The 46,637-nt window shown below is 71.3% G+C and carries 41 protein-coding genes; 23 read left to right on the top strand and 18 right to left on the bottom strand.

Annotated features, from left to right (window positions below; all coding sequences use genetic code 11):
* Positions 1-99: 99 nt before the first annotated feature.
* Positions 100-726, bottom strand: a complete 627-nt coding sequence (locus AAC134_RS16400; protein WP_339950196.1) for an exopolysaccharide biosynthesis protein — start codon at positions 724-726, stop codon at positions 100-102.
* Positions 727-1,183: 457 nt separating this feature from the next.
* Between AAC134_RS16400 and AAC134_RS16405 the strand changes: the two genes are divergently transcribed.
* Entirely contained in the window at positions 1,184-2,395 is a 1,212-nt protein-coding gene (locus tag AAC134_RS16405; RefSeq protein WP_339950197.1) for an aminotransferase class I/II-fold pyridoxal phosphate-dependent enzyme, read from the top strand.
* Positions 2,396-2,476: 81 nt separating this feature from the next.
* The gene (locus tag AAC134_RS16410; protein WP_339950198.1) at positions 2,477-5,182 is read left to right on the top strand and encodes a DNA translocase FtsK; all 2,706 of its coding nucleotides are present in this window, start codon (positions 2,477-2,479) and stop codon (positions 5,180-5,182) included.
* A gap of 159 nt (positions 5,183-5,341) precedes the next feature.
* On the opposite strand, the gene AAC134_RS16415 is transcribed toward AAC134_RS16410, so the two are convergent.
* The 6 genes from AAC134_RS16415 to AAC134_RS16440 form a co-directional block, all read right to left on the bottom strand.
* Positions 5,342-5,932, bottom strand: coding sequence for a hypothetical protein (locus AAC134_RS16415; RefSeq protein WP_339950199.1), 591 nt, complete (start codon positions 5,930-5,932; stop codon positions 5,342-5,344).
* A gap of 19 nt (positions 5,933-5,951) precedes the next feature.
* Entirely contained in the window at positions 5,952-6,260 is a 309-nt protein-coding gene (locus AAC134_RS16420) for a hypothetical protein (protein WP_339950200.1), read from the bottom strand.
* 124 nt (positions 6,261-6,384) lie between these two features.
* Positions 6,385-7,764, bottom strand: coding sequence for a TRAP transporter large permease (locus tag AAC134_RS16425; protein ID WP_339950202.1), 1,380 nt, complete (start codon positions 7,762-7,764; stop codon positions 6,385-6,387).
* A gap of 4 nt (positions 7,765-7,768) precedes the next feature.
* Positions 7,769-8,494, bottom strand: a complete 726-nt coding sequence (locus AAC134_RS16430) for a TRAP transporter small permease (RefSeq protein ID WP_339950203.1) — start codon at positions 8,492-8,494, stop codon at positions 7,769-7,771.
* Positions 8,495-8,700: 206 nt separating this feature from the next.
* Complete coding sequence (locus AAC134_RS16435; protein ID WP_339950204.1) at positions 8,701-9,702, bottom strand: DctP family TRAP transporter solute-binding subunit; 1,002 nt, start codon at positions 9,700-9,702, stop codon at positions 8,701-8,703.
* A 252-nt stretch (positions 9,703-9,954) separates the two neighbouring features.
* Positions 9,955-10,734, bottom strand: a complete 780-nt coding sequence (locus AAC134_RS16440) for an HAD-IA family hydrolase (protein WP_339950205.1) — start codon at positions 10,732-10,734, stop codon at positions 9,955-9,957.
* Between the two features lie 515 nt (positions 10,735-11,249).
* Between AAC134_RS16440 and AAC134_RS16445 the strand changes: the two genes are divergently transcribed.
* On the top strand, positions 11,250-12,821 hold the full coding sequence (locus AAC134_RS16445) for a Re/Si-specific NAD(P)(+) transhydrogenase subunit alpha (protein WP_339950206.1): 1,572 nt from the start codon (positions 11,250-11,252) through the stop codon (positions 12,819-12,821).
* Positions 12,822-12,834: 13 nt separating this feature from the next.
* Positions 12,835-14,268 carry an NAD(P)(+) transhydrogenase (Re/Si-specific) subunit beta gene (locus AAC134_RS16450; RefSeq protein ID WP_339950207.1) on the top strand — a complete coding sequence of 478 codons (1,434 nt, stop codon included), beginning with the start codon at positions 12,835-12,837 and terminating at the stop codon, positions 14,266-14,268.
* 220 nt (positions 14,269-14,488) lie between these two features.
* Here AAC134_RS16450 and AAC134_RS16455 read toward each other — a convergent pair whose 3' ends face one another.
* Positions 14,489-14,743 (bottom strand): DUF3253 domain-containing protein, encoded by a 255-nt coding sequence (locus AAC134_RS16455; protein WP_339950208.1) that lies wholly within the window; start codon positions 14,741-14,743, stop codon positions 14,489-14,491.
* A 332-nt stretch (positions 14,744-15,075) separates the two neighbouring features.
* Here AAC134_RS16455 and AAC134_RS16460 point away from each other — a divergent pair, with 332 nt between their 5' ends.
* The 4 genes from AAC134_RS16460 to AAC134_RS16475 all read left to right on the top strand — a co-directional run bounded on the left by AAC134_RS16460 (position 15,076) and on the right by AAC134_RS16475 (position 20,749).
* Positions 15,076-17,388 carry a xanthine dehydrogenase family protein molybdopterin-binding subunit gene (locus AAC134_RS16460; protein ID WP_339950209.1) on the top strand — a complete coding sequence of 771 codons (2,313 nt, stop codon included), beginning with the start codon at positions 15,076-15,078 and terminating at the stop codon, positions 17,386-17,388.
* A 52-nt stretch (positions 17,389-17,440) separates the two neighbouring features.
* Complete coding sequence (locus AAC134_RS16465) at positions 17,441-18,271, top strand: metallophosphoesterase (protein WP_339950210.1); 831 nt, start codon at positions 17,441-17,443, stop codon at positions 18,269-18,271.
* Between the two features lie 80 nt (positions 18,272-18,351).
* Positions 18,352-19,359 carry a lipoyl synthase gene (gene lipA, locus AAC134_RS16470; protein WP_339950211.1) on the top strand — a complete coding sequence of 336 codons (1,008 nt, stop codon included), beginning with the start codon at positions 18,352-18,354 and terminating at the stop codon, positions 19,357-19,359.
* Positions 19,360-19,540: 181 nt separating this feature from the next.
* A complete protein-coding gene (locus tag AAC134_RS16475) occupies positions 19,541-20,749 on the top strand; it encodes a leishmanolysin-related zinc metalloendopeptidase (RefSeq protein ID WP_339950212.1) in 1,209 nt (402 codons plus the stop codon).
* Between the two features lie 162 nt (positions 20,750-20,911).
* Here the strand turns inward: AAC134_RS16475 and AAC134_RS16480 are convergent, their stop codons facing one another.
* Together AAC134_RS16480 and ubiA are read right to left on the bottom strand one after the other, a co-directional pair.
* Positions 20,912-22,198: a CAP domain-containing protein gene (locus AAC134_RS16480; RefSeq protein WP_339950213.1), complete on the bottom strand. Its 1,287-nt coding sequence runs from the start codon at positions 22,196-22,198 to the stop codon at positions 20,912-20,914.
* A 98-nt stretch (positions 22,199-22,296) separates the two neighbouring features.
* On the bottom strand, positions 22,297-23,286 hold the full coding sequence (gene ubiA / locus AAC134_RS16485) for a 4-hydroxybenzoate octaprenyltransferase (RefSeq protein ID WP_339950214.1): 990 nt from the start codon (positions 23,284-23,286) through the stop codon (positions 22,297-22,299).
* Positions 23,287-23,296: 10 nt separating this feature from the next.
* Here ubiA and AAC134_RS16490 point away from each other — a divergent pair, with 10 nt between their 5' ends.
* The 3 genes from AAC134_RS16490 to AAC134_RS16500 all read left to right on the top strand — a co-directional run bounded on the left by AAC134_RS16490 (position 23,297) and on the right by AAC134_RS16500 (position 26,129).
* On the top strand, positions 23,297-24,073 hold the full coding sequence (locus tag AAC134_RS16490; protein WP_339950215.1) for a 16S rRNA (uracil(1498)-N(3))-methyltransferase: 777 nt from the start codon (positions 23,297-23,299) through the stop codon (positions 24,071-24,073).
* The gene (locus AAC134_RS16495) at positions 24,070-24,651 is read left to right on the top strand and encodes a hypothetical protein (protein ID WP_339950216.1); all 582 of its coding nucleotides are present in this window, start codon (positions 24,070-24,072) and stop codon (positions 24,649-24,651) included. The genes AAC134_RS16490 and AAC134_RS16495 overlap by 4 nt, the downstream gene beginning before the upstream one ends.
* A gap of 92 nt (positions 24,652-24,743) precedes the next feature.
* Positions 24,744-26,129 carry a glutamate--cysteine ligase gene (locus AAC134_RS16500; RefSeq protein WP_339950217.1) on the top strand — a complete coding sequence of 462 codons (1,386 nt, stop codon included), beginning with the start codon at positions 24,744-24,746 and terminating at the stop codon, positions 26,127-26,129.
* A 49-nt stretch (positions 26,130-26,178) separates the two neighbouring features.
* On the opposite strand, the gene AAC134_RS16505 is transcribed toward AAC134_RS16500, so the two are convergent.
* From AAC134_RS16505 to tldD, 4 genes are all read right to left on the bottom strand, one after another.
* A complete protein-coding gene (locus AAC134_RS16505; RefSeq protein WP_339950218.1) occupies positions 26,179-26,631 on the bottom strand; it encodes a hypothetical protein in 453 nt (150 codons plus the stop codon).
* Between the two features lie 42 nt (positions 26,632-26,673).
* Positions 26,674-27,150, bottom strand: coding sequence for a hypothetical protein (locus AAC134_RS16510; protein WP_339950219.1), 477 nt, complete (start codon positions 27,148-27,150; stop codon positions 26,674-26,676).
* Between the two features lie 213 nt (positions 27,151-27,363).
* Entirely contained in the window at positions 27,364-28,236 is an 873-nt protein-coding gene (locus tag AAC134_RS16515) for a calcium-binding protein (protein WP_339950220.1), read from the bottom strand.
* A gap of 312 nt (positions 28,237-28,548) precedes the next feature.
* Positions 28,549-29,982, bottom strand: coding sequence for a metalloprotease TldD (tldD, locus tag AAC134_RS16520; RefSeq protein WP_339950221.1), 1,434 nt, complete (start codon positions 29,980-29,982; stop codon positions 28,549-28,551).
* A 246-nt stretch (positions 29,983-30,228) separates the two neighbouring features.
* Here tldD and coxB point away from each other — a divergent pair, with 246 nt between their 5' ends.
* The 9 genes from coxB to AAC134_RS16565 all read left to right on the top strand — a co-directional run bounded on the left by coxB (position 30,229) and on the right by AAC134_RS16565 (position 38,140).
* On the top strand, positions 30,229-31,137 hold the full coding sequence (gene coxB, locus AAC134_RS16525; protein WP_339950222.1) for a cytochrome c oxidase subunit II: 909 nt from the start codon (positions 30,229-30,231) through the stop codon (positions 31,135-31,137).
* 228 nt (positions 31,138-31,365) lie between these two features.
* Positions 31,366-32,340 (top strand): heme o synthase, encoded by a 975-nt coding sequence (locus AAC134_RS16530; RefSeq protein WP_339950223.1) that lies wholly within the window; start codon positions 31,366-31,368, stop codon positions 32,338-32,340.
* Positions 32,341-32,358: 18 nt separating this feature from the next.
* Complete coding sequence (locus AAC134_RS16535) at positions 32,359-32,511, top strand: hypothetical protein (protein WP_339950224.1); 153 nt, start codon at positions 32,359-32,361, stop codon at positions 32,509-32,511.
* Position 32,512: 1 nt separating this feature from the next.
* Entirely contained in the window at positions 32,513-33,127 is a 615-nt protein-coding gene (locus AAC134_RS16540) for a cytochrome c oxidase assembly protein (protein WP_339950225.1), read from the top strand.
* A 51-nt stretch (positions 33,128-33,178) separates the two neighbouring features.
* Entirely contained in the window at positions 33,179-33,979 is an 801-nt protein-coding gene (locus AAC134_RS16545) for a cytochrome c oxidase subunit 3 (protein ID WP_339950226.1), read from the top strand.
* Positions 33,980-34,105: 126 nt separating this feature from the next.
* Positions 34,106-34,792, top strand: a complete 687-nt coding sequence (locus AAC134_RS16550) for an SURF1 family protein (protein WP_339950227.1) — start codon at positions 34,106-34,108, stop codon at positions 34,790-34,792.
* A gap of 210 nt (positions 34,793-35,002) precedes the next feature.
* Complete coding sequence (locus AAC134_RS16555; protein WP_339950228.1) at positions 35,003-36,049, top strand: MBL fold metallo-hydrolase; 1,047 nt, start codon at positions 35,003-35,005, stop codon at positions 36,047-36,049.
* An 85-nt stretch (positions 36,050-36,134) separates the two neighbouring features.
* Entirely contained in the window at positions 36,135-36,794 is a 660-nt protein-coding gene (locus AAC134_RS16560) for a TrkA family potassium uptake protein (RefSeq protein WP_339950229.1), read from the top strand.
* 8 nt (positions 36,795-36,802) lie between these two features.
* Positions 36,803-38,140: a TrkH family potassium uptake protein gene (locus tag AAC134_RS16565; RefSeq protein ID WP_339950230.1), complete on the top strand. Its 1,338-nt coding sequence runs from the start codon at positions 36,803-36,805 to the stop codon at positions 38,138-38,140.
* Positions 38,141-38,170: 30 nt separating this feature from the next.
* Here AAC134_RS16565 and AAC134_RS16570 read toward each other — a convergent pair whose 3' ends face one another.
* Positions 38,171-39,721: an acetolactate synthase large subunit gene (locus tag AAC134_RS16570; protein WP_339950231.1), complete on the bottom strand. Its 1,551-nt coding sequence runs from the start codon at positions 39,719-39,721 to the stop codon at positions 38,171-38,173.
* Positions 39,722-39,974: 253 nt separating this feature from the next.
* On the opposite strand from AAC134_RS16570, the gene AAC134_RS16575 reads away from it, so the two are divergent.
* Both AAC134_RS16575 and AAC134_RS16580 read left to right on the top strand, forming a co-directional pair.
* Positions 39,975-40,523: a thiamine pyrophosphate-binding protein gene (locus AAC134_RS16575; protein ID WP_339950232.1), complete on the top strand. Its 549-nt coding sequence runs from the start codon at positions 39,975-39,977 to the stop codon at positions 40,521-40,523.
* Positions 40,517-41,116, top strand: a complete 600-nt coding sequence (locus AAC134_RS16580) for a thiamine pyrophosphate-dependent enzyme (RefSeq protein WP_339950233.1) — start codon at positions 40,517-40,519, stop codon at positions 41,114-41,116. Before AAC134_RS16575 ends, AAC134_RS16580 begins: the two co-directional genes overlap by 7 nt.
* A gap of 15 nt (positions 41,117-41,131) precedes the next feature.
* On the opposite strand, the gene AAC134_RS16585 is transcribed toward AAC134_RS16580, so the two are convergent.
* From AAC134_RS16585 to AAC134_RS16595, 3 genes are read right to left on the bottom strand one after another with little or no spacing between them, the layout of a single operon-like run.
* The gene (locus AAC134_RS16585; RefSeq protein ID WP_339950234.1) at positions 41,132-43,171 is read right to left on the bottom strand and encodes an NADH:flavin oxidoreductase; all 2,040 of its coding nucleotides are present in this window, start codon (positions 43,169-43,171) and stop codon (positions 41,132-41,134) included.
* A gap of 26 nt (positions 43,172-43,197) precedes the next feature.
* Positions 43,198-44,265, bottom strand: a complete 1,068-nt coding sequence (locus AAC134_RS16590; RefSeq protein ID WP_339950237.1) for a hybrid-cluster NAD(P)-dependent oxidoreductase — start codon at positions 44,263-44,265, stop codon at positions 43,198-43,200.
* Positions 44,266-44,270: 5 nt separating this feature from the next.
* The gene (locus AAC134_RS16595) at positions 44,271-45,500 is read right to left on the bottom strand and encodes an aromatic ring-hydroxylating dioxygenase subunit alpha (protein WP_339950235.1); all 1,230 of its coding nucleotides are present in this window, start codon (positions 45,498-45,500) and stop codon (positions 44,271-44,273) included.
* Between the two features lie 169 nt (positions 45,501-45,669).
* Between AAC134_RS16595 and AAC134_RS16600 the strand changes: the two genes are divergently transcribed.
* Positions 45,670-46,521 (top strand): LysR substrate-binding domain-containing protein, encoded by an 852-nt coding sequence (locus AAC134_RS16600; protein WP_339950236.1) that lies wholly within the window; start codon positions 45,670-45,672, stop codon positions 46,519-46,521.
* Positions 46,522-46,637: the final 116 nt, after the last annotated feature.

Consider the following 46,637-nt stretch of genomic DNA (forward strand, 5'->3'; position numbering starts at 1 on the left):
CGAGTCGCTCTGATCGGCATCAGCGACGGACGGCTCCGGAGAACAGGCGCTCGCGATGAGGGCCGGCGTCCCGCCCCGGGGCGCCTGGGGGCGGGCGGGTCAGGCGCCGCCTGTGGTCAGCAGGACCACGGGGGTGGCGATCACCAGGGCGATCACGGCGAAGGCGAGGCTGGCGAACAACCCGTCGCGCACGATGATCGAGATCGCCAGCAGCGCCACCGCGGCGCCGAGGAAGGAGGAGGTGAAGGGCACCAGCTCGAGCACCGGCATCGCCAGGCCGCAGAGCAGGCACAGGCCCAGCAGCAGGCGATCGAAGGGCGGGTTCACCAGCCGCGGCAGTCGGCGGCGGGTGCGCCGCTCGATCCAGGCGACGGGGCCGCGCAGCCAGTCGACCGCCTCGGACAGGCGGCGTCCCTCGATCCGCTGGCGGGTCAGGAAGCCGGGAAGCCAGACATGTCTGCGCCCCAGGAGCCCCGCCAGGCTGATCAGCGCGATGCTCAGGCCGCAGAGCGAGGACAGCAGCGGCACGCCCGAAAGCGGGGTGACCACCACCAGCGCAGGGACCAGCAGCAGGGTGACGTGCGACCGGCGGCCCACCGCCTCGACGATCTCGCCGGCGGAGGGGCGCTCCTGGCGCGCGATCTCCTCGATGCGGTCGAGGACGGTGGTGATCGGACCGGAGGTCCCGCTGGGGGGGGCCGAGCCGGCGTCGGCGGCGTGGGTCATCGAGGTCTCCGATTGCGGCGGGGGCGCTCGGGGTTCGATGTCGGCCGCATGGGGCGGGTTTCAAGGGGGGCGCGTGGGGCGAGCGTGGCGAAGGCGCGCGCCTTGCGGGGGGATCGGGCGGGCGGTCAAGCGCCCCGCCGGCCCCCGGACGCCGACGCCTGCGGGTCGGGGACGACGCTCGCGGCGGGCGGCGGCGGGGCCCTCGAGCGGGCCGCAATGCGCCGCGGGCGGGACCGTCGCGCCGGCGAGGCGCCTGACGCGGCGCCTCCTGCGCCGGCTCCGGGGGGCGCCGCCCGGGACTGGCGGGCCGCCCTGGCCGAGCGGCGCCGGGGCCACGCCCGGCGCCTTCGCTTCAGGGCGAGCATCCAAAACTGGACGCATCCCCCTGCCCAAGGTATCTTTTCATCGAACGAGGGCCGCGCCAAATGACGGCCCCGTCGGAATGAGGCCAGGCAAGATGCAGCAGCCCGAGCGATTCTCGGACCTGCCGGAGTACGCGTTTCCGCGTCTCCGGGCCCTGTTGGAGGGGACCCCCGCCGGCGGTCCCCTGCTGCCCATGTCGCTGGGCGAGCCGCGGCACCCGCTGCCTCCGTTCCTGGGCGAAGAGCTGGCGCGCCATCACGATCTCTTTGGCCGCTACCCCGCCAACGAAGGCTATCGCGAACTGCGCGAGGCGATCGCCGGCTGGCTGCGCACGCGCTTCGGTCTCGCCGAGGACCGCAGCGACCCCGAACGGCATGTCTTTCCGCTGAACGGGACGCGCGAGGGGCTGTTCGCCGCCTGCCTGGCGCTGGTTCCCGAGCGCAAGAACGGCCAGCGGCCGGCGGTGCTGATCCCCAATCCGTTCTACCAGTGCTACGCCGTCGCCGCGCTGGCGGCGGGGGCCGAGCCGATCTATGTGCCCGCCACGCCCGAAAGCGGCTTCCTGCCCGACTTCGAAAACCTGCCCGAGGAGCTGCTGGCCCGCACCGCGGCGGTCTACCTGTGCTCGCCCGCCAACCCGCAGGGGGTGGTGGCGGACATGGCGCGCTGGAAGGGGCTGATCGGGCTGGCGGAACGCCACGACTTCTTCGTCTTCGCCGACGAGTGCTATTCCGAGATCTGGCGCGAGGCGCCGCCGCCCTCGGCCCTGCAGGCCAGCCAGGAGATGGGCGCCGACCCCGAGCGGGTGCTGGCGTTCCATTCGCTGTCCAAGCGCTCGAACCTGCCGGGGCTGCGCTCGGGCTTCTGCGCGGGCGGGACCCGGACGATCGCGGCGATGCGCAAACTGCGCGCCTATGCCGGCGCGCCGCTGCCGGGGCCGATCCAGATGGCCTCGGCCGCGGTGTGGCGGGACGAGGCGCATGTGGACGCCTCGCGCGCGCTCTATCACGAGAAATTCGCCCTGGCGGACAGGATCCTGGGCAACATGGAGGGCTACCGGCCGCCCGAGGCCGGGTTCTTCCTGTGGATCGACGTCTCGGCGAAATGGGGGACTGGCGAGACCGCCGCCCTGCGCCTTTGGGAACAGACCGGGGTGCGGGTGCTGCCGGGCGCCTACCTCTCGCGTCCCTCGCCGGAGTGGCTGGGGGGCGGGGATCCGGGCGAGGCCTATATCCGGGCCGCGCTGGTGGAATCCGTGGACGACGTCGAGCGGGGTCTGACCCTGATCCGCGAGGCGCTCGGCTGAGACCGGCCGGCGCGCCGCCCGCCCCCGCGCTGAGGGGCGGGCCGGACGCGCGGCCGCAATGACAGGAAGACAGGCAGACAGATGGCGTTCTTCTCCCGCTCCGACCTCGACGACGACTTCGGCGGCCGCGACGCCTTCCTGCCGGAAAGCTGGTCCGAGGCCATCGGCCGCCGCTTCACCGAGGGCGCGGGCCTCGCGCTGTGCATCCTGGCGGTGATCGCGGCGGGCATGCTGGCCAGCTACGACCCCAACGATCCCAGCTTCTTCAACGCCTCCGAGGGGGCGCCGGCGAACTGGCTGGGGCTGCCGGGGGCGTATCTGGCCGATCCGCTGATGCGCACGCTGGGGCTGGCGGCCTGGTCGCTGGTGCTGCTGCCCGGCGTCTGGGGCTGGCGGCTGGTCACCCATGAGGGCGAGTGGCGGGCCTGGTCGCGGCTGCTGGTGGCGCCGGTGGCGATCCTGGTCGCGGCGGCCTGCCTGTCGGCGCATGTGCCGCCCGAGGCCTGGCCGCATCCCTACGGACTGGGCGGGCTGATCGGCGACGGCGCCGACCGCACGCTGGTCGCCTACATGCCCTGGGGGCTGGAGCTGTCGCTGCCGATCCTCTCGGTGGGCCTGATGCTCGCGACCCTGGCGCTGGGCGGGCTGGCGCTGGGCATGGACATGGCCGAGGCGGCCGAGCTGGCTCGCTGGCTGATCTCGGGCCTGGGCTGGGCGCTGCGCACCTCGCTGGGGCTGCTGGGCCTCGCGATGGGGGGCGCGGCGCGGCGGGTGGCCGGTCCGCGCTCGGCCCGCGTGGCGCCGCCGGAGCCCTACGGCGCCGCGCGGCGCGAGCCTGCGGGCGCCTTCGACGAGGAGGAGGAGGACGACGAGGACGAGCCGCCCCTGACCGCGCGCCCGCGCGGCCCGCGGCTGGGTTCGGCGCTCGACGACGCGCCTGCGGAGCGTCCCGCCCGCGCCGATCGCGAGCCGACCGTGCTGGACCGCATCCGGTCCGCCGCCAAGCGCATCGAGCCGGCGGCGATGTCCCGCCCGGCGCCGGAGCCGGTGGGGGACGAGGTCCTCTATGACGACGGCGACTACGAGGATGGCGACTACGACGGCGGTGACTACGACGCCGGGGACTACGACGCCCCCGCGCCCCGCGCCGCGGCGCCCGCGCCGGTCCCGCAGCCCCGCGCGGAAGTGGCCGTGCCGGCCCGCAAGGTCCCGGTCAGCCGCCGGGCCGAGGCCGAGGCGCAGCCGAAGTTCGAGTTCGACGACCTCTCGGAGGACGACGCCTGGTCCTGCCCGCCGTTGTCGCTGCTGCAGAGCCCGCGCGAGATCGCCCGGCCCCAGCACTCGACCGACGCGCTCGAGGAGAACGCCCGGATGCTCGAGGCGGTGCTGGACGACTACGGCATCCGCGGGGAGATCGTGAAGGTCTCGCCCGGGCCCGTGGTGACCATGTACGAGCTGGAGCCGGCGCCGGGCCTGAAAGCCTCGCGCGTGATCGGGCTTGCCGACGACATCGCGCGCTCGATGTCGGCGCTGGCCGCGCGCGTCTCGACCGTGCCGGGCCGCTCGATCATCGGCATCGAGCTGCCCAACGAGGTGCGCGAGAAGGTGCTGCTGCGCGAGCTGTTCGCCGCCCGCTCCTTCGGCGACGCCAAGGAAAAGCTGCTGATCGCGCTGGGCAAGGACATCGCCGGCGCCCCGATGGTGGCGAACCTGGCGCGGATGCCTCACCTGCTGATCGCGGGCACCACCGGCTCGGGCAAGTCGGTGGCGATCAACGTGATGATCCTGTCGCTTCTGTATCGGCTGTCGCCGAAGGAGTGCCGGATGATCATGATCGACCCCAAGATGCTGGAGCTGTCGGTCTACGACGGCATTCCGCACCTGCTGAGCCCGGTGGTGACGGACCCCAAGAAGGCGGTGGTCGCGCTGAAGTGGACGGTCGCCGAGATGGAGGACCGTTACCGCAAGATGTCGCGCATGGGCGTGCGCAACATCGAGGGCTACAACCAGCGGGTCCGCGACGCCCAGTCCCGCGGCGAGGCCTTCACCCGCTCGGTCCAGACCGGCTTTGACCCCGACACCGGCGAGCCGATCATCGAGACCCAGGAGTTCGAGCCCGAGGAGCTGCCCTTCATCGTCGTCGTGGTCGACGAGATGGCCGACCTGATGATGGTCGCGGGCAAGGAGATCGAGGCCTGCATCCAGCGCCTGGCGCAGATGGCGCGCGCGAGCGGCATCCACCTGATCATGGCGACCCAGCGGCCCTCGGTCGACGTCATCACCGGCACCATCAAGGCGAACTTCCCCACCCGGATCTCGTTCCAGGTGACGTCGAAGATCGACAGCCGGACGATTCTCGGGGAGCAGGGCGCCGAGCAGCTGCTGGGCATGGGCGACATGCTCTACATGGCCGGCGGCGGTCGGGTGACGCGCGTGCACGGGCCCTTCGTCTCGGACGAGGAGGTCGAGGAGGTGGTGATGCACCTCAAGGCCCAGGGCGAGCCCGCCTATCTGAGCGGGGTCACCGACGGACCGGACGAGGAGCAGGCCTCCGACATCGACGCGGTGCTGGGGCTGGGCTCTGGCGACGACACCGAGGCGGATCTCTACGACCGTGCGGTGGCGATCGTGGCGCGGGACCGCAAGTGCTCGACCTCCTACATCCAGCGCAAGCTCGCCATCGGCTACCAGCGCGCCGCGAGGCTGGTGGAGCAGATGGAGGAGCAGGGCGTGGTGACGCCCGCCAACAAGGTCGGCAAGCGCGAGATCCTGGTCGGCGAGGTCTGAGGAAGCGCCGCGTCGGGCGGCGCGCCCCTTGCGGGCGTCCGGCCCGCGGCGCACGGCGGGCGGAGGCGCCTGGGAGGGGCCTCGCGAGGCGGGGCTCGCTTGGCCGGCGCGCTGCGCGCGGGCGGCTGCGCCGCCGGGCCCGGGGGGGAGCGGCGGGCCTCAGAGGGTGAGGTGGCGCCAGGCGATCCAGCCGGCCTCGCCGAGCACCGCGAGCGCGGCGAAGACGGCGTGGAAGCGGGGGGAGCGGCTGCGGATGGCGATGGCGGCCAGCACGATCAGCCCGCCCTGCTTGACCAGGTAGACCGCGCCCAGCTGCCGCATGTGCGCCGGGCCCTTGAGCCAGCTGTCGGACAGGTCGACGCAGGCCAGCGCGATCAGGAACCCGAAGACCAGCCCGCGGCGGGCGATCAGGTAGGCGCGGTGGGAGCCGTAGTCGCGCAGGTCGTCAGGGAACAGCAGCGCAGCCATGAAGAAGTGCAGCGCCCCGTAGGCGACCAGGAACACGTAGCGCTCGAACGACCAGACGGTCGCCGAGGCCCAGGCCAGCTCGAACCACCAGAAATGCAGCAGGGCCAGCACCAGCCAGGTGGCCCAGGCCAGATGCTCGAAGCTGGCGCGCTCCCGGTCGGGGTGCTGCACGAAGCGGGCGAATCCGGCGAGGATGCGCGCCAGGCCGAGGCTGGTGACCATGCCCACCACCACGCGCACGTGGTTGAACAGCTGCTCGGGCGCGGGGAGCGGGTCGGTCATAGGGACAGGGCTTCGCGGCTCAGCCGCCCTTGTAGCCGTGCATCCGCATGCAGGTGTCGATCAGGTCGGCCTGCTCCATGCCCCGGGCCACGCCCGAGGACACCGCGTCCGAGATCATGTCCGAGTTCTTCTGGTGGCGCGGCGGCAGCGTCGCGCCGGCGTTGGCGGTGGCGAGCTCGGCCTGGTACTGGCAGCCGGCGTAATCCAGCTTCATCTCGTCATGGGCGACGTTGGGCTTCTTGTAGCTCGGCTCGGGCAGGGCGCAGGCGGAGACGGCGAGCGCCCCGAGGAGGACTGCGGACAGGGTGGCGCGTCGGTGGAAGGTCATGGCGGCGGCTCGCTCCGTCAGTTGATCTCGCACGCAGGCTAGCATGCGGAGGCGGAGCGGACGAGCGACGTTTCCCCCTGCCTCGGAGCCGCGGCCCGGCGCGAGGGGCGCCGGGCCGGCAGGGTCAGCGGGTGATCAGCTCCGGGCCCATGAAGTAGGTGGGCAGGAAGGTGCTGAGGCCGGGGATGTAGGTGACCATGATCAGGAAGATGAAGAGGATGCCCAGCCACGGCAGGGCCGCCTTCACCACGTCCCACATCGGCATGCCCGCGACGCCAGAGGTCACGAACAGGTTCAGGCCGACGGGGGGCGTGATCATGCCGATCTCCATGTTCACCACCATGATGATGCCGAGGTGGATCGGGTCGATCCCGAGGCTGATGGCGATGGGGAAGACCAGCGGGGCGACGATGATGATCAGGCCCGAGGGCTCCATGAACTGACCGCCGATCAGCAGGATCAGGTTCACGATCACCAGGAACATGATCGGCCCGAAGCCCGCGTCCAGCATCGAGTTGGCGATCGACTGGGGGATCTGCTCGTCGGTCAGGACGTGCTTGAGGATCAGCGCGTTGGCGATGATGAACAGCAGGGTCACCGTCAGCTTGCCGCCCTCGAACAGCGCGTCGCGGGTGTCGGGGTGGACCCAGGCCGTCACCAGCGTCCAGGGCTTGCGCAGGAACGAGATCGGCGAGGCCCCCTCGCCCACCCCCTTCAGCGGGCCCATGTCGCGGTAGATGAAGTTGGCGATCAGGAAGGCGTAGATCGCGGCGACGGCCGCGGCCTCGGTCGGGGTGAAGATGCCGCCGTAGATGCCGCCCAGGATGATCACGATCAGGAACAGGCCCCAGCCGGCGTCGCGGGCCGAGGCGAAGACCTCGCCCCAGCCCAGCCACTCGCCCTTGGGCAGGTTCTGCACGCGGGCCGCGACGTAGATGCCGACCATCAGCATCAGGCCCGCCACCAGACCCGGGATCACGCCCGCGAGGAACATGCGCCCGACCGAGACGTCGGTGGCGGCCGCGTAGACCACCATGACGATCGAGGGGGGGATCAGGATCCCCAGCGTGCCGGCGTTGCAGATCACGCCGGCCGCGAAGCTTTTCGTGTAGCCGACCTGCTGCATGCCGGCGATGACGATGCCGCCGATGGCGACCACCGTGGCGGGCGAGGAGCCCGAGAGCGCGGCGAACAGCATGCAGGCGAAGACGCCGGCGATGGCCAGCCCCCCGCGGAACTGGCCCACGCAGGCGATCGAGAAGCGGATGATCCGGGACGCCACCCCGCCCGTCGACATGAAGGTCGAGGCGAGCACGAAGAACGGGATCGCCAGCAGCGTGTAGTGGCCGGCCATGCCGTTGTAGAGGGTCTGGGCGATCGAGGCGAGCGAGCTGTCCGACAGCGTCAGCAGGAACAGCGTCGAGGAGATGCCCAGCGCCACCGCGATCGGCACGCCGATCAGCAGGAGGCCGATGACGACCGCGAAGAGGATCGCGACTTCCATGCTCTCAGCGCTCCTTCGGGTCGGGGTGGCGGGGGGCGACGGGGTCCCCCGGCTCGGGGATGGCGTGGTGGGCGCGGGCGTCCTCGACCGCCTCCTCGACCTCGTGGGAGGCGATCAGGCTGGCGCGGTCGCCCACGATCAGCTCCCAGCCGGCCTGGGCGAAGCGCAGCACCAGCAGCAGCATCGAGACCGGCAGGATCACGTAGGGGACCAGGCGGGGCAGCTTCTCGTAGGCCTCGCCCTCGTTGAACCACTGCGCGAACAGCGGGTTGAGGAAGGCGGGCATGGGCACGTCGTTGAGCTCGTACCAGCCCTGCCCGCGGGAGTCGGCGAAGCCGGTGGGGAACCAGCGCCCGGTGGTGGCGTTCATCTCGCCGTAGGGGGCCCAGAAGTCCCAGGCGCCCTTCAGCAGCAGCAGCGCGAAGACCAGGCAGATGGCGGCGGCGATCAGCGACATCGCCCGGCGCACGGGGGGCGAGACGATGTTGATCACCGCGTCGACCCCGAGATGGGCGGTGACCTTCACGCAGTAGCTGGCCCCCAGCAGGACCAGCCAGGCGAACAGGAACGAGGTCGTCTCGAGCGCCCACAGAATGTTGGAATTGAACACGTATCGCGCGACGACATTGGCGAAGGTGATCAGCGTCATGGCGCCCAGGATCGCGGCGATCAGCGTCTCTTCGACAGCATTGATCGCGCGGCCGGCAGGCGTGCGGGCCTTGTGTTGCATGGGGCCTCCCCCCCTTGGTCGCGGCGGCGCGCGGCGCCGGCAGGGCGCGCGTCCGGCCGCGGGAACCGGTGCGCGCCGGGGCCTCCTCCTCCCAGGGGGCCGCGGCGCCGGTCGGCGCCGTCCCGGCCGGGCGGACCGGTCGGGGCGGGCTTGCGATGCGGGCGGTTCGCCCCCGGCCCGGCGAGCGGGCGGGGGCGTCCGGCCTCTTACATGCTGGCGTTGATCTTCTGAGCGGCCTCGATGTTCTCGGCCCCCACGTCGGCCTCGAACTCGGCCCAGACGGGCTTCATCGCGTCGACCCAGGCCTGGCGCTGCTCTTCGGACAGCTGGCGAACCTCGCCGCCGGCGTCGACGATCGACTGCTTGGCTTCCTCGTTGACCTGGAAGCTGTCGCCGTTCCGCTCGGCCGTCACCTCGTCGAGGATGGTCAGGAACTGGTCGCGCACGTCGGCGTCGAGCCCCTCGAGCCAGTCGACCGAGGTCACCACCAGATAGTCGATGACGCCGTGGTTGGTCTCGGTGGTGCCGTCCTGCACCTCGAAGAACTTCTGGCCGTAGACGTTGGACCAGGTGTTCTCCTGCCCGTCGACGACGCCGGTCTGCAGGGCGCCGTAGACCTCGGAGAAGGCCATCGCCTGCGGGTTGGCGTCGAGCGCTGCGAACTGCGCCTTGAGCACCTCGGAGGGCTGCACGCGGAACTTCAGGCCCTTGGCGTCCGAGGGCAGCAGCAGCGGCTTGTTGGCCGAGATCTGCTTCATGCCGTTGTGCCAGTAGGACAGGCCCTGCAGGCCGCGGCGCTGCATGGAATCCAGCAGGCCCTGGCCGGTCTCAGAGGCCTGGAAGGCGTCGACCGCGTCGATGTTCTTGAACATGAACGGCAGATCGAAGATCCGGAACTTCTTGGTGAAGGTCTCGAACTTCGACAGCGACGGCGCGGCGAGCTGGACGTCGCCGTTCAGCATCGCCTCGAGCACCTGGTCGTCGTTGTAGAGCGACGAGTTGCCGTAGACCTCCATGCAGGCCTTGCCGTCCATCTCCGCGTTCACCCGCTCCTGCAGGAGCGAGGCGGCGATGCCTTTGGGGTGCTTGTCGGTGTTGGTGACGTGGCTGAACTTGATGACCATCTCGCCCGCGTCGCAAGCGGCGTGAGCGGCGGTCGTCATCATCAGCGCCGCCGCGGCGGTGGCGGCGATCTTGAGAAAGCGCATGTCTGTTCCTCCCTGTGGTGCCCGAATGCGCAAGGGACCGGACCGCAGCCTAGGCGGCGGTTGGTGCGGCGTAAATGACGTTTCCGAGACGAAATCAACCGCCATGTCGCCGGGCGCGCAATAATCGGGGTCCCGTTCCGCAGGGTGACGCGGCAGGTTCGCAGGCAGAGTGCGGAAGGGGTCGATCCGGCAAGGGTCGCCCCGCCCCGACGCAACAAGATTGCCAGGGCGGCGCGGGGAGCGGGCTGGGCCTCAGGCCACCGCGCCCTCGCCGTTGCACTGGCAGGCGTGCCAGACCTGCAGGGCGTCGGCGGTGACGTGGAAGAAGGGGCCGGCCTCGCCCGAGAGGACCTCGAAGGGGGTGTGCGGCTCGCCGAGATCGCTCAGCACCAGCAGGGCGCCCGAGAAATCCTCGCTCCGGGTGTAGAGGCCGGGCGCCGCCAGCACCTCGAGCCCGGCGCCGCGGGCCGAGGCGACGCCGCGGGCGCTGTCCTCGATGGCCACCGCGGCCTCGGGCGGGACGCCCAGGCGCTGCAGGGTCAGGCGGTAGGGAGCGGGATCGGGCTTCGAGGTCTCGACGTCCTCGCGGGTGACCACGGCGGCGAACCAGTCCAGCGCCTCGAAGCCGAAGGCGTTGAGAATCAGCGCCTCGAACGTCTCGCGCGAGGCGGTGGTGCAGGCCGCGAGCTTGATGCCCGAGGAGCGCAGATCCTCCAGCAGGCGGGCGACGCCGGGGCGCAGGGCGGCCCCCTCCTCCATCATCGAGAGGAACAGGGCGGACTTGCGGTCATGGATCCGCTCGAAGTCTCCGGCATGCTCCATCGTCACGAGGTCGCGGGGGCGCTGGGTCTCGGCGTAATGGCGCATGCGCGCGAGTCCGCCCTCGACCGCCAGCAGGTCGAAGTAGCGCTCGCGGTCCCAGGACCAGTCGAGCCCGGCCTCGGCGAAGGCGGCGTTGAAGGCGGCGCGGTGCAGTTCCTCGGTCTCGGCGAGGGTTCCGTCGACGTCGAAGATCACGGCCTTGAGGGTCATGGCGGGGAAGTCCTTCGGCTGGGCGGACGCCGCAGGGGCTGGCGCCGGTCGCGTCCTGCGTGGGGAACAGGACGGACGATGCTGGCGGCCGCTCGATGTGCGGGTCCGGTCGGATCGGTGCGCGGGCGTGAACACGATGCCCGCGGTTCGCGACAGGTCGATGACGGGGCGGGCGTTCGGTAAGGAATGCGAACTTAGCGCCCAATTCTCGCCATGATACAGTCTGCACGGCGCCGCGTCGACTCCTTCGCATTCGCGAGGCGGCGTGGAATGCGGCGAATCCGATGCGTTCGGGTGCGTTCGGGCGGGCGCCCGGGCGCCGCGCGGGGCCGAAGCCGCCGGCCGCGAAGCGCCGCGGCGAACGGCCGCGCAATAATCTTGCGCAATCGGGGCTTCCGACGTCTTGCCTGTTACGCGAGACTCGGCCAAACCGACGGTGGACAAAGCGGCGCCCGGAAGGTCTGTTCCCCTTCCGGGCGCCGTCGCGTCCGGAGGAGAACATGGAGGAGGGACGCATGAGGATCGGCGCCCCAGCTGAGATCTTCGAGGGCGAAAAGCGGGTCGCCCTCACGCCCGAGAGCGCAAAGCGCCTGCAGAAGCTGGGCTACGAGTGCCTGGTGCAGAGCGGCGCGGGCGAAGCCGCGAGCTTCACCGACGCGGCGTATGCCGAGGCCGGGGTCACGGTCGTCGAGACCGCCGCCGACCTGTGGAGCCAGGCCGACGTCATCGTCAAGGTGCGCGGCCCGTCCGACGAAGAGGTCGCCGCGGCGCCCGAGGGCAAGACCCTGATCTGCTTCGTCTGGCCCGCCCAGAACGAGGAGCTTCTGGCGGCGCTGAACGCCAAGCGGCTGACCGTGCTGGCGATGGACATGGTCCCGCGCATCAGCCGGGCCCAGAAGATGGACGCGCTGTCGTCGATGGCCAACATCGGCGGCTATCGCGCGGTGGTCGAGGCCGCCAACAACTTCGGCCGCTTCTTCACCGGCCAGATCACCGCGGCGGGCAAGGTGCCCCCGGCCAAGATCCTGGTGGTGGGCGCGGGCGTCGCGGGTCTCGCGGCCATCGGCGCGGCCCAGGCCATGGGCGCCGTGGTGCGCGCCTTCGACGTGCGCCCCGAGGTGGCCGAGCAGATCGAGTCGATGGGCGCCGAGTTCCTGTTCCTCGACTTCGAGGACAGCCAGGACGGCGCGGGAACCGGCGGCTACGCGGCCCCCTCGAGCCCTGAGTTCCGCGAGAAGCAGCTCGAGCTGTTCCGCGCCCAGGCGCCCGAGGTCGACATCGTCATCACCACCGCCCTCATCCCCGGCCGGCCTGCGCCGAAGCTGTGGACCGAGGACATGGTCCACGCGATGAAGAATGGCTCGGTCATCGTCGACCTCGCCGCCGAGCGCGGCGGCAACTGCGACCTGACCGTGCCCGACGACAAGATCGTCACCGAGAACGGCGTCACCATCATCGGCTACACGGATTTCCCGAGCCGGATGGCGACCCAGGCCTCGAACCTCTACGGTACCAACATCGCCCACATGATGGCGGACCTGACGCCCGAGAAGGACGGTCAGACCAACGTCAACATGGACGACGACGTGATCCGCGGCTCGACCGTGTGCCACGAGGGCGAGATCACCTATCCCCCGCCGCCTCCCAAGGTGAAGGCCATCGCGGCCCAGAAGCCCAAGGAGAAGGTCAAGGAGCCGACCCCCGAGGAGAAGCGCGCCGCCGAGGTGGCCGCCTTCAAGAAGCAGACCCGCAGCCAGGTCACGCTGCTGGCGGTGGGCGCGGCGCTGCTGCTGGGCGTGGGGCTGGTCGCGCCTGCGAGCTTCATGCAGCACTTCATCGTCTTCGTGCTGTCGGTCTTCGTGGGCTTCCAGGTGATCTGGGGCGTGGCGCATTCGCTGCACACGCCGCTGATGGCGGTGACCAACGCGATCTCCTCGATCATCATCCTGGGCGCGCTGATGCAGATCGGCTCGGGCTCGTGGATCGTGATCGTGCTGGCGGCGCTGTCGGTGTTCATGGCCGGCATCAACATCTTCGGCGGCTTCCTCGTCACCCGGCGCATGCTCGCCATGTTCCAGAAATCGTAAGGGAGGCGAGAACATGGACTACGGATTCTCGACCGCGGCCTATGTGGTCGCGGCGGTTCTCTTCATCCTGTCGCTGGGCGGCCTGTCGAACCAGGAGAAGGCCAAGCGCGCGGTCTGGTACGGCATCGCGGGCATGGGCCTGGCGGTGGCGGCGACGCTGGTGGGCCCGGGCTCGGGCCTGTGGCTGATGTCGGTCGCGCTGATCGCGGGCGGCGGCGTCATCGGCTTCATCGTCGCCAAGCGCGTGCAGATGACCGAGATGCCCCAGCTGGTCGCGGCCATGCACTCGCTGGTGGGTCTGGCCGCGGTCTTCGTGGGCTACAACGCCCATGTCGAGCTGGGCCGGGTCCTGGCGATGGACCCCGCCGCCCATGAGGGGCTGAAGGGCTTTGCGGCGCTGCTGGCGCACAAGACTTCGGTGGAGATCTCGATCCTGCGGGTCGAGCTGTTCCTGGGCGTGTTCATCGGCGCGATCACCTTCACCGGCTCGGTCGTGGCGTATGGCAAGTTGGCGGGCAAGGTGACCTCGGCGGCCAAGAAGCTGCCGGGCGGGCATGTGCTGAACGCCTCGGCGGCCGCGATCTCGGTGCTGTCGCTGATCTGGTACTTCAACTCCGGCGGGCTGCTGCCGCTGCTGATCATGACGCTCTGCGCGCTGTTCATCGGCTACCACCTGATCATGGGCATCGGCGGCGCCGACATGCCGGTGGTGGTGTCGATGCTCAACTCCTATTCGGGGTGGGCGGCGGCGGCGATCGGCTTCAGCCTCGGCAACGATCTGCTGATCGTGGTCGGCGCGCTGGTGGGCAGTTCCGGCGCGATCCTCAGCTACATCATGTGCAAGGCGATGAACCGGCACTTCGTCTCGGTGATCCTGGGCGGCTTCGGCGGCGCCTCGGGGCCGGCGATGGAGGTCGAGGGCGAGATGATCTCGATCGACGCCGACGGCGTCGCCTCGGCGCTGGAGGAGGCGGACTCGATCATCGTGGTGCCCGGCTACGGCATGGCCGTGGCCCAGGCGCAGCAGTCGGTGAGCGAGCTGACCCGCAAGATGCGCGCGGCGGGCAAGGACTTCCGCTTCGCCATCCACCCGGTCGCGGGGCGTCTGCCGGGGCACATGAACGTGCTGCTGGCCGAGGCCAAGGTCCCCTACGACATCGTCCTGGAGATGGACGAGATCAACGAGGACTTCCCCGAGACCGACGTGGTGATCATCATCGGCGCGAACGACATCGTGAACCCCGCGGCGCAGGACGACCCGAACTCTCCCATCGCCGGCATGCCGGTGCTGGAGGTGTGGAAGGCCAAGAACGTGTTCGTGTCCAAGCGCGGCGCGGGCACCGGCTACTCGGGGATCGAGAACCCGCTGTTCTTCAAGGACAACACGCGGATGTTCTACGGCGACGCCAAGGCCTCGATCGACGCGCTGCTGGCCAAGCTGGGCTGAGCGGCGCCCGACGGGCGAAAACGGAACGCGCCGCGCATCGCCGGATGCGCGGCGCGTTCGCGTGAAAGGGGGGCGGTCTGCGGGCGCCCTGCGGGCGGGCCTGGCTGCATCGCGGTCGCTGGGGCGGGGGACCGGCTGGCCCCGGCGCCTCCGGCGGGCTCCCGGCCCACCCGAGAACAGGCGCCGTCGGGGGCGCCCGGGGCGGGCGTCGCGGGCGCGTCTAGTGCAGGGGGCGGGAGAGGCGGATCGGACCCTTTGCAGAGAGGGCGTCGACGGCCTTGCCCGACTGGGTGACGGAGATCAGGCCGTCGCGCTGCAGGCGGCTGGCCACCATGCGGACCCGGTCGAGGAGAGGACGCCAGTCGTCGGGAGACAGACGACGGGCCGCGTCCGAGGGGCAGAAGCTGCCGCCGGCGTCGTCGGCGCGCGCGAGCTCGAGCAATGTCTCGGCGATTCGGTCGTCGGTGGTGGTCATTTTGATTCGTTCCTCCCGGGGGCCGACACAATACCATCGCCGGCGGAGGGGCGCCCCGTCGCGGGCGCGCCCGGATTGACCCCTCGGGCGGCGCCGTCGATCCGGGGCGCGACCAGGTCGCGGACGGGAGGCTCGACGGCGCTGCGGGAAGGGCGACGAGGGGAGGCGACGGCGGCTTGCCTCCCACGCGCCGGAGAAATCCGGCCCGCCTTTATATGGACATCGGCGCCCGCGCGGCTAGGGTCGGGCCCGAAGGAATTCGCCCCGCGCCGCGGACGCCCCCCTCGGGGACGCTCCCCGTCTCCGCGGCGCCCGGGGCCCAGAAGCAAGGGATGATCGACATGGTGAAGTTCGGCGTCGCCCAGCCTGTAACCCGCAAGGAGGACCTGCGCCTGCTGACCGGCGGCGGCCGGTACGTCGACGACACCGCGCCCGAGGGCGCGGTCTGGGTGCAGTTCCTGCGCTCGCCCGTGGCCCACGCGCGGCTGACGAAGGTCGACGCCTCGGCCGCGCGCGAGACCGAGGGGGTGCTGGCGGTGTTCACGGCCGCCGACCTCGAGGGCAAGCTGCGCAATGCGATGGACGCGGGCGTGGTGCAGAACCGCGACGGCAGCTCGGGCGCCGCTCCGACCCGGCCGATCCTGGCGGCGGAGAAGGTGACCCATGTCGGCGAGGCGATCGCCGCGGTGGTCGCCGAGACCGCGATGCAGGCCCGCGACGCGGCCGAGCTGATCGAGGTCGACTTCGAGGAGCTGCCGGTCGCCTTCGACACCGCCCTGGCGCAGGAGCAGCCCGAGGTTCACCCCGACGTGGCTCCGAAGAACGTGGCCTTCGACTGGGCCTTCGGCGACGAGGCGGCCACGGAGCAGGCCTTTGCCGAGGCCGCCCATGTCGTCGAACTGCCGCTGATCAACAACCGCGTCATCGCCACCCCGATGGAGACCCGCGGCGCCTGGGCGGAGTGGGACGGCCAGAAGCTGCACGTCTCGACCAACGGCCAGGGCGTGTGGGGCCTCAAGCGGGAGCTGTCGAAGAAGATCGGCCTCGCGCCCGAGCAGGTGCGCATCACCAACCCCGACGTCGGCGGCGGCTTCGGGATGAAGGCGTTCAACTACCCCGAACACTTCGTCGTGGCGCTCGCGGCCAAGGAGCTGAACCGGCCGGCGCGCTGGATGGCCGACCGCTCGGAAGGCGCGATGACCGATGCGATGGGGCGCGACCATGTCACGATCGCGCGCGGCGCCTTCGACGCGGACCACAAGCTGCAGGCGATCCATTTCAGCGTGATCGCGGGGCTGGGCGCCTACAACTCGCCCTTCGGGCAGTACATCCCCTCCGAGGTCGCCAAGAACGTGCTGCCGGGCGTCTATGACGTGCAGATCGGCCTCTTTGAGGTGAAGGGCGTCTACACCAACACCTGCCCGGTGGATTCCTACCGCGGCGCCGGCCGGCCCGAAGCCATCTACCAGATCGAGCGGCTGATGGACGCCGCCGCCCGCCAGTTCGGCATGTCGCCGGCCGAGGTCCGCCGCAAGAGCTTCATCCCCAAGGACAAGTTCCCCTACAAGACGCTCGTCGGCCAGACCTACGACGTGGGCGACTTCGACCGGGTGCTGACCCGCTGCCTGAAGGAGGCCGACTGGGACGGGTTCGAGGCGCGCCGCGCCGAGAGCGCGAAGAAGGGGATGCTCCGCGGCCGGGGGCTCGCCACCTACATCGAGTCGATCCTCGGCGCCCAGAACGAGACCGCCAAGATCGAGTTTGCCGAGGACGGGGGCTACAACCTCTACGTCGGCACCCAGTCCAACGGGCAGGGGCACGAGACGGTCTACGCCCAGATCCTGCATGAGCGCTCGGGCCTGCCCTACGAGAAGATCCGGGTGATCCAGGGCGACAGCGACCTGATCAAGACCGGCGGCGGCACCGGCGGCTCGCGCTCGGTGACCATGCAGGGCAACGCGATCAACGCCGCCACCGACGATATGGTCGAGAAGTTCCGGCCGATGGCGGAGGAGGAGCTCGAGGTCTCCGGCGGGGATCTCGTCTTCGAGGAAGGCGCCTTCCGCGTGGCGGGCACCGACCGCGAGGTGACGCTGGAATCGCTGGGGACCAAGGCCCGCAGCCTCGGCAACCTCGAGATGCTGGTGCACGAGACCGAGAACACCGTGCCCGGCCGCTCCTTCCCCAACGGCTGCCACATCTGCGAGGTCGAGATCGACCCCGACACCGGCCACACGTCGGTGGTGAAATACACCGTGGTCGACGACTTCGGCCTGCTGATGAACCCGGTGCTGGCCATCGGCCAAGTGCACGGCGGCGTGGTGCAGGGCGTCGGCCAGGCGATCAACGAGCAGGTGGTCTACGACGAGAGCGGGCAGTTGCTGACCGCGACCTTCATGGATTATTCCCTGCCGCGCGCCTATGAGGTGCCCGACATGCCGTTCTTCCACGAGGGCACGCCCTCGACCGCCAACGCGATCGGCATGAAGGGCTGCGGCGAGGCCGGCACCGTCGGCGCGCTGGCCGCGGTGACGAACGCGGCGCTCGACGCGGTCTCGGCCGCGGGGGTGACGCATGTGGACATGCCGCTGACCCCGCAGCGGGTCTGGTCGTGGCTGAACGCCGCGAAGATCGCGGCGGAGTGAGCGAAGCCGCCGCGCGGCGCCTCCGCCGCGCGGCGACGAACCGGGGGGACGGATGATCGGATTCCTCAAGCGCCTGATGGGCGGCGGCGACGCCGCGCCCGCAGGCGGCAAGAAGGGCGTGAAGGCCAGGGGCGGGCAGGGCTTCGACGCGCCGCTCGAGATCGACATGCCGACCTATGCGATCGGCGACGTGCATGGCCGCGCCGACCTGCTGGAACGCCTGCTGGGCCGGATCAACGAGGACGCCCACGCCCGCGGCTATGAGGCCTGGCGGCTGGTGACCATGGGCGACTATGTCGACCGGGGCGAGCAGTCGGCCCAGGTGCTGGCGCGTCTGCGCGGACTGGTGCGCGGCGGCGGCTGGCAGGGCGGCCCGGCCGAGATCGTGGCGCTGCGCGGCAACCACGAGGAGATGATGCTCGCCTTTGCGGACGCACCGGCCGAGGCCGGCGGCCGCTGGCTGCGCAACGGCGGCCTGCAGACGCTGATGAGTTACGAGGTGGGCGGCGTCTCGCCCACCGCCGACGGCGAGGCGCTGGTCGAGGTCGCCGCCCGCTTCGCCGCGGTCGCCGGCCCCGACCTCGAGATGGTGCGCGAGCTGCCGGCCTGGGCGCGCTTCGGAACGGTGCTGTTCGCCCATGCCGGCGCCGACCCCGAAGCGCCGCCCGAGCTGCAGTCCGAGCGGACGATGACCTGGGGCGTCTCGCGCTTCTTCTCGATCCCGCGCAAGGACGGGCTGTGGGTGGTCTACGGTCACTATGTGGTCGACGAGGCCGGCCACGCCGGCGGACGCATCGCGGTGGACACCGGGGCCTACTACTCGCACGTGCTCTCGGCCGTGCGGCTGGAGACCGGGGCGGAGCCGGCGTTCCTGACCTCCTGAGGCTTCGCCTGCCGCCGGCCGGTTCGGCTTTGCATGCCGGGGCGAAGCATATTAGGTGACGTTGAGATAGGAGGGCCGCCATGCCTGCCGAGATCACTCCCCCCGACGTCCCTGCGCCTCAGGCCTTGCGCCCGGTTCGCCCGCGCGATCTGAAGGACCGCGCCCAGCGTCACCCCGAGAAGCAGGGCCGCGAGGATGCGCCGGTCCTGCGCAAGCCCTCGTGGATCCGGGTGAAGGCCCCCGGCGGCCAGGGCTACGAGGAGACGCGGCGCATCGTGAAGGAGCACCGCCTCGCCACCGTCTGCGAGGAGGCCGGCTGCCCCAACGTCGGCGAGTGCTGGTCCCAGGGCCACGCCACCATGATGATCATGGGCGAGATCTGCACCCGCGGCTGCACGTTCTGCAACGTCGCCACCGGCCGCCCCGAGGCGCTGGACGCCTTCGAGCCCGCCCGCGTCGCCGACGCCGTGGCGAAGCTGGGCCTGAACCACGTGGTGATCACCTCCGTGGACCGCGACGACCTCGCGGACGGCGGCGCCGAGCATTTCGCCCGCACCATCCGCGCCCTGCGCCGCAAGGCGCCCGAGACGACCATCGAGATCCTGACCCCCGACTTCCTGAAATGCGGCCCCGAGGCGCTGGAGCAGGTGGTCGAGGCGCGTCCCGACGTCTTCAACCACAACCTCGAGACGGTCCCCGGCCTCTACCCCCAGGTGCGGCCCGGCGCGCGCTACTTCCACTCCCTGCGCCTGCTGCAGCGGGTGAAGGAGCTGGACTCGACGATCTTCACCAAGTCCGGGATCATGGTGGGGCTGGGCGAGGAGCGGGCGGCGGTGCACCAGGTGATGGACGACATGCGCTCGGCCGACGTGGATTTCCTGACCGTGGGCCAGTATCTCCAGCCCACCCGCAAGCACCACGCGGTCGCGGCCTTCATCGAGCCCTCGGAATTCGCGGCCTATGAGCGGGCGGCCTGGGGCAAGGGCTTCCTGATGGTCTCGGCCACCCCCCTGACCCGGTCGAGCTACCACGCCGGCGAGGATTTCGCCCGCCTGCGCGAGGCGCGGCTGAGGGCGGTCGGGCGCTGAGTCCGCCGCCCGCACAAGGGCGGTCACGGGGGGACGGCGGGCGCCGCAGGGCGGCGACGGCGACGGCCCAAGGTTTATTCTGTTTACCAGAATGAAACCATGGTTCACATTGACGTCATCGAATGTGCACGGTCTATTCCGCCATGTGAATCGCGTGCCCCTTCCCGTGACGGAGACCCCGATGCGTAACCGCGTGACCGACGCCTGGACCGACAGGCTGCCCGAAGACGTGCTCGACGCGCTGAGCGACCGGCAGGAGCGCAAGCTCGACCGCCTGGCCGAGTCAGGCAAGCACGAGAAACTCCTCAAGAAATTCGAGAAGATGCTGGATCGGCTCGGGGTCGACTTCGACACCGACGACCTTGGCCTCGACACGCAGGGCGACGAGGGCGGCGCGCTGGCCAGGGGCGGCAAGAAGGGCGGAACGGGCGGCGGCTCGACCGATGGCGGGACCCCGGACGGGGGAACCTCCGAGGGCGGCTCTGGCCCCGGCAAGGGCGGCGGCAAGGGCAAGAAGGGCGACAACGGAGGCGACTCCGGCGGCGACACGGGCGGCGACACCGGAGGGGATACGGGCGGCGACACCGGCGGCGACACGGGCGGCACCGGCGGCGACACGGGCGGCGCCGACGGCCCCTACAACACCGCCGACGCCTCGGGGCTCTATTCCAGTTATGTCTCGGGCAAGGGCGATCTGGGCGTCGCCAGCGCCTACAACGTCGAGCTGGCCTTCAACGGCGCCTGGACCGTCGCGCAGCAGAGCGCGCTGGTGCAGGCCGCCGAGATGATCTCGACGCTGGTGACCGGCGACGTGGCCGACTACGGCGCGGTGGACGACCTGCGGATCTCGGTCTCGACCTACGCGATCGACGGCGCCTACGGCACGGTCGCCCGCGCGGCGGTGAGCGGCGCGCGCGCCGCCGACGACATCCCGTGGAGCGGCTGGGTCCAGTTCGACCTCGGCGACATCGACCGGCTGCTCAGCGCCGGCACGCTCGACGACGTGGCCTTCCACGAGATGCTGCACGTGATGGGCTTCGGCCCGCAGTGGGACGACATGGGCCTGGTCTCGACCGTGAACGGCGAGCTGCGCTTCACCGGCGCCAACGCCACCCTCGCCTGGCAGGCGGAGTTCGCGGGTCCGGCCAGCGTCGACCCCGACGCCGGCGCCGGCGTGCCGATCGAGATGGACGGCGGCGCGGGCACCGCGGGCGCGCACTGGGACGAGATGACCTTCCGCAAGGAGATCATGACCGGCTACGTCAACGCCGACAACTACATCTCGGCGACCAGCGTCGCGGCGCTCGAGGACATGGGCTACGACACCCTCTTCGACGCCGCCGATCCGCTGGCCCCGGTGCCGCAGCTCGACGAGCTTCTGGTCGCCTGACACGGACATCGCGATGACGAGACGCGGCCGCCCGGCAAGACCGGGCGGCCGTGTCCGTTCCGGCGGGGCCGGGAGACCCGCGGACGGGCGCGTCGGACGAGGCGCGCAACGGCGAAGGCCCCGAGCGGGACCCGGGGCCTTGCGCGGCGGGCGTGGCGGGCCTCAGGCCAGCAGCAGGTCGTCGAGCTCGATGCGGCCGGCGGCGTCCTCGATCTCGACCACCGTGCCGGGCAGGCGCAGCACAGCGTCGCCGTTCCGGGACGAGATCGACGCGTCCGACAGCGTCAGGTCCCCGGCCAGCGCGATCGCGTCGCCCTTGCCCCAGTCGAGCACCCGGTCGTGGCCGTCGTCGGCGCGGAACACGAACGTGTCGGCCCCCCGCCCGCCCTTGAGCAGGTCGTCGCCGTTCCCGCCCTCGAGCCGGTCGCGCCCGGCGCCGCCGAACAGGCGGTCGTTCCCGCCCTCGCCGTCGAGCGTGTTGCGCCCGGCGTTGCCCTCGAGCCGGTCGCGGCCGCCCTTGCCCGAGAGGTCGACGTCCCCGACGCCCAGCGCGATCGCCCCGGCGCCGCCCTTCTTCAGGTCGAGGTCGGCGCTGGTCGCCAGCATCTTGCGGTCGACGAGGTCGAGCTTGGCGTTCTCGCGCCCCACCGCGACCGAGAGCGTGATGCGGCCCTTCACCGCCGAGCCGGAGAGGGTCAGGTCGGCCACGCCCTCGCCGACCTCGAGCGTCCAGCCGCCGGCCCTGGCCGAGGCGTCGCGGCCCCGCCCCTCGGCGGCGACGGTCAGGCCCTTCATCCCCTCGCCCATCGAATAGGCCCCGTCGCCGTCGCGGTCGCGATAGGCGACGCCCAGCAGGAACGGCCCCGCGTCGGAGCGGGAGGCGAAGTTCTGGGTGACGATGAACGGCCCGGCGGAGGCGGAGGCGTCGTCCTGGCGCACCGTGCCGACGCCCACCTCGGAAAAGCTGGCGTAGGCGAGGTTCACGCGGTGGCCCCGCCCCTCCTGCATGCCGCCGGCGCCGAGGCCCCAGTCGACCACGAAGGCCTCATGCGCGTGGCGGCCGGATTCGGCGTAGGAGAACACGTTCTCGCCCGCGCGCAGGGGATCGTAGCCCGCGTCGCGGATCCGCTCGCCCAGCGGCGCCTCGCCCCGCGAGTTGACCTGGTGGGACTGGGTGTCGGCCTTGCGCAGCACCTGGCTGTGGCCGGTCGCCGCCGCGGCCAGCCGGCCGTTCCAGGCGAGCGGCTGGGCGGGGGAGAGGTCGTCAAGCTCCCGCGCCAGGGTCTTGAGGTCGACGCCGAACCAGCGCAGGGCGGCGGTGACGTCGGCGTCATATGCGCTGCTCGACCCCGCGTTGGCGACGATGCGGTCGTATTCCCCGCCCGGATCGAGACGGAATCGGTTGATCAGTTCGACCATGTGCTGGTCGAAGGCGTTGGCGGCTGCCATGGCCCCGGTCCCCTTTGCTTGCTCCGGGGGGGACCCTAGGGCGGACGGATTTACGCCCGGTTTCTCAATGCTTTCCGAAAGGTTTCCGCGGGGCCCGGTCAGGCCAGGGCGGCGGCGGCGAAGCCGAGCGCCATCAGCAGGCCGGCGTTGCGGTTGTCGCGGAACAGCCGCAGGCAGACGCCGCCGTCGGTGCGGTCGAAGCGGCGAAGCTGCCAGTGCAGGCGCAGGGCGAAGGCCCAGACGCCGGCGATCGCAAGGCCCATCGCAAGCCCCCCCGACCAGGCCGTCGCCAGCACCGCGGCGGCAAGCGAGAGCAGCGAGGCGGCCACCAGGAAGCCGAGCAGCCAGCGGCCGGTCGACTCGGCGAACAGGCGGGCGGTGGACTTGACCCCGATCAGGGCGTCGTCCTCGGCGTCGCAGCAGGCGTAGATCGTGTCGTAGAACAGCGTCCAGGCGATGCCCGCCAGATACAGCAGCACCGCCGGCCAGCCGAGGGCGCCCGTGTGCGCCGTCCAGGCCAGCAGCGCCCCCCAGTTGAAGGCCAGCCCCAGGAACACCTGCGGCCACCAGGTCACGCGCTTCATGAACGGGTAGACGCACACCGGCGCCAGCGAGATCACGCCCAGCAGGATCGCGGCCGGGTGCAGGGTCAGCAGAAGCAGCAGCCCGATCAGCGCCTGCACGACCATCCAGGCCAGCGCCTGCTTCACGGTGACGCGGCCCGAGGGCAGGGGGCGCGAGCGGGTGCGCGCCACGCCGCCGTCGATGTCGCGGTCGGTGATGTCGTTCCAGGTGCAGCCGGCGCCGCGCATCAGGAACGCCCCCACCGCGCAAACCCCTGCGATCCAGAGGTCTTCCAGCCGTCCGCCGGCGGGATCGGCGGCCACGGCCAGCGCCAGGCCCCACCAGCAGGGGATCAGCAGCAGCCAGGTCCCCGCGGGCCGGTCTGCCCGGCTGAGGCGCAGGAACGGTCGGCTCCGCTCCGGCGCGAAGCGGTCCACCCAGTTGCGATCGGTCGAATCGGAAACTCGACCGTCGGGCGCGGGCGGGGTATCCCATGGGGCGGAGGATTGGTCGGGCGCGTTCATGAGAGGGCTTATGCCAGATAAGGCGGCCAAGGTCAGGCTTTGCGTGCCGGACGATCTGTCGCCCGGCACGGTGGTCTCGCCGTCGCGGGAGCAGGCCCACTACCTGTTCAACGTCATGCGGCTGGCGCCCGGCGACTCGCTGCTGCTGTTCAACGGGCGCGACGGCGAATGGCGCGCCGAGGTGGCCGAGGCGACCCGCAAGGGCGGGGCGCTGGCCTGCGTCGAGCGCACGCGCGAACAGACCCGCCCGCACGACCTGCTGCTGCTGTTCGCCCCGGTGAAGAAGGCGCGCACCGACTTCATCGTCGAAAAGGCCTGCGAACTGGGCTGCGCCGCCCTGCGTCCGGTGTTCACCCGGCGCACCAACGCCGAGCGCCTGCGCACCGACCGGCTGCGCGCGCACATGATCGAGGCCGCCGAGCAGTGCGGCTTTCTCACCATCCCCGAGCTGCAGCCGCCCGAGCGCCTTGACCGGGTGCTGGACGCCTGGGATCCCTCGCGGCGGCTGATGTTCTGCGACGAGCGGCGCAACGCCCCTCCCGCGGCGAAGGCGCTGGCCGGGCTGGCGCCGCCGCCGGGGGCGCCGATCGATCCCTGGGCGGTGCTGATCGGCCCCGAGGGGGGCTTCGACGAGACGGAAGCGGCCCGGCTGCGCGCCGCGCCGCAGGTGAAGGCGGTCTCGCTTGGGCCGCGTGTGTTGCGTGCAGACACGGCGGCCGTCGCGGCGCTGACCGTGTGGCAGACCGTTCTGGGCGACTGGAGCGGCATCGAAGGGACGATGGGATGAGCGGGGGCATGGGGGGGACCTGGCCGGGACCGGGATCGGGATCGGGCGGCGGCATGGCGGCGCTGTCCCGCTGGGCCGAGACGCTGATCGCGGTCGCCGTGGCCGTGACGCTGCTGTCGGTCGGGGTCAACGCCGGCCTGAACGGCGGCTGGCTCGGCTGGGGCGTCGCGGCGCTGGGCGTGCCAGCCACCGGCTGGGCGGCGCTCGCCTGGAGCCGGGGGCGCATGAAGGGCGACGGCGAGGGCCCCGGCGTGGTCGAGGTCGCCGAGGGCCGCATCGCCTATCTCGCCCCCGAGGGCCACGACCAGTTCTGGGGCGGCGTGGTGCGCGTTGAGGAACTGTGGACCGTCGAGGCGGTGCTGCTCAAGCGCAACGCCGGCCTCGCCTGGCGGCTGCGGCCGGTGGACGGATTGCCGGTGGTGATCGCGCTCGGCGCGACCGGCGCGGACCAGATCCCCGAGGCGCTGGCGGGGCTGCCGGGCTTCTCGGTGATGCGCGCCTCCAAGGCCTTCGAGCACAGCGGGCTGGGGGTGCGTCCGATCTGGCGGCGCTCGGTCCACGGGCGGGGCTTGATCTGAGCGGACCGAACGGGGTTGCCCCCTCCGGCGACGCCTTCTAAGTCTGCCGGTGGCCGCCGGTTCGCGCGGCGAAGACGGCGCCGGGAGCGGGCATGTCGATACCTCAGAGCGGCGGCGGCCCGATCGAACGACGCGAGCAGCTGGCCGAATATCTCGCGTCGGGCTGCAAGCCCCCCGAAGACTGGCGCATCGGGACCGAGCACGAGAAGTTCGGCTATGTGCGCGGCAGCCATGCGCCGCTGCCCTACGAGACGCCCAAGGACGGGCCCCCCGCCTCGGTCCGCGCCATGCTCGAGGGCCTGCGCGACCGCTTCGGCTGGGACCCGGTCGAGGAATCGGGCCACCTGATCGGCCTGACCCGCGACGGCGCCAACGTCAGCCTTGAACCCGGCGGGCAGCTCGAGCTGTCGGGCGCGCCGCTCGAGACGCTGCACCAGACCTGCGACGAGTCGAACCGCCACCTCGCCGAGGTGAAGGAGATCGCCGACGAGATCGGCGCCGGCTTCATCGGCCTGGGCGCCGCGCCCGAGTGGCGCCACGACGAGATGCCGATGATGCCCAAGGGGCGCTATCGGCTGATGACCGGCTACATGCAGTCGATCGGCCCCTGGGGCACGCAGATGATGTACCGGACCTGCACGATCCAGGTGAACCTCGACTTCGGCTCCGAGGCCGACATGGTCCAGAAGCTGCGCGTGGGCCTGGCGCTGCAGCCGGTGGCCACCGCGCTGTTTGCGAACTCGCCCTTCTTCGAGGGCAAGATCAACGGCCAGAAGTCCTGGCGCTCGCGCATCTGGCAGGATCTGGACGACCAGCGAACCGGCATGCTGCCCTTCGTCTTCGAGGACGGGATGGGGTTCGAGCGCTGGGCGGACTACGCGCTCGACGTGCCGATGTACTTCGTCTACCGCGACGGCAAGTATATCGACGCGCTGGGGCAGAGCTTTCGCGACTTCATCGACGGCAAGCTGCCGGCGCTGCCCGGAGAGACGCCCACCCTGTCGGACTGGGCCGACCACCTGACCACCGCCTTCCCCGAGGCCCGCATCAAGAAGTTCATCGAGATGCGCGGCGCCGACGGCGGGCCGTGGCGGCGGATCTGCGCGCTGCCGGCGCTGTGGGTGGGGCTGATGTACGACCAGGGCGCGCTCGACGCCGCCTGGGACCTCGCCAAGGACTGGACCGCCGAGGAGCGCGAGGCCCTGCGCCGCGACGCCGCCCGGCGCGGGCTGGAGGCCGAGATCCGCGGCCGCTCGATGCGCGATCTGGCGGGCGAGGCGCTGGACATCGCGCAGGCCGGCCTGAAGGCCCGCGCGCGCGCCGGGGCCGGCGGGCTGATCCCCGACGAGACCCACTTCCTCGACGCCCTGCGCGAGACGGTCGACAGCGGCCAGACTCCGGCCGACGAGCTGCTGGCCCGCTATCACGGCGACTGGAACGGCGACCTCTCGAAGGTCTACGGCGAATACAGCTACTGACCCGCGGCGCGGCCCCGTGGGGCCGCGCCTGCGCCGGGCCGGGGGGGCTTCAGGCGGGCGGCGCGGGCAGTTCGCGCACGCCCGCGATCCAGCGCACGATCAGCAGGCTGGCCGCGCCCATGCCGCCCAGGATCAGCGGCTGGGCGAGGGTGAGGGGCACGCCGAACACGAGGCTGGTGACGCCCGCGAACAGCATCCCCCCGACGATCCCGGCCAGCGCGAAGGCGATCGCCGTGCGCCGGCGGGCGAGCCACAGCCCCAGCACCGCCAGCAGCCCGAAGGTCAGCGAGAACACCACGAAGGCCGACAGCGCGGTCAGCGCCACGTTGGCCGCGGCCTGGTTGACGGTGGCCGCATCGGGCAGGGTCATGCCCGCGACCACCCAGGCCAGCGGCGCCGTGATCGCCCCGATCAGGAGCGGCGCGATCGCCAGCCCCGCCGCCAGCCGCAGCACGGGGCGTTTCGCCTCCGCCGGCCACCAGTCCCGTCCCAGGTTCGCCATTCGCCCTCCGTCCGCTCCGCGATCGCTCGGATCGGCGGGAGACTAGGGCGCATCCGCGGCGGGGGCCACCCCGCGCCGGACGATGCGCAGCCGCAGGCGCCGGGAGACGGCGACGCAGGTCGCGGTCCAGATCGCGCCCAGCGTCACCGGCACGAAGAGGACCAGGGCCCAGCCCACGACCTCGGACCCGATGCCCGGCCAGGCGAGCCCGCCGTTGGCCGCGGCGCCGGCGATCAGCGACAGGCCCGGAAAGCTCGCGATCCAGATCGCAAGGCCGCCCAGCAGCGACGAGCGCAGCCCCGCCAGCCGGGCCGCGGCCAGCGCCAGCGCCAGCGCCGGCCCCAGCACGACCCACAGCGACAGCGCCGCGCCCAGGGCGGAGAAGGCCAGGTGCACGTCCCAGCGCCCGACGCCGGTCAGGCCGGCCAGCGGCGGCTGCGCCGGCGCGTAGACCATGGCCGCAAGCCCGCCCAGCGGCGCGAAGGGGAACAGCGCGGCAAAGACCAGCCCGCCCGCCACGCCGGGCGCGAAGGCGCGCGGGCGCGGGGCCGCGCCGGTCCGGGCGGAACGCCGAGGTCTCAGGATCGCGGCCTCGCGCGGCGGGGCGTGTCGGGGAAGGTCATGGCCGGTCTCCTGCGCCGCGTCGGCGATTGGCGCGAGGCTACGGCGCCAGGCGGGCCGCCGCCAGACCCGGCCCCGCGGGCGCGGGACCGGTCGGCGGCGGGGCCGCGCTCAGAGCAGGACGTCGGAGGCGTTGAAGTCCGAGGAGTCGACGCCCGCCAGCAGGATCGAGCCGCCCTTGAGGTCGAACTCCAGCCCGGCCTTGGTGTCCTCGGCCGCCTTCATCAGCTTGTTGAAGGAGGCCGGCGCGCCGGTCTTGCGCAGGTCGAGCATGTCGCCCGCGCCGAAGTCCTTCACCACATCGTCGCCGAAGCTCTTGACGAAGCGGAACTTGTCGGCGCCCGCGCCGCCCCACAGGGCGTCGTTCGAGGCGCCGCCGTCGAGCAGGTCGTTGTCGTCCCCGCCCCACAGCTTGTCGCGGCCGGCCTGGCCGAACAGCTTGTCGCGGCCCTCCTCGCCCCAGAGCTGGTCGTTGCCGTCGCCGCCCTTGAGCTTGTCGTTGCCCAGGCCGCCGGCGACCTTGTCCTTGCCGCCGCGCAGGTCGAAGACGTCGTTGCCCTCGAAGTCGATCGGATAATTGTCCGAGCTGCGCTGCCCGGGCTTCACGACGTCGTTGACGTCATTGCCCGTGTAGTTCCAGGAGAAGTTCTTCAGGAAGTACTTCTCGAACGCGAAAACGTCGGACCCGGAGTCCTCGGCCTTGATCGCCGAGACCAGCGAGCGGACCGAGAAGTCTGCGTTCGAGATCGTCACCGCCAGCTTGCCGTCGACCGAGGTCTTCCAGGTGTCGACGGTCCCGGCGCCCTGGCCGTTGATGTTGATGCCCGAGCCGGTGAGAACCGTGACGGTGTTGTCGTAGCGGATCGTCACCTTGGAGGACGAGTTCTGGCTCCCGTCGCCCAGCAGGATGTTGCCGAGCTCCTCCATGAACTCCTGAAGGGTGATGTCCCACCCCTTGGCGTAACGCACCTTGACCTTGGCCATCGCCGTTCCCCACGACTCGATCTGAAAAAAACCGCTCAAATACGCAGCAATATCCGAGCTTCGCGCCCGGTTAGCAGGAAGCCGGACGATCGGGAAGCGTTCCGGGCGCCGTCAGGGCGCCTTGTGAAACGGTTTCACGCGCCTGTTGCGCCCGCGCCAGCCTTCCGGCGCGGGACGACGAGAGGGGCGTGGGCGGAGGGCGTCGAGACGCGCGCGGGCGCCCGCGCGGGAGGCGGGCGTCGGCCCGCGCGGGAGGGGGCGGGCGTCGGCCCGCGCGGGAGGGGGGCGCGTCGGCCCGCGCGGGCGGGGACGTCAGCCGGTCTGGGCGCCGCCCACGGTCAAGCCGCCGATCAGCAGGGTCGGCTGGCCGACGCCCACCGGCACCCACTGGCCGGCCTTGCCGCACATGCCCATGCCGGGGTCGAGCGCCATGTCGTTGCCCACCAGCCGGATCTTCTGCAGCGCGGTGGCCCCGTCGCCGATCAGCGTCGCGCCCTTCACCGGGTGCAGCACGCGGCCGTTCTTCACCCGGTAGGCCTCGGTGCAGGAGAACACGAACTTGCCGTTGGTGATGTCCACCTGGCCGCCGCCGAAGGCGACCGCGTGGATGCCGTCCTCGACGCCGGCCACCACCTCGTCGGGGGTGGCCTCGCCGCCGAGCATGATCGTGTTGGTCATCCGCGGCATCGGCGGGTGCGCGTAGGACTGGCGACGACCGTTGCCGGTGGGGTCGACGCCCATCAGGCGGGCGTTCTGGCGGTCCTGCATGTAGCCGACCAGGCGGCCGTCCTCGATCAGCACGTTGCGGGCCGAGGGCGTGCCCTCGTCGTCGATGGTGATCGAGCCGCGACGGTCGGGAATCGTGCCGTCGTCGACCACCGTCACCCCCGGCGCGGCGATCCGCTGGCCCATCAGCCCGGCGAAGGCGGAGGTCTTCTTCCTGTTGAAATCGCCCTCCAGACCGTGCCCGACCGCCTCGTGCAGCAGGATGCCGGGCCAGCCGGACGACAGCGCCACGTCCATCACGCCGGCCGGCGCGTCCTCGGCCTCGAGGTTGACCAGCGCCTGGCGGATCGCCTCGTCGACCAGGCGCCTGCCGTGGTCGGGGTCCATGACCGCCTCGACCCCGAAGCGGCCGCCGCCGCCGGCCGAGCCGCTCTCGCGGCGCCCGCCCGATTCGCAGATCACCGAGACGTTCATGCGCACCAGCGGGCGGACGTCGGCGACGCGCCGGCCTTCGGGGCGCAGGATCTCGATCTCCTGCATCGAGCAGGCTAACGATACCGTGACCTGCGCCACCTTGGGCTCCCGCGCGCGGGCGTAGGCGTCGAGCTCGGACAGCAGCGTCACGCGGGCCTGGAAATCGGGGCCCTCCAGCGGGTCGTCGTCGGAATAGAGACGGCGGTTGGTGGCCTGGGGCGGGGCGGCCGGCCCCGTGCCGCCGCCGTCGCGGGAGGCGAGGCGGCAGGTTTCCGCCGCGCGTTTCAGGGCGGCCGGGGAGAGCTCGGTCGAATGGGCGTAGCCCGCGGCCTCGCCGCAGACGGCGCGCAGGCCGAATCCCTCGCCGGCGTCGTAGCTGGCGGTGCGCAGGCGGCCGTCGTCGAAGGCCAGCGCCTCGGAGCGCCGACGCTCGAGATACAGCTCGCCGTCGTCGGCGCCTGCGACAGCCTCGCGCAGGATGGCGAGCGCTTCGGCCTCGTCGAGCGCGGTCTCGAACGGACGGAACGGGTCGCGGGACCGGGTCATGAAGGCTCCTTCGGACGGGGGACGGCCGGTTTCAGGCGAAACGGCGCAGGGCGGACCTAGACGGCTGACATACACGTGGCGCAATGCGCCGCATTGCTCAACCGTCTCGCATATGATCGTTTCCGCGGCGAAATTCACTAGCCTGAGGCGATGGGTCTGGCGTATGCCGCCCTCGCCATGCCAAGGATCCGGCGATCGCCGGAGCGGCCTTTCCCGGCCGCCGAAGAACAAGGGGGAAGATCGGACATGCGAGCTGGCAAGATGGCGTCGATCCTGTCCGTACTGGCGAGCGGCCTTGTCGCGGCGCCGGCGGCTCTGGCGCAGGACGCGGCCACCGTCATCGGCATTCCGCAGCCCGGCGGGATCGGATTCCAGCCGGCGGGGACCGAACTGGCCTCCGACCTGCACTGGCTGGACGGGTTCCTGCTGATCATCATCACGGTGATCGTGGTGTTCGTGACCGCGTTGATGGCGTTCGTCGCCTTCCGCTTCAGCGAGAAGGCCAACCCCACGCCCTCGACCTTCACCCACAACTCGGTGGTCGAGGTGGTGTGGACCGTGGTGCCGATCGTGATCCTGGTGGCGATCGCCATCCCCTCGCTGCAGCTGCTGAGCAAGCAGGTGACGATCCCCGAGGCGGACCTGACGATCAAGGCCACCGGCAACCAGTGGTACTGGTCCTACGAGTATCCCGATCCCGAGGGCGAGGCCGATTTCGCCTTCGACTCGATGATGGTGGGCTCGGGCTACAAGGACTACGACACCGCCGTGGCCAACGTCGGCGACGAGATGGCGGCGGCCGGCGTCAACCGCGACAACTATCGCCTGCAGACCAACACCTTCGTGGTGGTTCCGGTGGGCAAGGTGGTGCGGGTGCAGGTGACCGCCTCGGACGTGATCCACTCGTGGACCGTGCCCGCCTTCGGCGTGAAGATGGACGGCATCCCCGGCCGCCTGAACGAGATCTGGTTCCAGGTCGACGAGCCCGGCATCTACTACGGCCAGTGCTCGGAGCTGTGCGGCAAGGACCACGCCTACATGCCGATCTCGGTCAAGGCCGTCTCGGAGGCCGAGTACGAGACCTGGCTGGCGCAGGCCCAGGAGACCTATGCCGGCGTCGAGCGCAACGTCTCGGTCGCCTCGCTGAGCGAGTGAGCCGGACGGCGGACGGGGCCCCGCGCCCCGACCGCCCGCCAGACCCGGCCGCGGACCGGATCGCCGGACCGCGGCGCGGCCTTCCCCCGGCCTGTGACCGGGGGCGGGCCTGACCGGGACGCGGCGCGCGAGGGATCCCGCGCGGCGCCGACGCCCCGCCCAGACGAACGCCACCGCCGCCCCAGCGCCTTCCGCGGGGCGCGAGAGCCAGGACACCGACGCCGCCCCATGACCGACGCCTCGATCATCGACACGACCCGCGAACCGCTCTCCGGCCAGCCCAAGGAGCCGACGGTCCGCGACTACGTGCTGCTGCTCAAGCCGCGGGTGATGTCGCTGTCGATCTTCACCGCGCTGGTGGGGATGCTGTGCGCGCCGGCGCATGTGAACCCGGTGATCGGCTTCGCCGCGATCGTGTGCATCGCCGCCGGGGCCGGCGGCTCGGGCGCGCTGAACATGTGGTGGGACGCCGACATCGACGCCAAGATGCGCCGCACCGCCGGCCGCCCGATCCCCGACGGCCGCATGGCGAGCGGCGAGGCGCTGGCCTTCGGCCTGGCGCTGTCGGTCCTCTCGGTGATGATGCTGAGCGTGTTCGCCAACCCGCTGGCCGGCGGGCTGCTGGCCTTCACCATCTTCTTCTACGTCGTCGTCTACTCGATGTGGCTGAAGCGCTCGACGCCCCAGAACATCGTCATCGGCGGGCTCGCCGGCGCGCTGCCGCCGCTGGTCGGCTGGGCGGCGGCGACGGGCTCGGTCTCGGTCGCGCCGCTGCTGCTGGTCGGGCTGATCTTCATGTGGACCCCGCCGCATTTCTGGGCGCTGGCCCTGTTTGCGGAGACGGACTACGAGAAGGCCGACGTGCCGATGCTGCCCAACGTGGCCGGCGACGCGGCCACCCGTAAGCAGATCCTGATCTACGCGCTGCTGCTCGCCCCCGTGGCGATCGCCCCCGCCTTCACGGTGGTGGGCGGGCCGCTCTATCTGGCGGTGGCGCTGTTCTTCAACGCGCGCTTCGCGGCGGGGGCCTGGCGGCTCCGTCGGAGGGACGAGGCGCAGGCGAGCGCGGACAAGTACGGGGCGGAGAGGGCTTTCTTCAGGCTTTCCCTGCACTTCCTGTTCTGGTCCTTCGCCGCGTTGCTGGCCGAGGCCGCGCTGCGCGCCGGCTTGGGCGACTACGCCGCCGCCATGCACCTGTTCTGAGGGGAGAAAGGAAGTCCCATGATCCCCAAGGAGGAACACGAACTCCACCGCCGCCGCCGCGGGCGCAACTTCGCGCTCGGCGGGGCGCTGCTGGCCTTCGTGCTGCTGGTCTTCGCGGTCACCATCGTGAAGCTGGCCGAAGGCCAGGCCGGCGCGCTGCAGGGCTTCTGAGATGGGCGGCTGGTGGAAAGGCCTCGGCTCCCAGACGCGGACGGTGATCCGTCTGGTGTGCCTGCTCTCGGTGATGACCTCGCTGACGGTCGCCGCCGTCCCGTTCTATTCCTGGTTCTGCCGGGTGACGGGCTATGGCGGAGAGACCAACGTCTCGGCCGGCAACGACAAGGGCGTGCTCGAGCAGACCGTCAAGGTCCGCTTCGACGCCAACGTCGAGCGCGGCTTCCCCTGGAGCTTCAAGCCCGAGACCCGGGAAATGGAGATCAGGATCGGGGAGACCGGGCTTGCCTTCTACGAGGCGACCAACAACAGCGACCGCCCGATCGCCGGGCAGGCGTCCTACAACGTCGCGCCGTTCTCGGCGGGCTACTACTTCACCAAGATCGACTGCTTCTGCTTCACCTACCAGGTGCTGCAGCCGGGCGAGTCCATCATGATGCCGGTCACGTTCTTCGTGGACCCGGAGATCGTGGAGGATCGCGAGGCGAAGTATGTGCACACGATCACGCTGAGCTATACGTTCCATGAAACCGACGTCCAGGACGAGGACCGGATCACCGAGGCGACCGACGCCTCGGCGGTGCTGCCCAAGCCTGCCCAGGACGTCAACTGACGGCATCAGGACGGCGCGCGCCGGGACCGACATTCCGAGGGGAGACACGCCATGGCCCACGAGAAGAACCACGACTATCACATCCTGGCGCCCAGCCCGTGGCCCCTGCTGGGCGCGGTCGGCGCCTTCGTCATGCTGTTCGGCGGCGTCATGTGGATGCACGACGGCGGCCCCTGGCTGTTCCTGATCGGCTTCCTGGGCGTGCTCTACGTCATGTACGCCTGGTGGTCGGACGTCGTGGCCGAGAGCCGGGCCGGCGATCACACCCCCGTGGTGCAGCTGGGTCTGCGCTACGGCGTGATCATGTTCATCATCTCGGAGGTGATGTTCTTCGCCGCCTGGTTCTGGACCTTCTTCAAGCACGCGCTCTACCCCGGCGGGGCCGAGCAGGCGGCCGAGTTCCAGACCTGGCCGCCGGTCGGGATCGAGACCTTCGACCCCTGGCACCTGCCGCTGATCAACACGCTGATCCTGCTGCTGTCGGGCTGCTTCGCCACCTGGGCCCACCACGCGATCGTGCATGACAACGACCGCAAGACCATGGCGCAGGCCCTGATCGGCGCGGTGGCGCTGGGCGTGCTGTTCACCATCACGCAGGCCTACGAGTACAGCCACGCCACGTTCGCCTTCTCGGGCAACATCTACGGCGGCACCTTCTACATGGCGACCGGCTTCCACGGCCTGCACGTGATCATCGGCACCATCTTCCTGGCGGTGTGCATGCTGCGCGCCTTCGCCGGCCACTTCACCGCCGAGAAGCACATCGGCTACGAGGCCGCGGCCTGGTACTGGCACTTCGTCGACGTGGTCTGGCTGTTCCTGTTCGCCGCCGTCTACATCTGGGGCGCCTGAGCCGCAGGCTCGGCCCCGCCCCCCCTCGCCGCGACCCGCGCGCGACGATCCCGAAGGGGCGGCCTCGGCCGCCCCTTCCGCATTCCGGCCGCCCTCTCGCGCCGGCCCCCTGCGCCTGGAGCCCTCATGTCCCGCACCCCCCGCGCCCGCCTGGTCTTCGCCCTTGTCATCGGCCTTGGCGGGGTCGCGATCCTCTGCGCCCTGGGGACCTGGCAGTTGCAGCGCCTGGCCTGGAAGGAGGGGCTGATCGCGGAGCTGGAGGAGCGTCTCGCCGCCGCCCCGGTCCCGCTGCCCGAGGCCCCGACCGAGGCGCGGGACGAGTATCTGCGCGTGGCCGTGCAGGGCGATTTCGCGCCCGGCGAGATCCACGTGCTGACCTCGCGCGCGCCCTGGGGCCCGGGGTTCCGGGTGATCGCCCCGTTCGAGACCGAGACCGGCCGACGCATCCTGGTCGACCGCGGCTTCATCCCGCAGACCGAGAAGACCGACGCGCGCGCCACGCCCGAAGACGTCGAGGTCGTGGGCGGCCTGCTGTGGCCCCAGGAGGTCGACGGCTTCGTCCCCGACCCCGACATGGCGGCCAACATGTGGTTCGCCCGCGACCTGCCGGTGATGGCCCGGGCGCTGGAGGCAGAGCCGATCCTGGTGGTGGCCGAGCCGGCCCCCGCCTCGGACCCCGAGGCGCGCCCCGCCCCCTGGCCGCTGAGCGTGAACGTGACCAACGATCACCTGGAATACGCGATCACCTGGTTCGGCCTCGCGGCCGCCTGGGCGGGCATGTCGATCGCATTCGCGATGCGCCGCCGGGGCTGAGCCTCGGGGCGGGCGCGGGCCTCGCGTCCCGCTCGCGATCCGGGGGCGCGCCCCTGCGGCTTTACTGACCGCCCGGCCGGTCGACAAGGTTATCAGCCGGGCTTACGGCATGGTATGACTCGAACGAATCGCGACGTTGCGCGCAGGCAGCCGGGCCCCTCGAGGGGGGGACCGCGCCGCGCCGGACCAGGAACGCTCAGGGAGACCGCCATGCCCAAGGACCACCGCGCCCAGCCCAGCCCCGCGCATCCGTTCCCGGAGGCGCCCAAGCCCGGCGAGGTGCTGGAGGTCGCGCCCGGCCTGTTGTGGCTGCGCTTCAAGTTGCCCTTCGCGCTGAATCACGTGAACGTCTACCTGATCGAGGACGGGCCCGGCTGGGCCGCAGTCGACACCGGCATCGGCGACGACCTGACCCGCGAGGTCTGGGAGAGCCTGTTCGCAGGCCCTCTGCGCGGCCGCCCGCTGACCCGGCTGATCCTGACCCACCATCACCCCGACCACATGGGCTCGGCCGGCTGGCTGTCCGAAAAGTTCGGGATCCCGGTCCACATGACCGAGACCGAGTATTTCATGGGCCGCTACCTCGGCACCGGCCACGACGCGGTGCACGGCGACGCGCACCGCCTGTTCTACGAGAACCACGGCATGACCCCGAGCGGGGCGGCCGCCGTCACCGGCCGCGGGCACATGTACCTCGAGATGATCACCGGCCTGCCGTCCTCGTTCCACGCGCTGGAGCCGCGCGAGCCGTTCGAGGTCGGCGGCCGCACCTTCACCGTGCACACCGGCGGCGGGCATTCCTGGAACCAGGCGATGCTGCATTGCGAGGACGAGCGGTTCTTCATCGCCGCCGACCAGGTGCTGGGGCGGATCACGCCCAACATCTCTGTGCATTCGGTGCAGCCGGACGGGGACCCGCTGGGTCGCTATCTCGACAGCCTCGCCTCGCTGCGTGCGGGGATCCCCGACGGCACGCTGACCCTGCCGGGCCATGACCTGCCGATCACCCACCTCCACCAGCGCATCGGCGAGCTGATCGCTCACCACGACGAGCGCTGCGACATCGTGCTCGGCGCCTGCCGCGACAAGACCCTGTCCTGCGCCGAGATCACCCCGATCCTGTTCACCCGCGAGATGGACGAGCACATGTTCTCGTTCGCCTTCTCCGAGACGCTGGCCCATGTGAACCGGCTGCTGCGCGAGGGGCGGCTCGAGGATGTGGGCGAGCCGGGCAAGCCGCGCTTCCGCTCGGCCTGAGGGCTCGGCGTGCGGGCGCGCGGCCGTTGACCGGGCGGTCCGCGCGCCTACTGTTCCCCGGTCTGAACATGGCGGGGAGCGGGACATGGCGCGCGGCGAGGGTTTCGCCATCATTGGCCTTGGCACCTTCGGGACCACGGTGGCCCAGGAGCTGGCCCGCGCGGGCGAGCACGTGCTGGGCATCGACCGGCACGAGCGGCACGTGGCGAGCGTGGCCGACGAGCTGTCGGAGGCCGTGATCGCCGACGCCCGCGACGAGGACGCCCTGCGCGAGGTCGGCGTCGGCTCCTACGGCACGGTCGTCATCGGCATCGGCGAGGATCTGGAGGCGAGCCTGCTCGCCACCATGAACGCCCGCCTGCTGGGGGTGAAGCGGATCTGGGTGAAGGCCGCGACCCGCACCCACCACCGGATCCTGCTGAAGATCGGCGCCGACCGGGTGATCCAGCCCGAGCAGGAGATCGGCAAACACGTCGTGCAGGTGCTGCGCAACCCGCAGGTGCGCGACTATTTCAGCCTCGGCAACGGCTTCCACGTGGTCGAATACGTGGCCCCCGAGACGATGGACGGCTGGACGCTGGAACGTCTGAAGCTGGACGACTACGAGGACCTGCGCGCGCTGGGCCTGATGCGGGGGACCGAGTTCATCTCCTGCGCCGCCTCCGACACGACGATCCAGGCCGATGACAAGCTGCTGCTGCTGGGGAGGCGGGACGACTTCCGCCGCTTCGGCGACGTGCTCTGAGCCGCGGCATGGCGCAGGGTCTCGCGATGTTCCGCAAGCGCGTGCGGCTGCCGCCGCCGGCGGCGCTGGCGCTGCTGTATGGCGCGCTGATCGCGCTGGGGGCGGGGCTGCTGCGGCTGCCGGGCGCCACCGTTGAGCCGATCGGCTGGGGGGCGGCGGTGTTCACCTCGGCCTCGGCGGTGACGGTGACGGGGCTGGCGGTGGTGGACACCGGCACGGGGTTCACCCTGTTCGGGCAGGCGGTGATCCTGGGGCTGATCCAGCTGGGCGGGCTGGGGCTGATGACCTTCGCGGCCCTGGTGCTGACCATGCTGGGGCGGCCGATGGGGTTCTCCTCGCGCAGCTTCCTGCGCGAGGACCTCAACCAGACCTCGATCTCGGAGCTGTTTCGCCTGGTGCGGCTGATCCTGCGGGTGGTGCTGGTGTGCGAGGCCGCGGGCGCCGTCGCGCTGGCGGTGGTGTTCGTGCCGGCCGAGGGGCTTTGGCGCGGGCTGTGGGCTTCGGTCTTCCACTCGGTCTCGGCGTTCAACAACGCGGGCTTCTCGATCTATTCCGACAGCCTGTCGGGCTTTGCGGGCAACCCGGTGGTGAACCTTGTCGTGCCCGCGCTGCTGATCGTGGGGGGCCTGGGCTACATGGTCCTGCACGAGATCCTGAACCGCACGCCGTGGCGCGCGATGACGCTGCATTCGAAGCTGACGCTGATCGGCTCGGGCGGGCTGCTGGCCTGGGGCATGGTCATGTTCGCCGCGCTGGAGTGGAACAACCCCGGCACGCTGGGCCCGATGGACTGGTCGACCAAGCTGATGGCGAGCTGGTTCCAGTCGGCCACCACCCGCACCGCGGGCTTCAACACGGTCGATATCGGAGAGCTGCACGACTCGACGACGCTGATGTTCATGTCGCTGATGATCATCGGGGGGGGCAGCACCTCGACCGCCGGCGGGATCAAGGTGACCACGTTCATCGTGCTGATCCTGGCCACGGTCGCCTTCTTCCGCCGGCGGGACACGCTGCACGCCTTCGGACGGTCCCTGGGGGTGGAGGAGGTGATGAAGGTGCTGGCGCTGGCGATGGTCAGCATGCTGACCGTGATGGGGGCGATCTTCGTGCTGTCGGTGATGCACGACGGCGCGTTCCTCGACATCGCCTTCGAGACGGTCTCGGCCTTCGCCACGGTGGGCCTGTCGCGGGGCGAGACCGGGGAGCTGGACGGTCTGGGCCGCGCGGCGGTGATCTTCCTGATGTTCGTAGGCCGGGTGGGGCCGCTGACGCTGGGGTTCTTCCTCGCCACCCAGGCGCCCCCGCGGGTGCGCTATCCGGGCGGGCGGGTGTTTCTGGGCTGAGGCGCGCGCCCTGGGGCGCGCGCCTCGGGATCAGATCCGCGCTTCGATCAGGAACGGGCCCTTGGTCTTCATCGCGTGGTCGAGGAGCTTCACGAACTCCTCGATCGTGTCGGCCCGGCCGGCGTCGACGCCCATGCCCTTGGCCATCAGCACCCAGTCGAGGTCCGGCCGGTCGAGGTCCAGCATCCGGCGGGCGTTCTCGCCAAAGTCGTTGACGCCGACGTTGCGCATCTCGCCCTGCAGGATCGCGTACTTGCGGTTGGCGTAGACGATTGTGACCACGTCGAGGTTCTCGCGCGCCTGGGTCCACAGGCCCTGCACCGTGTACATGCCCGAGCCGTCGGCCTGCATCGCCACCACCTTGCGGTCGGGGCAGGCGATGCCGGCGCCCACGGCCAGCGGGATGCCCTCGCCGATGGCGCCGCCGGTCAGGGGCAGGTGGTCGTGGGGGTGCAGACCGGGCGAGAGCGCGGCCAGCGGGCCGGCCGAGGTCACCGACTCCTCGACGATGATGGCGTTCTCGGGCAGGCGGCGGCCGACGGCGGCGGCGATGGTGGCGGGCGTCAGGGTCCCGGTGGGCTCCTCGATCTGCGCCTGCGCCAGCGCGTTGGCCTTGAACGGGGACTTTGCGGTCAGGCCGATGGCCTCGGCCAGCTGCTGGAGCGCGGCCTCGAGGTCATGCTCGTGCTCGGCGACCTGGATCACCTCGGCCTCGGCGGGCAGGGGGGAGGAGGGCTTGCCGGGATAGCCGAAGAACACCGCCGGCTTCTTCGCGCCGATGCAGATGGCGACCTCGACATGGGCGAGCGCCTGGATCGCCATGTCGACGTTGTAGGGGGTCATGCGCACGGCGACGCGGCCGGCGCCGCGCTGGCCGCGGTCGGACTGGGGGTGGAACAGGTCGGCGCCGGTGGCCTGCGCGATGCGGCCCGCCCACTCCAGCGCACGCTCGCGCAGCGCCCGGTGCTGCAGGAACAGGGCGCAGCGCTTGCCGGACTTCAGCGCCTGCGCGGCGGCCTTCAGGGGGCCCTCGTCGATCGCGGGGGGGACCGGCATCGGCAGCTTTGCAGGCTCGCGGGCCGAGACCTCGCCCCAGGCCGAGTCGGCGGGCAGGATCAGGGTGACGGGGCCGCGGGTGGCGATGGACTGGGTCCAGGCCTCCTCGGTTTTCGGCCCCACGTCTTCGGGAGAGGTGGCGCGCCCGACCCAGTGCGACATCGGCCAGGCCAGCCCGTCGATGTCCGAGGTCAGCGGCGCGTCGGCGGCCAGGTGCCACGAGGCGTGGTCGCCCGGCACGTTGATCATCGGGGTGCGCGCGCGCCGCGCGTTGTGCATGTTGGCGAGCCCGTTCGCCAGTCCCGGCCCGGTGTGCAGCAGGGTCACGGCCGGCTTGTCGGCCATGCGGGCGTAGCCGTCGGCGGCGCCGGTCACCACGCCCTCGAACAGGCCCAGCACGCAGCGCAGCTGGGGCTTGCGGTCGAGGGCCGCCACGAAATGCATCTCGGACGTGCCGGGGTTCGAGAAACACACGTCCACGTCGTTCGCCAGCAGCGTGTCGCAGAGAAGATCGGCGCCGTTCATCGGTCTTGGCTCCAGTGTTCGCAAAGACGCGGCGCGGCAGGGCGTCGGGCGTCTGAAGAAGGGGCGTCGCGGTCAAGGCGGCGACGGCGGCCGAAATTGGACCGGCGGGCGGGCCGATGTCGAGCCCAATCGTCGACCTGCCGGCAGGATGACGCTGGCCGCGGCCGCCGGGCGTGGTCTAGGCTCGGCGTCGAACGCCCCGGCGAGGGCGAGCGCAGACGGGCGCCGATCGCGTCCGAAGGGAGGACCGCCCGTGAACGACGCCGCACCGATGTCCGCAGGCGCGCAGGCCGCCGGCCCGGCCTGGCCGGCCGAGCTGTACGAGGCGCTGAGGGAGGCCGGCGTGCGCCACGCCTCATACGTCCCCGACGCGGGCCATGCCGAGCTGATCCGCCGCTTCCAGTCCGATCCCGAGGCGGTCGAGGTGATGCTCTCGACCGAGGAGGAGGGCGTGGCGCTGGCCTGCGGGGCGTGGCTGGGGGGAATGCGCTCGGTGGTGCTGATGCAGTCCTCGGGCGTGGGCAACTGCATCAACATGCTCTCGCTGCCGGCGCAGGCGCGGATGCCGCTGTTGATGATCGTGACGATGCGGGGCGAATGGGGGGAGTTCAATCCCTGGCAGGTCCCGATGAGCCAGGCCGTGCAGCCTTCGCTGGAGGCGATGGGCGTGCGCGTGGTCCGGGTCGAGAGCGCCGCGGACGTGGCCCCGACCGTCGCCCAGGCCGCCGCGATGGCCTTCGGCGGCGATCAGCGCATCGCGGTGCTGCTGAGCCAGCGCCTGCTGGGAGCGAAGGCATGGTGAGCGGAACGGTGGAGCGGCGCGCGGCGGTCGCGGCCCTGATGGCGCATCGGGGCGAGGGCGAGGCCCGCGCGCTGGTGATCAGCGGGCTCGGCTCTCCGACCTGGGACCTGAATGCGGCGGGCGACGACCCGGCGAATTTCTACCTGTGGGGGGCGATGGGCGGGGCCGCGATGGTGGCGCTGGGCGTGGCCCAGGCGCAGCCCTCCCGCCGGGTGATGGCGCTGACCGGCGACGGGGAGCAGTTGATGGCGCTGGGCGCGCTCGCCACCATCGGCGCGGCGGGGCCGGCCAACCTGACGGTGCTCGTGCTCGACAACGAGCGCTACGGCGAGACCGGCGCCCAGCCGAGCCACACCGGCCGGGGAACGGAGCTCGCCGCCGTGGCCGCCGCCTGCGGCTTCGCCGAGACCGAGGTCGCGCGCAGCCTGGCCGAGGTCGAGGCGCTGGGCGCCCGCCTGGCCGCGCCCGCGCAGGGCCCGCGCCTGTTCGTCGTGAAGATCGGGGCCGAGACCCCGCCCCGCTCGATGCCCGCGCGCGACGCGCCCTGGCTCAAGAGCCGCTTTCGCGCGCGGCTGGGCTTCGAGCCGGGCTGAGGGAGCCGCGTCCCCCTACAGGGTCCGGGCGAGGCGCAGCGCGTCGTAGATGGCCGCGTGGGTGTTGCGCGCGGCCACCGCGTCACCGATGCGGAACAGCTGGAAGGCGCCCTGCGGGTTGGCGCGGACCGTCTGCGGGCGACGGGCGATCAGCGCCTCATAGTCGACCTCGCCGAGGTTCGAGGAGGCGGGGCGCAGCTCGAAATACAGCTCGTCGAGGGGGCGGACGCCGTGGTTGACCACCACCTGGTCGACCTGACGCTCGCGCCGGGTCGGGCCGTAGTCGCTGCCCAGCACCGCCGTCAGCCCGTTGCCCGCGCGCTGCACGGCGTCGAGCCGCCAGGCCGGGGTGAAGGTCACGTCCAGCTCCTGGAGGATGCGCAGCGAGGGGGTCAGGGACATCGCCATGACCTCGGGCACGATGGCCCGGTCGCGGCCCACGATCTCGACCCTGGCGCCGGCGGCGGCCAGTTTCTCGGCCGCCTGCAGCGCGGGATAGTCGCCCGCGTCGTCGTAGATCAGCACGTTGCGCCCCGGCGCGGCGTCGCCCGACAGGATGTCCCAGGCGGAGACGACGAGGTCGTTCCCCTCCCCCAGCACCTCGGTGTGGGGGAGGCCTCCGGTGGCGACGATCACGGTGTCCGGCGCGTCGGCGAGCACGGTGTCTGCGTCCGCGAAGCTGTTGAAGCGGAAGGCGACGCCCTGGCGCTCGCATTCGGCCAAGCGCCAGTGGATCAGGTTCATCATCTCGCGCCGACGCTCGGTCAGGGCGGTGAGGCGGACCTGGCCGCCGGGGTGGGGCGCGGCCTCGTGCAGGGTCACGGCGTGGCCGGCGGCGGAGGCGACGCGGGCGGCCTCGAGCCCCGCGGGACCGGCGCCGATCACGGTGACGCGGCGGGGCGTGGGGCTGGGCTCGATCGCGTGGGGCTGCTCAAGCTCGCGGCCGGTGGAGGGGTTGTGCAGGCACAGCGCCATGCCCCCCTGGTAGATCCGGTCGAGGCAGTAGTTGGCCCCGACGCAGGGGCGGATGCGGTCCTCCTCCCCGCGCAGGATCTTGGCGACGATATGGGGGTCGGCGACATGGGCGCGGGTCATGCCGACCATGTCGAGCTTGCCCGAGGCGATGGCGTGCCGGGCGGTGGCCACGTCCTGGATCTTGGCGGCGTGGAAGGTGGGGAACTGCGTCGCCGCCCGGATCTCGCCGGCAAAATCCAGATGCGGGGCGCTGGCCATGCCCTGCACCGGGATCACGTCGGTCAGCCCCGCGTCGGTGTCGATATGCCCCCGCACCACGTTGAGGAAATCGACGAGCCCCGAGTCCTTCAGCCGGCGCGAGATCTCGAGCCCGTCGGTCGTCGTCAGGCCGCCGGCCAGGTCCTCGTCGCCGGTGTAGCGCACGCCGACGAGGAAATCTTCGCCCACCCGGCGGCGGATGGCGCGCAGCGTCTCCATCGTGAAGCGCAGCCGGTCGTCGAGCGACGGCCCCCCCCAGGGCGGCTCCAGCGCGTTGGTCAGCGGCGACCAGAACTGGTCCATCAGGTGGCCGTAGGCCTGGATCTCGATGCCGTCGAGGCCAGCGGCGGCCATGCGCTCGGCGGCGGCGGCGTAGTCCTCGATCAGGCGGGCGATGTCCCAGTCCTCGGCGGCCTTGGGGAAGGCGCGGTGGGCGGGCTCGCGCTCATGCCCCGCCGAGACCACGGGCAGCCAGTCGCCCTTGTCCCAGCGGGTGCGGCGGCCGAGGTGGGTGAGCTGGATCATCACCGCGCAGCCGTGCTCGTGGCACTCGTCGGAGAGTTCCCGCATCCAGCCCACCACCTCGTCCTTCCAGGCGAGGATGTTGTTGAACACCGGCGGGCTGTCGCGCGAGACCGAGGCCGAGCCCGCCGTCATGGTCAGCGCCACGCCCGCCCGGGCGCGTTCCGCGTGATAGGCGCGGTAGCGGGCTTTCGGCATCCCGTCCTCGGGATAGGCGGGTTCGTGGCTGGTGATCATCAGCCGGTTCTTCAGCGTCAGGTGCTTGAGCTGGTAGGGCTGCAGCAGCGGATCGTTGGTCATCTCGGCCTCCGGGGTCTTCGCGACGCTCAGACGTCCACCGACACGCGGCCGATGGGGTTCGAGCAGCAGGCGAGGATCCAGCCGTCCTCGATGTCCTCCTCGGTGATGCCGCCGTTGTGGACCATGTGCACCTCGCCCGCGGTCTTGCGGATCTTGCAGGTGCCGCAGACGCCGAAGGTGCAGCCCGAGGCGATGTTCAGCCCCGCCGCCCGCGCCGCGGCCAGCACCGTGTCGGTCTGGGCGCAGTCGTGGGTGACGCCGGAGGCCGCGAACTCGATCTGCGCGGTGATCGCCTCGTCGGGGGTGACGTCCTCGGGGACGTCTTCGGTCTGGAGCAGGGGGGCGGTGAAGCTCTCCTGGTGGTAGCGGGCCATGTCGTAGCCCAGGCCCGCCAGCGCCTCGCGCACGGCGGTCATGAACGGCTCGGGACCACAGCAGTAGACGTCGCGCTCGAGGTAGTCGGCCGCGGCGAGGCCCAGGATCAGCTGGTTGAAGCGGCCGCGGTAGCCGGTCCAGGGGCGGTAGGGGTCCGGCTCCTCGACCACCCAGGCGAGCTCGATGCCGGTGATGCGGGAGGCCATGTGCTCGAGCCGGTCGCGGAAGATGATCTCCGAGGGGCGGCGGGCGCAGGCGATCAGCACCACGTCGGGGTCGCGCCCGCCGTCGTACATGTGGGTCAGCATCGACATCATCGGGGTGATCCCCGAGCCCGCCGAGATGAACAGGTGCTTCTTCGCCGGCGTTTCGAGGCAGGAGAACCGCCCCCCCGGCCCGATCGCCCGCAGACGGGCGCCGGGATGCAGGTTCTCCAGCATCCAGCGGGTCCCCAGCGAGGCCTCCTGCGCCTTGACCGTGATGGTCAGCGAGGTGGGGCGCGAGGGCGAGGACGAGATCGTGTAGGTCCGGTGCAGCGGCCCGCCCGCCACCGGCAGCTCCAGCGTCAGGAACTGGCCGGGGCGGAAGGCGAACAGCGCGCCCGAGGGTGCCTGGAAGGTGAAGGTGACCACGTCGCGCGCCTCGGGCAGGCGGGCGACGCACTCCAGCGGCTCGTCGTCTGACCAGAACGCGAGGGCGGGCTGGGCGCGGGCCTTCATCACGCTCATTCCGCGGCCACCGCGATCGGGGCGAGCGCCCGCTCGAGCGCCCGGGCGTACCAGTCGACGAACTGGATCACGCCCGATTCCTCCTGCGCGCTGTAGGGGCCGGGGGTGTAGGCGGGCGAGTGGATGCCCGCGGCGTTCATCTCGACGATCTCGCGGTCCTCGTCGTTGGTGGCGATCCAGACCTCGGTCAGGCGGCCGAGGTCATAGTCCACGCCCTCGACCGCGTCCTTGTCCACGAGCCACCAGGTGGTGACCTCGGTCTCGGTGGCGCTGATCGGGGTGACCCGGAAGGTCAGCGAGTGGTCGGGGAGGAAGTGGCTCCACAGCGTGGGATAGTGGAAGCACAGCAGCGCGCCCGCGTCGGGCAGGCTGACGCGGCCCAGCGGGCGGCGCACGCCGGGCTTGCCGTCCATGGTGTAGCTGACGGCGGGCGCGGTCAGCGGCATCCGCGCGAGGCGATACTGACCGTCGTCCGAAATGCGGAACCGGGCGGGGGCGCCCGCGGCCTCGCAGCGGTCGAAATGGGCCTGCAGACGCGGCGAGACGGAGCCGTCGGGGTTCACCCCCGCCACCTCGGGATCCAGCGGGAAAGAGCGGCACAGCGCGGGGTGCGAGCCCGAGCAGTGGTAGCATTCGCGGTTGTTCTCCCACACCAGCTTCCAGTTGCCCTTCTCGACGATGGTCGAGGTGAAGGCGACCTTGGCGCGGGAGAGGTCGTGGACGGCGAGGTAGGGCTCGGCGAGCGCCGCGAAGGCCTCGAAGTCGGGCGGCGTCTCGGCGAGGCAGATGAACACCAGACCGGCGGCCTGGCGCGCATGCACCGGGCGCAGGCCGTGCTTCGAGGCGTCGAAGTCGGGGCCCATGTCGCGCGCCCACAGCAGGCGGCCGTCGAGCTCGTAGGTCCACTGGTGGTAGGGGCAGACGAGCTTGGCGACCTTGCCGGTCTGGGCCTTGCACAGGATCGAGCCGCGGTGCCGGCAGGAGTTGTGGAAGGCCCGGATCTCGCCGTCCGCGCCCCTGACCACGATCACGTCCCAGGCGCCGACTTTCAGCCGCGCATAGGCGCCGGTCTTGTCGAGCTGGCAGGCGGGGGCGGCGAACAGCCACTCGCGCTCCCAGATCAGGGACAGGTCCTGCTGGAAGATTTCGGGGTCGGTGTAGAATGGCCGCTCCAGCGCGTGGCCGGGCCGGCGGCGGGCGAGCAGGTCGGACAGGGGGGCGGTCATGCGGCGGCGGGCTCCGGCTGGCAAGGTTATCTCACCTGACGCGTTGGCCTTGATTATTGCGCTGCACAAGGGCAGAAATTTTCATCTGGAGTGAGCTGATTTCACCTGTCCTGATTGCGACCCGACGCGGAGGGAATGCGACCTGTCCCGGCCCTATGACCTGCCCTCGATGACCTCGCTGGTGTGTTTCGAGGCCGCGGCGCGGCGTCTCAGCTTCAAGGCGGCGGCGGGCGAGCTGAACGTGACGCCGGCCGCGGTCAGCCACCAGATCCGCGCGCTCGAGGCCGAGCTGGGCCGCGCCGTGTTCCTGCGCCAGCATCGCGGGGTCGAGCTGACCGAGGCCGGCGCCTTCCTGTTCGTGGCCCTGCAGCGCGGCTTTTCGGGCATGTCCGAGGCGGTGCATGAACTGCGCGCCCGGCCCGAGGCGGGCGACGTGGTGGTGCAGGCCACCACCGCGGTCAGCGCCTTCTGGCTGACCCCCCAGATCACCGCTTTCTGGAAGAGCCGGCCGGAGATCGTCGTCTCCCAGAACGTCACCGACGTCGAGCCGCCGGGCGGGCGCCCCGACCTCTCGATCCGCTACGGCCCGCCGCGGGACGAGGGCGAGACGCGGGAGCTGTTCCGCGACCGGATCCTCGCGCTCGCCGCCCCCGACTACGCCGCGCGCCACGGGATCGGCGGCGTGGACGACCTGCTCGACGCGCCCCTGATCCACCTGCAGGCCGAGGGCGCCGACTGGACCGGCTGGCCCGAGTGGTTCGCGGCCCTCGGCCGTCCCGCGCCGCGGGGCCGGCGGGTGGCGGTGGACAACTACATGATCGCCCTGCAGCTCGCCCGGGATGGGGCGGGCGCGGTGCTGGGCTGGGACGGCCTGGTCGGCGACCTCCTCGCGCGCGGCGCCCTGGTCCCGCTGACCCCGGCCTCGATCCCCTCGCCCCACGCCTTCGTGCTCACCGTGCACCCCCGCGCCTCGGCCGAGGCGCGGATCTTCGCCGACTGGCTGGCCCCGGTGCGGAGCTGAGGGCGGAAGCGCGGAAACGAAAACGGCGCGCCCGGGGGCGCGCCGTTTTCGTTCCCTATGAAGGGATGTTGGTGGGTGATGTAGGGCTCGAACCTACGACCCGCTGATTAAGAGTC

This window comes from uncultured Albimonas sp. (assembly GCF_963977235.1).
In the GTDB taxonomy this organism is placed as follows: Bacteria; Pseudomonadota; Alphaproteobacteria; order Rhodobacterales; family Rhodobacteraceae; genus Albimonas.

Bases quoted from the DNA above. Each gene is read 5' to 3' on its own strand.
- AAC134_RS16400 (WP_339950196.1), bottom strand. From the start codon at position 726: ATGACCCACGCCGCCGACGCCGGCTCGGCCCCCCCCAGCGGGACCTCC.
- AAC134_RS16405 (WP_339950197.1), top strand. From the start codon at position 1,184: ATGCAGCAGCCCGAGCGATTCTCGGACCTGCCGGAGTACGCGTTTCCG.
- AAC134_RS16410 (WP_339950198.1), top strand. From the start codon at position 2,477: ATGGCGTTCTTCTCCCGCTCCGACCTCGACGACGACTTCGGCGGCCGC.
- AAC134_RS16415 (WP_339950199.1), bottom strand. From the start codon at position 5,932: ATGACCGACCCGCTCCCCGCGCCCGAGCAGCTGTTCAACCACGTGCGC.
- AAC134_RS16420 (WP_339950200.1), bottom strand. From the start codon at position 6,260: ATGACCTTCCACCGACGCGCCACCCTGTCCGCAGTCCTCCTCGGGGCG.
- AAC134_RS16425 (WP_339950202.1), bottom strand. From the start codon at position 7,764: ATGGAAGTCGCGATCCTCTTCGCGGTCGTCATCGGCCTCCTGCTGATC.
- AAC134_RS16430 (WP_339950203.1), bottom strand. From the start codon at position 8,494: ATGCAACACAAGGCCCGCACGCCTGCCGGCCGCGCGATCAATGCTGTC.
- AAC134_RS16435 (WP_339950204.1), bottom strand. From the start codon at position 9,702: ATGCGCTTTCTCAAGATCGCCGCCACCGCCGCGGCGGCGCTGATGATG.
- AAC134_RS16440 (WP_339950205.1), bottom strand. From the start codon at position 10,734: ATGACCCTCAAGGCCGTGATCTTCGACGTCGACGGAACCCTCGCCGAG.
- AAC134_RS16445 (WP_339950206.1), top strand. From the start codon at position 11,250: ATGAGGATCGGCGCCCCAGCTGAGATCTTCGAGGGCGAAAAGCGGGTC.
- AAC134_RS16450 (WP_339950207.1), top strand. From the start codon at position 12,835: ATGGACTACGGATTCTCGACCGCGGCCTATGTGGTCGCGGCGGTTCTC.
- AAC134_RS16455 (WP_339950208.1), bottom strand. From the start codon at position 14,743: ATGACCACCACCGACGACCGAATCGCCGAGACATTGCTCGAGCTCGCG.
- AAC134_RS16460 (WP_339950209.1), top strand. From the start codon at position 15,076: ATGATCGACATGGTGAAGTTCGGCGTCGCCCAGCCTGTAACCCGCAAG.
- AAC134_RS16465 (WP_339950210.1), top strand. From the start codon at position 17,441: ATGATCGGATTCCTCAAGCGCCTGATGGGCGGCGGCGACGCCGCGCCC.
- lipA (WP_339950211.1), top strand. From the start codon at position 18,352: ATGCCTGCCGAGATCACTCCCCCCGACGTCCCTGCGCCTCAGGCCTTG.
- AAC134_RS16475 (WP_339950212.1), top strand. From the start codon at position 19,541: ATGCGTAACCGCGTGACCGACGCCTGGACCGACAGGCTGCCCGAAGAC.
- AAC134_RS16480 (WP_339950213.1), bottom strand. From the start codon at position 22,198: ATGGCAGCCGCCAACGCCTTCGACCAGCACATGGTCGAACTGATCAAC.
- ubiA (WP_339950214.1), bottom strand. From the start codon at position 23,286: ATGAACGCGCCCGACCAATCCTCCGCCCCATGGGATACCCCGCCCGCG.
- AAC134_RS16490 (WP_339950215.1), top strand. From the start codon at position 23,297: ATGCCAGATAAGGCGGCCAAGGTCAGGCTTTGCGTGCCGGACGATCTG.
- AAC134_RS16495 (WP_339950216.1), top strand. From the start codon at position 24,070: ATGAGCGGGGGCATGGGGGGGACCTGGCCGGGACCGGGATCGGGATCG.
- AAC134_RS16500 (WP_339950217.1), top strand. From the start codon at position 24,744: ATGTCGATACCTCAGAGCGGCGGCGGCCCGATCGAACGACGCGAGCAG.
- AAC134_RS16505 (WP_339950218.1), bottom strand. From the start codon at position 26,631: ATGGCGAACCTGGGACGGGACTGGTGGCCGGCGGAGGCGAAACGCCCC.
- AAC134_RS16515 (WP_339950220.1), bottom strand. From the start codon at position 28,236: ATGGCCAAGGTCAAGGTGCGTTACGCCAAGGGGTGGGACATCACCCTT.
- tldD (WP_339950221.1), bottom strand. From the start codon at position 29,982: ATGACCCGGTCCCGCGACCCGTTCCGTCCGTTCGAGACCGCGCTCGAC.
- coxB (WP_339950222.1), top strand. From the start codon at position 30,229: ATGCGAGCTGGCAAGATGGCGTCGATCCTGTCCGTACTGGCGAGCGGC.
- AAC134_RS16530 (WP_339950223.1), top strand. From the start codon at position 31,366: ATGACCGACGCCTCGATCATCGACACGACCCGCGAACCGCTCTCCGGC.
- AAC134_RS16535 (WP_339950224.1), top strand. From the start codon at position 32,359: ATGATCCCCAAGGAGGAACACGAACTCCACCGCCGCCGCCGCGGGCGC.
- AAC134_RS16540 (WP_339950225.1), top strand. From the start codon at position 32,513: ATGGGCGGCTGGTGGAAAGGCCTCGGCTCCCAGACGCGGACGGTGATC.
- AAC134_RS16545 (WP_339950226.1), top strand. From the start codon at position 33,179: ATGGCCCACGAGAAGAACCACGACTATCACATCCTGGCGCCCAGCCCG.
- AAC134_RS16550 (WP_339950227.1), top strand. From the start codon at position 34,106: ATGTCCCGCACCCCCCGCGCCCGCCTGGTCTTCGCCCTTGTCATCGGC.
- AAC134_RS16555 (WP_339950228.1), top strand. From the start codon at position 35,003: ATGCCCAAGGACCACCGCGCCCAGCCCAGCCCCGCGCATCCGTTCCCG.
- AAC134_RS16560 (WP_339950229.1), top strand. From the start codon at position 36,135: ATGGCGCGCGGCGAGGGTTTCGCCATCATTGGCCTTGGCACCTTCGGG.
- AAC134_RS16565 (WP_339950230.1), top strand. From the start codon at position 36,803: ATGGCGCAGGGTCTCGCGATGTTCCGCAAGCGCGTGCGGCTGCCGCCG.
- AAC134_RS16570 (WP_339950231.1), bottom strand. From the start codon at position 39,721: ATGAACGGCGCCGATCTTCTCTGCGACACGCTGCTGGCGAACGACGTG.
- AAC134_RS16580 (WP_339950233.1), top strand. From the start codon at position 40,517: ATGGTGAGCGGAACGGTGGAGCGGCGCGCGGCGGTCGCGGCCCTGATG.
- AAC134_RS16585 (WP_339950234.1), bottom strand. From the start codon at position 43,171: ATGACCAACGATCCGCTGCTGCAGCCCTACCAGCTCAAGCACCTGACG.
- AAC134_RS16590 (WP_339950237.1), bottom strand. From the start codon at position 44,265: ATGAAGGCCCGCGCCCAGCCCGCCCTCGCGTTCTGGTCAGACGACGAG.
- AAC134_RS16595 (WP_339950235.1), bottom strand. From the start codon at position 45,500: ATGACCGCCCCCCTGTCCGACCTGCTCGCCCGCCGCCGGCCCGGCCAC.
- AAC134_RS16600 (WP_339950236.1), top strand. From the start codon at position 45,670: ATGACCTCGCTGGTGTGTTTCGAGGCCGCGGCGCGGCGTCTCAGCTTC.